The 54,741-nt window shown below is 67.0% G+C and carries 58 protein-coding genes and 1 riboswitch (2 of these 59 cut by a window edge); of the genes, 25 read left to right on the top strand and 33 right to left on the bottom strand.

The features are described 5' to 3' along the window. The 3 genes from ACAM55_RS02710 to ACAM55_RS02700 all read left to right on the top strand — a co-directional run. A protein-coding gene (locus ACAM55_RS02710) for a cytochrome c (RefSeq protein ID WP_369654557.1) crosses the window boundary here: on the top strand, window positions 1-264 show its 3' portion. It extends 453 nt beyond the left edge of the window; 264 of the gene's 717 nt are visible here — the last part of the coding sequence; its start codon lies off the left edge, out of view; its stop codon occupies window positions 262-264. A gap of 16 nt (window positions 265-280) precedes the next feature. Further along, window positions 281-1,558 (top strand): c-type cytochrome, encoded by a 1,278-nt coding sequence (locus tag ACAM55_RS02705; protein ID WP_369656321.1) that lies wholly within the window; start codon window positions 281-283, stop codon window positions 1,556-1,558. Window positions 1,559-1,744: 186 nt separating this feature from the next. Further along, window positions 1,745-2,098, top strand: a complete 354-nt coding sequence (locus ACAM55_RS02700) for a hypothetical protein (RefSeq protein WP_369654556.1) — start codon at window positions 1,745-1,747, stop codon at window positions 2,096-2,098. Between the two features lie 28 nt (window positions 2,099-2,126). On the opposite strand, the gene ACAM55_RS02695 is transcribed toward ACAM55_RS02700, so the two are convergent. The 3 genes from ACAM55_RS02695 to ruvB all read right to left on the bottom strand — a co-directional run bounded on the left by ACAM55_RS02695 (window position 2,127) and on the right by ruvB (window position 5,118). Then, on the bottom strand, window positions 2,127-2,996 hold the full coding sequence (locus tag ACAM55_RS02695) for a UDP-2,3-diacylglucosamine diphosphatase (protein WP_369654555.1): 870 nt from the start codon (window positions 2,994-2,996) through the stop codon (window positions 2,127-2,129). Between the two features lie 94 nt (window positions 2,997-3,090). After that, complete coding sequence (gene dmeF / locus ACAM55_RS02690; protein WP_369654554.1) at window positions 3,091-4,050, bottom strand: CDF family Co(II)/Ni(II) efflux transporter DmeF; 960 nt, start codon at window positions 4,048-4,050, stop codon at window positions 3,091-3,093. Window positions 4,051-4,053: 3 nt separating this feature from the next. After that, complete coding sequence (ruvB, locus tag ACAM55_RS02685) at window positions 4,054-5,118, bottom strand: Holliday junction branch migration DNA helicase RuvB (RefSeq protein WP_055808316.1); 1,065 nt, start codon at window positions 5,116-5,118, stop codon at window positions 4,054-4,056. A gap of 168 nt (window positions 5,119-5,286) precedes the next feature. Between ruvB and ACAM55_RS02680 the strand changes: the two genes are divergently transcribed. The 7 genes from ACAM55_RS02680 to ACAM55_RS02650 are packed head-to-tail and all read left to right on the top strand — an operon-like array spanning window position 5,287 to window position 11,763. Further along, window positions 5,287-5,889, top strand: a complete 603-nt coding sequence (locus ACAM55_RS02680) for a CDP-alcohol phosphatidyltransferase family protein (RefSeq protein WP_369654553.1) — start codon at window positions 5,287-5,289, stop codon at window positions 5,887-5,889. Window positions 5,890-5,941: 52 nt separating this feature from the next. Then, complete coding sequence (locus tag ACAM55_RS02675) at window positions 5,942-7,711, top strand: bifunctional alpha/beta hydrolase/class I SAM-dependent methyltransferase (protein ID WP_369654552.1); 1,770 nt, start codon at window positions 5,942-5,944, stop codon at window positions 7,709-7,711. Window positions 7,712-7,745: 34 nt separating this feature from the next. Next, the gene (locus tag ACAM55_RS02670) at window positions 7,746-9,077 is read left to right on the top strand and encodes a phosphatase PAP2/dual specificity phosphatase family protein (protein WP_369654551.1); all 1,332 of its coding nucleotides are present in this window, start codon (window positions 7,746-7,748) and stop codon (window positions 9,075-9,077) included. Next, window positions 9,070-9,513: a hypothetical protein gene (locus ACAM55_RS02665; RefSeq protein WP_369654550.1), complete on the top strand. Its 444-nt coding sequence runs from the start codon at window positions 9,070-9,072 to the stop codon at window positions 9,511-9,513. Before ACAM55_RS02670 ends, ACAM55_RS02665 begins: the two co-directional genes overlap by 8 nt. Before the next feature lie 41 nt (window positions 9,514-9,554). Then, window positions 9,555-10,226, top strand: coding sequence for a lysophospholipid acyltransferase family protein (locus ACAM55_RS02660; RefSeq protein WP_369656320.1), 672 nt, complete (start codon window positions 9,555-9,557; stop codon window positions 10,224-10,226). Then, a complete protein-coding gene (locus ACAM55_RS02655; RefSeq protein ID WP_369654549.1) occupies window positions 10,223-11,176 on the top strand; it encodes a phosphatidate cytidylyltransferase in 954 nt (317 codons plus the stop codon). The genes ACAM55_RS02660 and ACAM55_RS02655 overlap by 4 nt, the downstream gene beginning before the upstream one ends. Further along, window positions 11,173-11,763, top strand: a complete 591-nt coding sequence (locus ACAM55_RS02650; protein ID WP_369654548.1) for a YdeI family protein — start codon at window positions 11,173-11,175, stop codon at window positions 11,761-11,763. Before ACAM55_RS02655 ends, ACAM55_RS02650 begins: the two co-directional genes overlap by 4 nt. A gap of 12 nt (window positions 11,764-11,775) precedes the next feature. On the opposite strand, the gene ACAM55_RS02645 is transcribed toward ACAM55_RS02650, so the two are convergent. Both ACAM55_RS02645 and ruvA read right to left on the bottom strand, forming a co-directional pair. Further along, window positions 11,776-12,396 (bottom strand): hypothetical protein, encoded by a 621-nt coding sequence (locus ACAM55_RS02645; protein WP_369654547.1) that lies wholly within the window; start codon window positions 12,394-12,396, stop codon window positions 11,776-11,778. Between the two features lie 26 nt (window positions 12,397-12,422). Beyond that, on the bottom strand, window positions 12,423-12,995 hold the full coding sequence (gene ruvA / locus ACAM55_RS02640; protein WP_369654546.1) for a Holliday junction branch migration protein RuvA: 573 nt from the start codon (window positions 12,993-12,995) through the stop codon (window positions 12,423-12,425). A gap of 168 nt (window positions 12,996-13,163) precedes the next feature. Here ruvA and ACAM55_RS02635 point away from each other — a divergent pair, with 168 nt between their 5' ends. The 3 genes from ACAM55_RS02635 to ACAM55_RS02625 are packed head-to-tail and all read left to right on the top strand — an operon-like array spanning window position 13,164 to window position 15,185. Continuing rightward, a complete protein-coding gene (locus ACAM55_RS02635; RefSeq protein ID WP_369654545.1) occupies window positions 13,164-14,111 on the top strand; it encodes a PhoH family protein in 948 nt (315 codons plus the stop codon). A gap of 1 nt (window position 14,112) precedes the next feature. Next, the gene (ybeY, locus tag ACAM55_RS02630; RefSeq protein WP_369654544.1) at window positions 14,113-14,574 is read left to right on the top strand and encodes an rRNA maturation RNase YbeY; all 462 of its coding nucleotides are present in this window, start codon (window positions 14,113-14,115) and stop codon (window positions 14,572-14,574) included. 5 nt (window positions 14,575-14,579) lie between these two features. Next, window positions 14,580-15,185: a methyltransferase domain-containing protein gene (locus ACAM55_RS02625; protein ID WP_369654543.1), complete on the top strand. Its 606-nt coding sequence runs from the start codon at window positions 14,580-14,582 to the stop codon at window positions 15,183-15,185. 12 nt (window positions 15,186-15,197) lie between these two features. On the opposite strand, the gene dtd is transcribed toward ACAM55_RS02625, so the two are convergent. Together dtd and ACAM55_RS02615 are read right to left on the bottom strand one after the other, a co-directional pair. After that, window positions 15,198-15,641, bottom strand: coding sequence for a D-aminoacyl-tRNA deacylase (gene dtd, locus ACAM55_RS02620; protein WP_369654542.1), 444 nt, complete (start codon window positions 15,639-15,641; stop codon window positions 15,198-15,200). Next, complete coding sequence (locus ACAM55_RS02615; RefSeq protein WP_369654541.1) at window positions 15,638-16,549, bottom strand: cation diffusion facilitator family transporter; 912 nt, start codon at window positions 16,547-16,549, stop codon at window positions 15,638-15,640. The genes dtd and ACAM55_RS02615 overlap by 4 nt, the downstream gene beginning before the upstream one ends. A 144-nt stretch (window positions 16,550-16,693) precedes the next feature. On the opposite strand from ACAM55_RS02615, the gene ACAM55_RS02610 reads away from it, so the two are divergent. Beyond that, a complete protein-coding gene (locus tag ACAM55_RS02610; protein WP_369654540.1) occupies window positions 16,694-17,188 on the top strand; it encodes a FecR domain-containing protein in 495 nt (164 codons plus the stop codon). Beyond that, window positions 17,185-17,799, top strand: coding sequence for an OmpA family protein (locus ACAM55_RS02605; protein WP_369654539.1), 615 nt, complete (start codon window positions 17,185-17,187; stop codon window positions 17,797-17,799). The genes ACAM55_RS02610 and ACAM55_RS02605 overlap by 4 nt, the downstream gene beginning before the upstream one ends. Window positions 17,800-17,832: 33 nt before the next feature. Here the strand turns inward: ACAM55_RS02605 and tyrS are convergent, their stop codons facing one another. Then, complete coding sequence (tyrS, locus tag ACAM55_RS02600) at window positions 17,833-19,065, bottom strand: tyrosine--tRNA ligase (protein WP_369654538.1); 1,233 nt, start codon at window positions 19,063-19,065, stop codon at window positions 17,833-17,835. A 157-nt stretch (window positions 19,066-19,222) separates the two neighbouring features. Between tyrS and ACAM55_RS02595 the strand changes: the two genes are divergently transcribed. Both ACAM55_RS02595 and ACAM55_RS02590 read left to right on the top strand, forming a co-directional pair. Continuing rightward, window positions 19,223-20,566: a peptidoglycan DD-metalloendopeptidase family protein gene (locus ACAM55_RS02595; RefSeq protein ID WP_369654537.1), complete on the top strand. Its 1,344-nt coding sequence runs from the start codon at window positions 19,223-19,225 to the stop codon at window positions 20,564-20,566. A 53-nt stretch (window positions 20,567-20,619) separates the two neighbouring features. Further along, window positions 20,620-21,750: an anhydro-N-acetylmuramic acid kinase gene (locus tag ACAM55_RS02590; protein ID WP_369654536.1), complete on the top strand. Its 1,131-nt coding sequence runs from the start codon at window positions 20,620-20,622 to the stop codon at window positions 21,748-21,750. Between the two features lie 71 nt (window positions 21,751-21,821). On the opposite strand, the gene erpA is transcribed toward ACAM55_RS02590, so the two are convergent. The 3 genes from erpA to rplM all read right to left on the bottom strand — a co-directional run bounded on the left by erpA (window position 21,822) and on the right by rplM (window position 23,200). Beyond that, entirely contained in the window at window positions 21,822-22,187 is a 366-nt protein-coding gene (gene erpA, locus ACAM55_RS02585) for an iron-sulfur cluster insertion protein ErpA (protein WP_159857417.1), read from the bottom strand. Window positions 22,188-22,363: 176 nt separating this feature from the next. After that, the gene (gene rpsI, locus ACAM55_RS02580; RefSeq protein WP_093016926.1) at window positions 22,364-22,756 is read right to left on the bottom strand and encodes a 30S ribosomal protein S9; all 393 of its coding nucleotides are present in this window, start codon (window positions 22,754-22,756) and stop codon (window positions 22,364-22,366) included. A gap of 12 nt (window positions 22,757-22,768) precedes the next feature. Further along, on the bottom strand, window positions 22,769-23,200 hold the full coding sequence (rplM, locus tag ACAM55_RS02575; protein WP_015867439.1) for a 50S ribosomal protein L13: 432 nt from the start codon (window positions 23,198-23,200) through the stop codon (window positions 22,769-22,771). A gap of 195 nt (window positions 23,201-23,395) precedes the next feature. On the opposite strand from rplM, the gene ACAM55_RS02570 reads away from it, so the two are divergent. Next, on the top strand, window positions 23,396-24,352 hold the full coding sequence (locus tag ACAM55_RS02570; protein WP_369654535.1) for a 23S rRNA (adenine(2030)-N(6))-methyltransferase RlmJ: 957 nt from the start codon (window positions 23,396-23,398) through the stop codon (window positions 24,350-24,352). 27 nt (window positions 24,353-24,379) lie between these two features. Here ACAM55_RS02570 and ACAM55_RS02565 read toward each other — a convergent pair whose 3' ends face one another. From ACAM55_RS02565 to ahcY, 4 genes are all read right to left on the bottom strand, one after another. Further along, window positions 24,380-24,979 carry a septal ring lytic transglycosylase RlpA family protein gene (locus ACAM55_RS02565; protein ID WP_369654534.1) on the bottom strand — a complete coding sequence of 200 codons (600 nt, stop codon included), beginning with the start codon at window positions 24,977-24,979 and terminating at the stop codon, window positions 24,380-24,382. 89 nt (window positions 24,980-25,068) lie between these two features. After that, entirely contained in the window at window positions 25,069-25,893 is an 825-nt protein-coding gene (gene metF, locus ACAM55_RS02560) for a methylenetetrahydrofolate reductase [NAD(P)H] (RefSeq protein WP_369654533.1), read from the bottom strand. 10 nt (window positions 25,894-25,903) lie between these two features. Continuing rightward, entirely contained in the window at window positions 25,904-26,692 is a 789-nt protein-coding gene (locus ACAM55_RS02555) for a TlyA family RNA methyltransferase (RefSeq protein ID WP_369654532.1), read from the bottom strand. Next, window positions 26,692-28,131 carry an adenosylhomocysteinase gene (ahcY, locus tag ACAM55_RS02550; protein WP_369654531.1) on the bottom strand — a complete coding sequence of 480 codons (1,440 nt, stop codon included), beginning with the start codon at window positions 28,129-28,131 and terminating at the stop codon, window positions 26,692-26,694. Before ahcY ends, ACAM55_RS02555 begins: the two co-directional genes overlap by 1 nt. 66 nt (window positions 28,132-28,197) lie before the next feature. Further along, window positions 28,198-28,266, bottom strand: a riboswitch (S-adenosyl-L-homocysteine riboswitch). A gap of 116 nt (window positions 28,267-28,382) precedes the next feature. Between ahcY and ACAM55_RS02545 the strand changes: the two genes are divergently transcribed. From ACAM55_RS02545 to ACAM55_RS02530, 4 genes are all read left to right on the top strand, one after another. Continuing rightward, complete coding sequence (locus ACAM55_RS02545; protein ID WP_369654530.1) at window positions 28,383-29,015, top strand: hypothetical protein; 633 nt, start codon at window positions 28,383-28,385, stop codon at window positions 29,013-29,015. Window positions 29,016-29,153: 138 nt separating this feature from the next. Next, window positions 29,154-29,645 carry a TIGR01841 family phasin gene (gene phaP / locus ACAM55_RS02540; RefSeq protein ID WP_369654529.1) on the top strand — a complete coding sequence of 164 codons (492 nt, stop codon included), beginning with the start codon at window positions 29,154-29,156 and terminating at the stop codon, window positions 29,643-29,645. A 76-nt stretch (window positions 29,646-29,721) separates the two neighbouring features. Further along, window positions 29,722-31,350 (top strand): peptide chain release factor 3, encoded by a 1,629-nt coding sequence (locus ACAM55_RS02535; protein ID WP_369654528.1) that lies wholly within the window; start codon window positions 29,722-29,724, stop codon window positions 31,348-31,350. Window positions 31,351-31,357: 7 nt separating this feature from the next. Then, the gene (locus ACAM55_RS02530) at window positions 31,358-32,194 is read left to right on the top strand and encodes an HAD-IIB family hydrolase (protein WP_369654527.1); all 837 of its coding nucleotides are present in this window, start codon (window positions 31,358-31,360) and stop codon (window positions 32,192-32,194) included. Here the strand turns inward: ACAM55_RS02530 and ACAM55_RS02525 are convergent. Then, window positions 32,184-33,449 (bottom strand): MFS transporter, encoded by a 1,266-nt coding sequence (locus tag ACAM55_RS02525; protein WP_369654526.1) that lies wholly within the window; start codon window positions 33,447-33,449, stop codon window positions 32,184-32,186. The two genes, ACAM55_RS02530 and ACAM55_RS02525, sit on opposite strands and share 11 nt — an antisense overlap. 87 nt (window positions 33,450-33,536) lie before the next feature. On the opposite strand from ACAM55_RS02525, the gene ACAM55_RS02520 reads away from it, so the two are divergent. Further along, window positions 33,537-34,136 (top strand): TetR/AcrR family transcriptional regulator, encoded by a 600-nt coding sequence (locus ACAM55_RS02520; RefSeq protein ID WP_369654525.1) that lies wholly within the window; start codon window positions 33,537-33,539, stop codon window positions 34,134-34,136. Here the strand turns inward: ACAM55_RS02520 and ACAM55_RS02515 are convergent. From ACAM55_RS02515 to uvrA, 4 genes are all read right to left on the bottom strand, one after another. Then, on the bottom strand, window positions 34,093-35,070 hold the full coding sequence (locus ACAM55_RS02515) for a Bug family tripartite tricarboxylate transporter substrate binding protein (RefSeq protein ID WP_369654524.1): 978 nt from the start codon (window positions 35,068-35,070) through the stop codon (window positions 34,093-34,095). The genes ACAM55_RS02520 and ACAM55_RS02515 overlap by 44 nt on opposite strands. Window positions 35,071-35,164: 94 nt before the next feature. Next, window positions 35,165-36,211 carry a histone deacetylase family protein gene (locus ACAM55_RS02510; protein WP_369654523.1) on the bottom strand — a complete coding sequence of 349 codons (1,047 nt, stop codon included), beginning with the start codon at window positions 36,209-36,211 and terminating at the stop codon, window positions 35,165-35,167. Between the two features lie 7 nt (window positions 36,212-36,218). Continuing rightward, entirely contained in the window at window positions 36,219-37,268 is a 1,050-nt protein-coding gene (locus ACAM55_RS02505) for an ornithine cyclodeaminase (RefSeq protein ID WP_369654522.1), read from the bottom strand. A 122-nt stretch (window positions 37,269-37,390) separates the two neighbouring features. Further along, on the bottom strand, window positions 37,391-43,144 hold the full coding sequence (uvrA, locus tag ACAM55_RS02500) for an excinuclease ABC subunit UvrA (protein ID WP_369654521.1): 5,754 nt from the start codon (window positions 43,142-43,144) through the stop codon (window positions 37,391-37,393). Window positions 43,145-43,314: 170 nt separating this feature from the next. Between uvrA and ACAM55_RS02495 the strand changes: the two genes are divergently transcribed. Then, on the top strand, window positions 43,315-44,421 hold the full coding sequence (locus tag ACAM55_RS02495) for an ABC transporter substrate-binding protein (RefSeq protein ID WP_369654520.1): 1,107 nt from the start codon (window positions 43,315-43,317) through the stop codon (window positions 44,419-44,421). Window positions 44,422-44,487: 66 nt separating this feature from the next. Here ACAM55_RS02495 and ACAM55_RS02490 read toward each other — a convergent pair whose 3' ends face one another. The 8 genes from ACAM55_RS02490 to ACAM55_RS02455 all read right to left on the bottom strand — a co-directional run bounded on the left by ACAM55_RS02490 (window position 44,488) and on the right by ACAM55_RS02455 (window position 50,361). Next, the gene (locus ACAM55_RS02490) at window positions 44,488-44,634 is read right to left on the bottom strand and encodes a hypothetical protein (RefSeq protein WP_369654519.1); all 147 of its coding nucleotides are present in this window, start codon (window positions 44,632-44,634) and stop codon (window positions 44,488-44,490) included. A gap of 122 nt (window positions 44,635-44,756) precedes the next feature. Beyond that, entirely contained in the window at window positions 44,757-46,451 is a 1,695-nt protein-coding gene (locus ACAM55_RS02485; RefSeq protein WP_369654518.1) for an MFS transporter, read from the bottom strand. Window positions 46,452-46,617: 166 nt separating this feature from the next. Then, window positions 46,618-47,262 carry a 2-hydroxychromene-2-carboxylate isomerase gene (locus ACAM55_RS02480; RefSeq protein ID WP_369654517.1) on the bottom strand — a complete coding sequence of 215 codons (645 nt, stop codon included), beginning with the start codon at window positions 47,260-47,262 and terminating at the stop codon, window positions 46,618-46,620. After that, on the bottom strand, window positions 47,259-47,525 hold the full coding sequence (locus ACAM55_RS02475) for a DUF1289 domain-containing protein (protein WP_369654516.1): 267 nt from the start codon (window positions 47,523-47,525) through the stop codon (window positions 47,259-47,261). Before ACAM55_RS02475 ends, ACAM55_RS02480 begins: the two co-directional genes overlap by 4 nt. After that, the gene (locus tag ACAM55_RS02470; RefSeq protein WP_369654515.1) at window positions 47,522-48,010 is read right to left on the bottom strand and encodes a YbaK/EbsC family protein; all 489 of its coding nucleotides are present in this window, start codon (window positions 48,008-48,010) and stop codon (window positions 47,522-47,524) included. Before ACAM55_RS02470 ends, ACAM55_RS02475 begins: the two co-directional genes overlap by 4 nt. A 31-nt stretch (window positions 48,011-48,041) precedes the next feature. Next, window positions 48,042-48,962: a hydroxymethylglutaryl-CoA lyase gene (locus ACAM55_RS02465; RefSeq protein WP_369654514.1), complete on the bottom strand. Its 921-nt coding sequence runs from the start codon at window positions 48,960-48,962 to the stop codon at window positions 48,042-48,044. 140 nt (window positions 48,963-49,102) lie between these two features. Continuing rightward, window positions 49,103-49,396, bottom strand: coding sequence for an acylphosphatase (locus tag ACAM55_RS02460; RefSeq protein ID WP_369654513.1), 294 nt, complete (start codon window positions 49,394-49,396; stop codon window positions 49,103-49,105). Between the two features lie 44 nt (window positions 49,397-49,440). Next, window positions 49,441-50,361 (bottom strand): 2-hydroxyacid dehydrogenase, encoded by a 921-nt coding sequence (locus ACAM55_RS02455; RefSeq protein ID WP_369654512.1) that lies wholly within the window; start codon window positions 50,359-50,361, stop codon window positions 49,441-49,443. A 109-nt stretch (window positions 50,362-50,470) separates the two neighbouring features. Here ACAM55_RS02455 and ACAM55_RS02450 point away from each other — a divergent pair, with 109 nt between their 5' ends. Next, a complete protein-coding gene (locus ACAM55_RS02450) occupies window positions 50,471-50,785 on the top strand; it encodes an EthD family reductase (protein WP_369654511.1) in 315 nt (104 codons plus the stop codon). A gap of 13 nt (window positions 50,786-50,798) precedes the next feature. On the opposite strand, the gene ACAM55_RS02445 is transcribed toward ACAM55_RS02450, so the two are convergent. The 5 genes in view from ACAM55_RS02445 to ACAM55_RS02425 are tightly spaced (at most 14 nt apart) and all read right to left on the bottom strand, a layout consistent with a single transcriptional unit that may run on beyond the window. Beyond that, window positions 50,799-52,799, bottom strand: coding sequence for an acetyl-CoA carboxylase biotin carboxylase subunit (locus tag ACAM55_RS02445; protein ID WP_369654510.1), 2,001 nt, complete (start codon window positions 52,797-52,799; stop codon window positions 50,799-50,801). After that, window positions 52,792-52,917 (bottom strand): hypothetical protein, encoded by a 126-nt coding sequence (locus ACAM55_RS02440; protein WP_369654509.1) that lies wholly within the window; start codon window positions 52,915-52,917, stop codon window positions 52,792-52,794. Before ACAM55_RS02440 ends, ACAM55_RS02445 begins: the two co-directional genes overlap by 8 nt. Further along, window positions 52,910-53,581 (bottom strand): DUF4126 domain-containing protein, encoded by a 672-nt coding sequence (locus ACAM55_RS02435; protein WP_369654508.1) that lies wholly within the window; start codon window positions 53,579-53,581, stop codon window positions 52,910-52,912. The genes ACAM55_RS02440 and ACAM55_RS02435 overlap by 8 nt, the downstream gene beginning before the upstream one ends. A gap of 9 nt (window positions 53,582-53,590) precedes the next feature. After that, window positions 53,591-54,382, bottom strand: coding sequence for an enoyl-CoA hydratase/isomerase family protein (locus ACAM55_RS02430; protein ID WP_369654507.1), 792 nt, complete (start codon window positions 54,380-54,382; stop codon window positions 53,591-53,593). 14 nt (window positions 54,383-54,396) lie between these two features. Beyond that, a protein-coding gene (locus tag ACAM55_RS02425; RefSeq protein WP_369654506.1) for a carboxyl transferase domain-containing protein crosses the window boundary here: on the bottom strand, window positions 54,397-54,741 show its end. Its footprint extends 1,287 nt past the window's final position; only the last 345 of its 1,632 coding nucleotides appear in the window; its start codon lies beyond the right edge, outside the window; the stop codon is at window positions 54,397-54,399.

Raw genomic sequence — 54,741 nt, 5'->3', positions numbered from 1 at the left:
GCGCTCACCGGCGTGCAGCCGGCGATTCCGGGCCTGCTGGGCCTGCCCCGGCTCTACGTGTCGTCGCAGCTCGGCGCCTGGCTCACCAACGATCGGCATGCGCTCGCTCCCGACTGCATGGCCGACATCGGCCGCCGCATGACCACCGCCGACATCAACGCCGTGGCCAGCTGGCTCGCGGTGCAGCCCATGCCGGCCGATCCCAAGCCCGCCGCATCTCTGCCCACCCCGCTGCCGATGGCCTGCGGCGGCATGCCGAAATGAGGCACCCATGAGGAAGATGCGATACCTCGGCTGGACGCTGCTTGCGCTGGTACTTCTGCTGGGCACGGCGGCGGCCGGCATCGTCGCGCTCAATCTGCGCGGCGAAGACCCCCTGCCGGAACAGGCCGAAGCCTTCAACGCCACGCCCCAGCAGGTCGAGCGCGGCCGCTACCTCGCGCTGGCCGGCAACTGCACCGGTTGCCACACCACGCGCGGCGGCCAGCCCTATGCGGGCGGACTGCCGATCGAAACGCCCTTCGGCACCGTCTATTCGAGCAACCTCACGCCCGATGCCAAGGCCGGTATCGGCAGCTGGAGCAGCGCGCATTTCTGGCGCGCGATGCACAACGGCCGCAGCAAGGACGGCCGACTGCTGTACCCCGCGTTCCCCTATCCGAACTTCACGCAGGTGACACGCGAAGACTCGGACGCCATCTACGCCTACCTGCGCAGCGTGCCGCCCGCGCCGGCGCCCAACCTGGCGCACCGGCTGCGGTTCCCCTACGACACGCAGGCCGCGCTGGCGGTGTGGCGGGCCCTCTCTTTCAAACCCGAGGCTTTCGTGGCCAAACCGGGCAAACCGGCTGAGTGGAACCGCGGCGCCTACCTGGTCGGCGGGCTGGGCCACTGCATCGCCTGCCACGGCAGCCGCGATTCGCTGGGCGCGACGCAGGCGAACCTTGGCCTCTCCGGCGGCTTGATCGCGGTGCAGAACTGGTACGCGCCATCACTCACCGATCCGCACGAGGCCGGCGTGGCCGACTGGCCCACCGCGGAGGTTGTTGCACTGCTCAAGACGGGCATCGCGCCGCGCGGCTCGGTCATGGGGCCGATGGCCGAGGTCGTGTTTCGCAGCACGCAGTATTTGAACGACGCCGACCTGGCCGCGATGGCCAGCTACCTGAAAGACCTGCCTGGCGCACCGACGCAACCCGCGGCACGCACCGGTGCCGCGCCCAACCGCCGCGATGCCGGCACCATGGCGCGCGGCCAGAAGATCTACGACCAGCGCTGCGCCTATTGCCACGGCGACCAGGGCCAGGGCGTACCGGGCGCCTTTCCGCCGCTGGCGGGCAACCGCTCTGTGAACATGGCGCAGACGGCGAACCTGACCCAGGTGATTGCGCACGGCGGCTACCTGCCGTCCACCTCGGGCAACCCGCGGCCCTATGGCATGCCGCCGTTCGGGCAGGCGCTCGACGCCGCCGACGTGGCCGCGGTACTCACCTTCATTCGCGGCTCATGGGGCAACGACAGCCCGCCCGTGACGCTCCTCGACACGATGCGGCGCTGACTACTACGGATTCCGGTGATATCGCAGTCCGCGTGCAGACCCTAGCATCCAAGTCGAACAGACACCTTCGGCAAGCCGCACAGCAGCGATGCCGATCGAACCCGCCCGTCGAGAATGCCCAAAAGTACCGCCAGTCCGGACGCTATAGATCCTGTCGCCAGGCCCTCTCTCAAGCCTCTTTATCAATTGCTGCGGGTCGCCTCGCACCTGCTGGACCAGGCCGCGATCGAAGTGCGCGAAAACGGCCCGGATCCGGCCGCCGAGAACATCGAGGGAATCGGTCGCGCGCTGTTCGAGGTGATTCGGGTGCAGCACAAGATCTTCGCGCTGCAGCCCGAACTCGAGCCGAGGTCGCTCGCAGCTTCGTCCCGCGAAGCCGAAGCCAACCAGCTTTTCTCCCAATTCATGCACGAAGCGATCGAACTGGAAGACGTGGGCAATACCGCCGCCGCCGTGGAGCGGTACACCCGTTTCATCGGCATCTCGCCCACGTACCACCACCGCGAGATTGCACGGGCGGAAATCCGGCGCCTTTCCTAGCGGCGCGAAAGGCCCGCCGGCGGCCTGCTCAGGCCGCGAGGGGCTCGCGCTGCGCGCCGGCCTTCGCGGGCACCGGCATGTGCTGCGCCCAATCGATGATCTCCAGCGTGCCGTCGGCATGCTCGGCCAGCGCCGTGAGGCTTTCGACCCAATCGCCGTCGTTGCAGTAGAGGATGCCGTCGATGTCGCGCATTTCGGCGTGGTGGATGTGGCCGCAGACCACGCCCTGCACGCCGCGCTTGCGGGCCTCGCGCGCCACGGCATTCTCGAAGTCGCCCACGTAGCTCACGGCGCGCTTGACCTTGCCCTTGAGGTACTTGGAGAGCGACCAGTACGGCAGCCCCATGCGCGCGCGCAGCGAGTTGAGATGGCGGTTGAGCTTGAGCGTGAATTCGTAGAGCGAGTCGCCCACGTGCGCGAGCCACTTGGCGCACTGGATCACGCCGTCGAACAGATCGCCGTGAATGATCCAGAGCTTGCGGCCGTCGGCGGTCTCGTGGATCCACTCTTCGGCAACGTCGATGCCGCCGAAGTTGTGGTGCAGGTACTTGCGCGCGAACTCGTCGTGGTTGCCCGGGATGAAGATCACGCGGGTGCCCTTGCGCGCCTTGCGCAGCAACTTCTGGATCACGTCGTTGTGCGCCTGCGGCCAGTACCAGTGGCGCTTGAGCTGCCAGCCGTCGATGATGTCGCCGACCAGGAACAGGGTTTCGCACTCGGTGTGCTTCAGGAAATCGAGTAGCGCGCGAGCCTGGCAGCCGGGCGTGCCCAGGTGCAGGTCGGAGATCCAGAGGGTGCGATAGCGCAGCGGCGGGCGCGCAAGATCGTCGTCCTCCGGCTCGGGAGCCCGGGTCGCAGTGTCGCGCCATGCGCGGAGGAAAGCATCGTCGCGTTGCATGGACGGGTAGGCTCCCACCAATGCATGACGGTGCGATGGCGCGCCAGTGACATTCCGGTGACGCGTGGCCCGGAGGCAACGCGCTGCAACTAACTCAAGGGGCGCAGCGCTGGATTTCCACGGTCGAGTGGCGAATTTCCTCGTGCATGGAGAAACAGGCGCGCACCTCGTCGGCCGACAGCGTGGGTGAATGCGTCACCACCGTGAGCGCGCAGGCATAGGCCTCGCGGCCCACGCGCCACACGTGCAGGTCTGCCACACGGGTTTCCGAATCGGCCAGCATGGTCTCCACGCCTTCGCGGATCTCGGCCGTGACGGGGTGGTCCATCTCGCGGTCGAGCAGCACGCGGCCGGTTTCCTTGAGCAGGCCCTTGGCCCACACGGCCACCAGCACCGCACCGACGATGCCCATGGCCGGATCGAGCCAGGCCCAGCCGACGAACCAGCCGCCGAGAAGCGCCGCGATGGCGAGCACCGAGGTGGCGGCATCGGCCACCACGTGCAGGTAGGCGGAGCGCAGGTTCAGGTCGTGGCCATGGTCGTGACCGTGATCGTGGTGCGCATGTCCGTGGCCATGGTCGTGCCCATGCCCGTGATGGTGCGCCGACCCCAGCAGCCGCGCGCAGACCAGGTTGACCACCAGCCCGAGCACGGCCACCGCCACGGCTTCGCGGTAGTGGATGGCCGAGGGCGAAAGAAGCCGCTCGATGGAGCCCACCACCATCAGCGCCGCGACGCCGAGCAGCATCAGCGCGCTCGCGAAGCCGCCCAGCACCTCGATCTTCCAGGTGCCGAAGGCAAAGCGCGGATCGCGTGCATAGCGCCTCGCGGCCGCATAGGCGAAGGCGCTCAGGCCGATGGCCAACGCGTGCGAACTCATGTGCCAGCCGTCGGCCAGCAGGGCCATCGAGTTGAACCACCAGCCGGCGCCGATCTCGACCATCATCGCAGCGATGGTGATCCACATCACGAGGCGGGTGCTGCGCTCGGCCGATTCGTTGCCCGCGCCGAAGTGGTGGTCGTGCTGCCAGGCACTCAGGTCACGGGTGTGCATGCGTCAGGCTCCAAAAAGGTCTTGCCCGTCCGAGCGGCTCGAAGGCGGCGTCACGCCGAGGTGGCGGTAGGCCGCCAGGGTGGCGATGCGCCCGCGCGGGGTGCGCTGCAGGTAGCCCTGCTGGATCAGGTAGGGCTCGATCACGTCTTCGATGGTGCCCGGCTCCTCGCCGATGCTGGCTGCCACGTTGTCCAGCCCCACGGGGCCGCCGTCGAAGCGGTGGATCACGGCCTCGAGCAGCTTGCGGTCCATCAGGTCGAAGCCCTGCGGGTCGACGTCGAGCATGGCGAGCGCCTTGTGCGCGATCTCTTCGGTGATGCGGCCATTGCCCTTCACCTCGGCGTAGTCGCGCACGCGGCGCAGCAGGCGGTTGGCGATGCGGGGCGTGCCGCGCGAGCGGCGCGCAATCTCGAAGCCGCCGGCCGTGTCGGTTTCCACCTTGAGCAGGCCGGCGCTGCGCCGCACGATGAGCGCCAGTTCTTCCGGTGTGTAGAACTCCAGCCGCGCCACGATACCGAAGCGGTCGCGCAGCGGGTTGGTGAGCATGCCGGCACGGGTGGTGGCGCCCACCAGCGTGAAGGGCTGCAGGTCGAGCTTGATGCTGCGCGCCGCCGGGCCTTCGCCGATCATGATGTCGATCTGGTAGTCCTCCAGCGCGGGGTAGAGAATTTCCTCGACCACCGGGCTCAGGCGGTGGATCTCGTCGATGAAGAGCACGTCGTTCGGCTCGAGGTTGGTCAAAAGCGCCGCCAGGTCCTTGGGCTTTTCGAGCACCGGCCCGGAGGTCTGGCGCAGGTTCACGCCCAGTTCGGCGGCGATGATGTGCGACAGCGTGGTCTTGCCGAGGCCGGGCGGGCCGAAGAGCAGCACGTGGTCGAGCGCTTCCTTGCGCTTGCGCGCGGCCCCGATGAAGATTTCGAGCTGCTCGCGCACCTTGGCCTGGCCGACATATTCGTCGAGCAGCTTGGGGCGCAACGCCCGCTCGATGGCCTCTTCCTGGGGCGAAGCGGGGGCGGCGGACACCACGCGGGGCGGTGCGGGGGCGAAATCGTCGGTCTGGATGGTCATTGGATGAGGGGCAGCGTTGGCAAGTTTAGTCCGAGCGAGCGCCGGGCCGCCCCAAGCCGGCGAGCAGCCTCCTCAGGGGGCTGCAAGGACACGAAGCGCCGAGCGTGGCGGCCAAGCGCCACGCTGGCAGAATGCTTCGGCCATATAACAAACGAGGGGAAGCCAAGGGTGTCGATCTACGAACTGAAGCCTCGGTTCCAGGCGCTGCTGCGGCCGCTCGTCGGCCGCCTGCATGCCATGGGCATCACCGCCAACCAGGTCACCCTGGCCGCGTGCGCGGTGTCGGTCGCACTCGGGCTCTGGCTTTTCTTCGCCGCCCCCTCGTTGGCCGCCTTCGGGCTCATCCCGGCCTGGATGTTCGTGCGCATGGCCTTCAACGCCATCGACGGCATGCTGGCACGCGAGCACGGGCAGCAAAGCAAGCTCGGCGCCTTCCTCAACGAACTGACCGACGTGGTCTCCGACGCCGCGCTGTACCTGCCGTTTGCGCTGGTGCAGCCGTTCAGCCCGTTCTGGGTCGGCACGGTGATCGTGCTCGCGGGCCTGAGCGAATTCGCGGGGGCGCTGGGCCCCACGGTGGGGGCCTCGCGCCGCTACGACGGGCCGCTCGGCAAGAGCGACCGCGCCTTCGTTTTCGGCGCGCTCGGCCTCTATGTGGCGCTGGGTTGGCCGCTGCCGGGCTGGACGGCGTGGCTGATGCCCCTTCTTGCCGTGCTCGTCGGCTGGACGGTGGTCAACCGCATCCGGCGCGCGCTGGCCGAAGCCGCCTGAACCCATACACAACAACGAACGAACAAACAAAGAGAAATAGCGACAGGGATTCATGACCGACACCAACACCACCCCCCGCATTCCGCAGGAGCGCCAGTTCCGCACGCACGACGGCGAATCGCTCTTCTACCGGCATTGGCCGGCCACCGGCGCTGCGCGCCGCGGCGCCATCGTGCTGTTCCACCGCGGCCACGAGCACGGCGCGCGCATGGCGCACCTGGTCGACGAACTCGACCTGCCCGACTTCGACTTCTTCGCCTGGGACGCGCGCGGCCACGGCCGCTCGCCGGGCCAGCGCGGCTACAGCCCGAGCTTTGCCACCTCGGTGCGCGACGTGCAGACCTTCGTCCAGCACATCGGCAGCGCGCACGGCGTGCCGGAGCACGACATCCACGTGATTGCGCAGAGCGTGGGGGCGGTGCTGGTCTCCACCTGGGCACACGACTACGCGCCCAAGGTGCGCGGGCTCACGCTGGCCTCGCCGGCCTTCAAGGTCAAGCTCTACGTGCCTTTCGCGCGCGCCGGGCTGGGCCTGATGCACAAGCTGCGCGGCCTGTTCTTCGTCAACAGCTATGTGAAGGCGAAGTTCCTCACGCACGACCCCGAGCGCATTGCGAGCTACGAGAGCGATCCGCTGATCTCGCGGCCCATCGCCGTCAACATCCTGCTCGGCCTCTACGAAGCGGCCGACCGCGTGGTGGCCGATGCCAATGCCATCACCTTGCCGGTGCAGTTGCTGATCTCGGGCGCGGACTGGGTGGTGCACCACAAGCCGCAGCACCAGTTCTTCGAGCGGCTGGGCAGCGCCATCAAGACCAAGGTGGAGCTGCCGGGCTTCTTCCACGACACGCTGGGCGAGAAAGACCGCGCGCCGGCAGTGCAGGCGATCCGCGAGTTCATTCTTCAGCTGTTCGACCAGCCGCCGGCGCCGGTCGACCTGCGCGCCGCGCACCTGAGCGGCAACACCGCCGACGAATCGCGAGCGCTGGCCGAGCCGCTGGCGCCCCTGTCGGCACGCGGCGCCTATTGGGCCATGACGCGCGCCGGCCTGCGCATCGGCGGCAAGCTGTCGAGCGGCATCGCGCTCGGCCATGCCACCGGCTTCGACTCGGGCAGCACGCTCGACTATGTCTACCGCAACCACCCGGAAGGCAAGGGGCCGCTGGGCCGCTCCATCGACAACACCTACCTGAACTCGATCGGCTGGCGCGGCATCCGGCAGCGCAAGATCCATGTCGAGGAGCTGATCCGCATTGCCATGGAGCGCCTGGCCGAGATGCACCGCGAGGTGCGCGTGATGGACATCGCGGCCGGCCATGGCCGCTACGTGCTCGACGCGGTGCTTGCGAGCCCCGTCAAGGCCAGCTCGATCCTGCTGCGCGACTACAGCGACATCAACGTGCGCGACGGCCGCGCGCTGATCGCCGAAAAGGGCCTGGAAGACGTGGCGCAGTTCGTCCAGGCCGACGCCTTCGACCGCATCAGCCTGGCCACCGTGACACCGCGCCCCACGCTGGCCGTGGTGTCGGGCCTCTACGAGCTGTTCCCCGACAACGAAATGGTGCGGCGTTCGCTCGCGGGCGTGGGCGACGCGGTGGAAGACCGCGGCTATCTGGTCTACACCGGGCAGCCCTGGCACCCGCAGCTCGAGATGATTGCGCGCGCGCTCACCAGCCACCGCCAGGGCGAAGCCTGGGTGATGCGCCGCCGCACGCAGGCCGAGATGGACCAGCTGGTGGAGGAAGCGGGCTTCCGCAAGATCGACCAGCGCGTCGACGAGTGGGGCATCTTCACCGTCTCGCTCGCGGTGCGGGTGGCATGACCTCGGGGCTTGGCGCGAAATGAAGCAGCGGCTGGTGCAGCGCCCCTGGAAGCGGGCCGCCGCATGGCTGGTGTTCCTGGGGCCGCTGTTCTATGCGACCTACGGCCTTGCCAACTGGTGGGCCACCACGCGCGCGCAGGTGCCCTCGATGGCCTTCGAATGGGAGCGGCAGGTGCCCTTCTGGGCCTGGACCATCTTTCCGTACTGGACGATCAACGTCTTCTACGCGCTCTCGCTCTTTCTTGCGGGCAGCAAGCACACGCTTGATCGGCATGCACTGCGGCTGGTGAGCGCGACGCTCATCGCCTGCACCTGCTTCGTCCTCTGGCCGCTGCATTTCAGCTTCGGGCAGCCGGCGGTGGAAGGCGCGCCGGCGTTCCTCTTCAATGCCCTGCGCGGCTTCGACCAGCCCTACAACCAGGCGCCTTCGCTGCACATTGCACTGGCCGTGATCCTGTGGGACTGGTATCGCCAGTTCCTGCGCGCTGCCTGGGCAAGGGTGGTGCTCCATGTGTGGGCCTTTGCCATCTGCGCGTCGGTGCTCACGACCTGGCAGCACCACTTCATCGACATTCCCACGGGCGCGCTGCTCGGTCTGCTCTGCGTCTGGCTGTGGCCGCTCGAGCGCATGGTTTCGATGCCGCGCGCCTGGCAATGCACGCGCGATCCGCAGCGCTGGAAGCTCGCGGGCTTCTACGCCGCCGGTGCGGCCCTGTTCCTTGCCGTCGCGCTCTACGGTGGCGGTGTGCTGCTGTGGCTTGCGTGGCCGGCGGCCTCGCTGGCTCTGGTGGCGCTCAACTACATCGGCTTCGGCGCCCGCGGCTTCCAGATGGATGGCCGCGGCCGCATGGGCTGGGCCGCGCGCTGGATCCTTGCGCCCTATCGGCTCGGCGCGGCCGTCAACGCATGGCTCTGGACGCGCAAGCTGCCGGCTTCGGTCGAAGTGGTGCCTGGCCTGCGTCTGGGGCGCTTGCCGACGAAGGCCGAATGGGTTGCCGCCGGCCGGCCGCGGCTCGTGAGCCTGTGCGCCGAGCTGCAGACACCCAGCGGTGTGCCGCATGCGCGCTGCGTGCCGATACTCGACCTGACCGTGCCGCCGACCGTGCGGCTGCAACGCGCTGCGGCGGTCATCGAAGGCCAGCACCTCAAGGCCGACGGCGCGCCGGTATGGGTGTGTTGCGCGCTGGGCTTTTCGCGCAGTGCGGCTGCAACGATCGCTTGGCTGGGCCGCTATGGATCGGCGGGCGGCCTGGCGCAGGCCGAAAGCGCGGTGCGCCTCGCGCGTCCGCAGATCGTGCTGCGACGCGAATGGATGACATCGCTGGAGCCCCTGAACGCCGTGCCGGAGGCACCGCCCCATGACTGACAACGAACGTGCCACCTGTGCGGCACTGGCCGGACTGCTGCGTGCCTTCATGGTGCTTGCCATCTGGGGCTTTGCGCTCATGTGCATCTCGGCACTGGTGCTCGCGCTGACGCTGCGCTCGCTCTCCGTCACGGCCGCCATGGGCTTCGGCGCGGTCATGGTCCTCGGCGTGCTCGAGCGCTATTTCGCCTTCCGGCTGCGGCTGGACCAGGCGTTGTTCGCCGATCTCGGGCGCCGCGCCATCGCATCGCTGGACACGCTCGACCATGCGCTTTCATCCCTCGGACTGCGCGAGATGCAGCCAGAGCAAAAAACCACCCGATCGCTCGACGAACGCGTGCAGGGCACCCGCCAGCTCATGCAGCGCCACGCCATCGTGGTCGCCTGCCAGAGCGCCATGTTTCTGCTCGCCTTGATGACACAGGACCTCTCTTGACCGAAGAAAACAACAACAACGGCGACAAGCCCGAAAGCACGGTGCTGCGCCGCGCGCTCGCCATCGTCGCGGGCAAGCTGATCATCGGCGCGGCCGGGTTGCTGACGGGCGTGCGTGCCATCTGCAGCGGCACCACGCCCAAGGCCGAGCAGACGCTGTACTTCGCCAATCACACGAGCCATGGCGACTTCGTGCTGCTGTGGGCCACGCTGCCGCCCGACCTGCGCGCGCTGACCCGGCCCGTGGCCGGACAGGACTACTGGATGGCCTCCAAGGTGCGCCAGTTCATCGGCGCCGACGTGTTCAACGCGCTCATGATCCGGCGCGACGGCTCGGGCCAAGGTGGCAACCCGGTCGATCAGATGAAGGAAGCGCTGGAGGGCGGCGACTCGCTCATCATGTTTCCCGAGGGCACGCGCAATACCGGCGACGACATCCTGCTGCCGCTCAAGAGCGGCCTCTATCACCTGGCGCGCGCCTGCCCCAACGTGCGGCTGGTGCCGGTGTGGATCGAGAACCTGAAGCGCGTGCTGCCCAAGGGCACGCTGGTGCCGATTCCGCTCGCATGCACGGTCCGCTTCGGCGCGCCCATCCAGTTGGCCGAAGGCGAGGACAAGGCCGGCTTCATGGCCCGTGCACGCACCGCCATGCTCGACCTGCGCCCCGAATACGACCGCGTGCCAGAACAAGAAAAAGCAGCAACGACGCCATGAACATATCGCCCTCGACCCAGACCACGCTGCAACTGTTCGGCGGCGTTGCCGGCGTGCTGATCCTTGCCTCCGCCATTGGCGCGCTGCTCAAGTGGCGCGTGGCGCAGGGCCAGCCCAATTCGGTGATCGACAACCTCAACGCGCGCGTGAATGCGTGGTGGGTGATGGTGGCGGTGATCGGCATTGCCTTCGCATTCGGCAAGGGCGGCGTGATCGTGCTGTTCTATTTGATCTCGTTCTATGCGCTGCGCGAGTTCATCAGCCTGGCCTACACGCGGCGCGGCGACCATCATGCGATTGCGGCGGCGTTCTACATCGGGCTGCCGGTGCAGTACTTCCTGGTATGGATCGAATGGTACGGGCTCTATTCGATCTTCATCCCGGTCTATGCCTTCCTCGTGCTGCCGATTCTTGCCGCCGTGGGCGGCGACACGCAGCGCTTTCTGGAACGCACCTCCAAGATCCAGTGGGGCCTGATGATCTGCGTGTTCTGCATCAGCCACGTGCCCGCACTGCTCACGCTGCAGATTCCCGGCTTCGAAGGCCGCAACCTGCTCCTGATTGCCTTCCTCGTGATCGTGGTGCAGGGCAGCGACGTGCTGCAGTACGTGTGGGGCAAGCTCTTCGGCAAGCGCAAGGTGGCGCCCGAACTCTCGCCCTCCAAGACCTGGGAAGGGCTGGTCGGCGGCGTGGCCAGCGCCACCGCGCTGGGTGCCGCGCTCTACTGGGCGACGCCGTTCACCCCCTGGCAGGCCGCGCTGATGGCGCTCACCATCTGCCTCATGGGTTTCTTCGGCGGGCTGGTGATGTCGGCGATCAAGCGTGACCGCGGCGTGAAAGACTGGGGCTCGATGATCGAGGGCCATGGCGGCATGCTCGACCGGCTGGACTCGGTGATCTTCGCGGCGCCGATCTATTTTCATGCGCTGCGCTACTGGTGGGTGCCGTGAGCACGACCGAACGCGTTCCGCACGACACGCCGATCGAGTGCGGCAATGCCGCATCGTGGACGCGCTGGCTCAAACGCCACCACGCCACAGCCGCCGGCGTATGGCTGCGCATGGCGAAGAAGGACAGCGGGATCGCCTCCATCGACCATCCCGCCGCGCTCGAAGAGGCGCTGTGCTACGGCTGGATCGACGGCCAGCGCAAAAGCGAGGATGCCCAGCACTTCCTGCAGCGCTTCACACCGCGCACGAAGCGCAGCACGTGGTCGCAGATCAACCGCGACAAGGCGCTGAAGCTTATCGAGGAGGGCCGCATGCAGCCGGCCGGGCTCGCCGAAGTCGAGCGCGCGAAGGCTGATGGGCGCTGGGATGCGGCCTACGAAGCCGCGAGCGTGGCGACAGTGCCGCCCGATCTGCAGGCCGCGCTGGACGCGAACAAGAAAGCTGCGAAGTTCTTCGCCACGCTGGATGCGCGCAACCGCTTTGCGGTGCTGTTCCGTACGCAGGGTGCGAAGAAACCTGAAACCCGGGCACGGCGCATCGAGAAGTTCGTCGAGATGCTGGCCAAGGGCGAGAAGATCCATCCCTGAGCGGCGAGAACGCTACGCGCCCGTTCGTTGGAGTTCGTACTCGCCGGGCTTGTAGGGGCCCATGGCCACGCCGATGTCCCACAGCTTCAGCGCACCAGGCAACACGGCCTGGCTGCCAATCTTGGCAACACCGCGTTTTCGGATTTCGCGGTTGAGGCGGGACGAGAAGGACGTGATCCTGCCGAAGTCCCAGGCCTCGACCCCGCCGAGAACGTCCACAGTGTCCGACCACGCCTGTGCGCGCTTCATCGAGTTGTGATTGGTGTGCGAATTTTCCAGTCGCGCATCGCCCGCGGAGGCCGAGCCCAGGTACAGCTGCACCAGGCCCCAGCCATCGGCGTTGTAGCGGAATGTGGCACCACCGCAAGCCTGCGGGTTCAGCGTCACGCGGCGCGGCACGAAGGCGGGGCCCGCGCCGCGCACATACAGCTGCAGATGCACGGCATGCCACCTCCTGCCGTTGGGATAGCTGCGATCGAACTGCGCCACCACTTCGGCCGCCGAGCGGAAACATCTCAGCGGTTGCTCGAAGTCGGACGCGAGTTCGTACACCTCGCAGCTTTCTTCGGCGAACAGCCAAGAGAGCAGGCTGTCGTGGTCTTCCCTCGTGGCGTAGAAGTCGCAGTTGGGCATGCCCTCGGTCCCGTGCTTGTTACGGACTACTTCGCCAGCGCCTTCAGCGCCAGCTTGATCCCCTCGCTCACCGTCGCATCCTTGGGCAGCGCCTTGAGCGCCAGCGCAGCCTCCTTGTCGCTGTACCCCAGCGCGATCAGCGCCTGCAGGATGTCGGCCTGCGCATCGGAGGTCGCATGCGCGGGCATGCCGATGTCGGCGCCCAGCTTGCCCTTGAGTTCGAGCAGCAGGCGCTCGGCGGTCTTCTTGCCGATGCCCGGGATCTTCACCAGTCGGCCGAGTTCCTGCGTCGTGATTGCCTGCGACAGTTCGCCCACGCTCATGCCCGAGAGCAGGCCGAGCGCGGTGCGCGGGCCCACGCCGGTGATCTTGATGAGCTGGCGGAAAGCCGCGCGCTCCTCGGCGGTGCCGAAACCGTAGAGAATCTGCGCGTCCTCGCGCACCACGAAGTGCGTGAGCAGCGAAACGCGCTCTCCGGTGCCGGGCAGGTTGTAGAACGTGCTCATCGGCACGTCGACCTCGTAGCCGACGCCGTTGCAGTCCACCACCACCTGCGGCGGGTTGCGTTCGGCCAATACGCCGGTGAGTTTGCCTATCATTGGCCCACCCCCGTTGCTTGCTCACTTCGTGTAGCCGCCTCCCCCCTCAAGGGGGCAACACCGGCGGCCCGGCAAAGCCGGTTCCGCGGTGTTCCCCGCTTTGGATTGCGTTTTTTCGAGCATGGCTGGTCTTGCATAGGGCTGCCAAAAAATGGAAATGGATACCGCGTGATTCTGCGACACACCTTTACCCCACTGAACAATTCGCGCCTCGGCCACCTGTGCGGACCTCTGGACGCGCACCTGCGCCGCATCGAGGAAGCGCTGGGCGTGAAGATTGCGCACCGCCACGAGCAGTTCAAGGTCGACGGCCCCAAGGTCCCCGTGCAGCGCGCGATGGATGTGCTGCAGGCACTGTACGAAATTGCCCAACGCTCCATCGACCCCGCCGTGGTGCAGCTCACGCTCGCAGGCGACGGCGGGATGCTCGACGGCGACGAGGATGCGGCGATGCTCGTCACGCGCCGTGCCGACCTGCGCGCGCGCACGCCCACGCAGGCCCTGTATCTCGACAACATCGCCAAGCACGACATCACCTTCGGCATCGGCCCGGCCGGCACCGGCAAGACCTATCTGGCAGTGGCCTGTGCGGTCGACGCGCTGGAGCGCGCCGCGGTGCAGCGCATCGTGCTCACGCGGCCGGCGGTGGAAGCGGGCGAGCGGCTCGGCTTCCTGCCGGGCGACCTGACGCAGAAGGTCGACCCCTATCTGCGCCCGCTGTACGACGCGCTCTACGACCTGATGGGCTACGAGAAAGTGCAGAAGGCCTTCGAACGCAACGCGCTCGAAATTGCGCCGCTGGCCTTCATGCGTGGACGCACGCTGAACAACGCCTTCGTCATCCTCGACGAGGCGCAGAACACCTCGGTCGAGCAGATGAAGATGTTCCTCACGCGCATCGGCTTCGGCGCCAAGGCGGTGGTGACGGGCGACGTGAGCCAGATCGACCTGCCCAAGCAGCAGTTGAGCGGGCTGATCGACGCCGAACGCGTGCTGCGGCGCGTGAACGGCATCGCGATCACGCACTTCACCAGTGCCGACGTGGTGCGGCATCCGCTGGTCGCCAAGATCGTGGACGCCTACGACGGCCAGCGCAAGCGCGCGGGAGCACACTGACATGGCACTGGCCCAGCTTTCGCTCTCGCTGCAGTTCGCGCCGCGCTTCAAGGGCATCGACCGGCACCGCGCCGCGCTGCCGCGCCACAGCGTCGCGCGCTGGATCCGCCATGCGCTCGAGGTGGACGGCGAGATCACGGTGCGCATCGTCGATGCCGAAGAAGGCCAGCGCCTGAATCGCGAATTCCGCGGCAAGGACTACGCCACCAACGTGCTGACCTTCGACTATGCGCAAAGCCCGATGGTGATGGCCGACCTGGTGCTGTGCGCGCCGGTGGTCGCCAGCGAGGCGAAGGAACAACGCAAGACCCTGGCCGCGCACTATGCGCACCTGCTGGTTCACGGCACGCTGCATGCGCAGGGCTGGGACCACGAGACCGGCGAAGCCGACGCCGAGGAAATGGAAGCGCGCGAGATCGAAATCCTGGCGGGGCTCGGCATCCGCAATCCGTACGGCCGGTAATCACCGTGGCATCCGACACGAGCACCGACCCGTGGCTGGAACGCTGGCTTCCGCTGGTCGCCGAGCGCGCGGGAACGGACCCGGTGCTCGAACTGGGCTGCGGCACCGGCCCCGACAGCGCCGTGCTCGCCGGCGCGGGCCTGCGCGTGGTCGGCATCGAGCTGTCGAGCGAATCCGTGGCAGCAGCGCGGGTGCGGGTGCCTCATGGCGCGGAGTTTCACTGCGGTGATTTCCGTGCGCCCTTTCCGCTGCCTGCGGGGGACGCGGAAGGCAGCGTGGGTGTGGTCCTCGCGAGCCTGTCGCTGCACTACTTTGCGTGGGACGAAACGCTTGCCCTGGTCCGGCGGATCCGCGGCGTGCTTCGACCGGGCGGCGTGCTGCTGTGCCGGCTGAATTCGGTGAACGACTTCCACCACGGCGCGAGCGGCTCGCCGCCGGAGGGGAAGGATTCTTTTTACCTGGTGGACGGCGTGCCGAAGCGATTTTTCGACCGCGCAGCGGTGGAACGGCTCTTTGCCGATGGCTGGCACATGCTGCACCTGGAGGAACTCACGGTGCACCGCTACGAGCAGCCGAAGGTGCTTTGGGAAGCCGTGCTCGAGCGCAACTGAAGGCGCAGAGCGCTACGCCAGCATCTGCAGCGGAATGGTCACGGGGCCGTCGTTGACCAGCTGCACCTGCATGTCGGCACCGAACTCGCCCGTGGCCACCACGGGGTGCGCGGCACGGGCCTGCGCCACGAAGTACTCGTAGAGCCGCCGCCCTTCGTCGGGCGCCGCCGCCTGCGTGAAGCTGGGGCGGTTGCCGCCGCTCACGTCGGCCGCCAGCGTGAACTGGCTCACCACGAGCAGCCCGCCGCCGATGTCCTGCACGCTGCGGTTCATCTTGCCCGCGTGGTCGGAAAAGATGCGCAGCTTCAACAGCTTTGCGAGCATGCGGTCGGCCAGCGCATCCACATCGCCGCGCTCGGCGCAGAGCAGGACCAGCAGGCCGGCATCGATGGCGCCGACGGTCTGGCCGGCAATGTCGACGCGCGCGCTGGCCACGCGCTGAACCACGGCCTTCATGCCTGTTCCTCCATCCGGTTAGCGCGGGCTTCCATGCCCAGCGGCAGCAACTGGATGGTCACGCGCAATCCGGGCACGGCATCCATCAACGTCTGCTCGAGTTCGTCGCGCAGGGCCGCGGCGTGCTGCAGCGTCCAGTCGCCCGGCACATGCATGTGCAGGTCGGCAAAGCGGCGCTGGCCCGCACGCCGCGTCACCATGTCGTCGAAGCGCACGCGCGCGCCTTCGGGCAGGCGCGCGGCAAACTGGTCGAGCGTGGTGCGCAGCGTGGCGATGGTCTCGGGGTCGAGGGCTTCGTCCATCAGCCCTTGCGAGGAGCGCCATACCAGCCTGATGCCTTCGCGCACGATGTTGAGCGCCACGCCGATGGCCAGCAGCGGGTCGAGCCAGAGCCAGCCGCTGAAGTAGACGGCCACGATGCCGACCACCACGCCCGCCGAAGTCCATACGTCGGTCATGAGATGCCGCGCATCGGCTTCCAGTGCAATCGACCGGTGCGTTCGCGCCGCACGGAACAGCGCGAAGGCAAGTGCCGCATTGAAGCCCGAACTGAGCACCGAAAGCCCCAGCCCCCAGCCCAGTTGCTCGAGGGGCTCGGGGGAAAGCAGCCGTTGCACGGACACCCAGAGAATGGCCGCTGCGGCGCCTACGATCAGGATGCCTTCGAAGCCCGAGGAGAAGTATTCGGCCTTGTGGTGGCCGTAGGGATGGTCCTCGTCCGCCGGCCGCGCGGCAATGGTCACCATGGCCAGTGCGAACATGGCGCTGGCAAGATTGACGAACGACTCCATGGCGTCCGAGATCAACCCCATCGAATTGGTCACGTAGCCCGCCAGTCCCTTGAGCAGAATCGTGACAAGGGCAACGGCAACGGAAACGCGAAGCAGCGTCTGTGGCGTGAGGGTCATGCGCGGCAAAATCGTCAAGCGATAAAGACAGCAAAAATGAGGCAAAAGGCCGCATCTGGCCTTTGGATTATCTGGGGTAGGCTCTATGTGTAACGGGCTCGATTTAATATTTGTCTCACGGCGAGACATTCGCAGAGGGATGATGTGATGAAAAAATTCTTGAGCGTCCTGGGAGGGCTCGCCTTGTGTGGCGCTGCGGCACTCGCCCAAGCACAGAGTTCTTCGAGCGCACCAACTGCCAAGCCGATCGCCGAGCCCCAGGCGGGCTTCGTCAAATCGGTGCGCGGCAACGTGCAATTGCTCAGCGCCGCCGGCACGAGCCGAACGGCCAGTGCGGGCGATGCGCTGGCCGCCGTCGACCGCATCGTGACAGGTCCTGATTCATCCGCCTCCGTGGTCCTGCGAGACGACACGACCCTGGTGGTCGGGCCGTCTTCGCGACTGGACTTGAAGGAATTCCATTTCAATTCCACCACGCATGAAGGTGGCGTGCTCGTCTCGCTGTTGCGCGGCTCGATGCGCATGATCACTGGCCTGATCGGCAAGACGAACCCCGACGCGATTCGCGTGGAAACACAAACCGCCACGATCGGCATCCGCGGCACCGATTTCATCGTGCAGGCCGACGGCCAGCCATGAGCCGGTTGAAATCCCGCGCCCTCCCCTTCCTTGCCGTGCTGGTCACGGCGTTGCTCGCCGCCTGTTCGACGCCGGGCACCCGCGTGGTGCTGCTGCCCCAGGCAGACGGGACGCCTTCCGCCGTGGCGGTTCGCGTGAAGGACGGCGAAGAAATTCTTTCCAAGCCATACCAGCGTGCAACTGCCGCAGTCGGCGCTTCCGGCGCCCCGGTGGTCGATCAGGCCGACCCCGCCAAGGTGCAGGCCGAGCACAAGGTCCTGTTCGACATGCAGCCGCCTCCGCCGCAGCGCTACACGGTGTATTTCGACGCTGGCGGCACCAGGCTCACGCCCGCGTCGCAGCAGGTCATGAACGAAGCGCTGGCTGCGGCGCAGACCCGCAGCGGCAGCGACATCGTGGTGACCGGGCACACCGACACCAAGGGCGCCCTCGAGCAGAACGACATGCTCTCGCAACGCCGCGCACAAGAAGTGGCGCAGCTCTTCGTGGACAGGCAGTTTCCTTCCAAGCGCATCGAGGCCGTGGGCCGCGGCGAACGCGAACTCGCGGTTCCCACCGCGGACGAGGTGGACGAACCGCGCAACCGGCGCGTCACCATCGAAGTCCGGTGAGGTTCGCGGCTCTGCCGCGCTCCGCCCCTTCCGTCAGCCGAGGGTCACGCGCGCAAACTTGCGCTTGCCGACCTGCACCACATAGCGGCCTGCGGGCAGCTTGAGCGCCTTGTCGCCGATCACCACGGAGTCGACGCGCACGCCGCCACCATCGATCAGCCGGTTGCCCTCGGAAGTCGACGGAGCCAGCCCGGCTTGCTTGAGCAGTTGCGCAATGCCCAGCGGCGCGCCTTCCAGCGACACCTCGGGAATATCGTCGGGCACACCGCCCTTGCTGCGGTTGATGAAATCCTGCTCGGCCGTCTCGGCCGCCGCCGCGCTGTGGAAGCGCGCGGTGATTTCCTTGGCCAGCGCCACCTTCGCATCCTTGGGATTGCGGCCGGCAGCGATTTCCGCCTTGAGCGCCTCGATCCGCTCCATCGACTGGAAGCTCAGCAGCGTGTACCAGCGCCACATCAGCTCGTCGGAAATCGACAGCACCTTGGCGAACATGGTGTTGGCGTCTTCGCTGATGCCGATGTAGTTGTTCTTGCTCTTGGACATCTTCTCGACGCCGTCGAGCCCTTCCAGCAGCGGCATAGTGAGTATGCACTGCGGCTCCTGGCCGTACTCCTGCTGGAGATGACGGCCGACGAGCAGGTTGAACTTCTGGTCGGTCCCGCCCAGTTCGAGGTCGCTCTTCAAGGCCACGGAGTCGTAGCCCTGCATCAGCGGATAGAGGAATTCGTGCACCGAAATCGACTGGCCGGCCTTGAAGCGCTTGTTGAAGTCGTCGCGCTCCATCATCCGCGCCACGGTGTACTTGGCGGCAAGCTGGATCATGCCGCGGGCGCCCAGCGGGTCGCTCCACTCCGAGTTGTATCGGATTTCGGTCTTTTCGGCATCCAGCACCAGGCTGGCCTGCCGGTAGTAGGTCTGGGCGTTGGCTTCGATCTGCTCCCGGGTCAGCGGCGGGCGGGTGCTGTTGCGGCCCGAAGGGTCGCCGATGGTGGTCGTGAAGTCGCCGATCAGGAAGATGACCCGGTGCCCGAGATCCTGCAGCTGCCGCATCTTGTTGAGAACAACCGTATGGCCGATGTGGATATCCGGGGCGGTCGGATCGAGCCCCAATTTGATGCGCAGCGGCGTTCCGGTGGCTTCCGAGCGCTGAAGCTTGCGGACCCACTCGTCCTGGGGCAGCAGTTCGTCGGTGCCCCGGAGGGATATTTCGAGCGCTCGTCTTACACCATTTGACAGACTAGCGGATGTAACAGATTCGGCGTTCATAGGCTTTTTGGCTGATTTTCAGGTTGCCGAAGTTATACTCAGCCCGACCTTTCAAGCGCCGGATTCTAAGCGGCGCTTTTTTCCGCACCGCCCTGCCGCCCCATCCGCCCCGGGCTTTGCAGCGCGGATTTGCAGAACCTGAGCTGGAATTCAAAGTTTGATCAACGGCATTCTCGCCGCCGAGGAGCTACTGGCTTCTCGCGTGGCCTATACATTCCGGACCTATCCCAAGCAGATCACCGCAGTCATTGCGGCGGCCCTGCTGAGCGCCGGAACCCTGGCGGTGGCCTCTCTCGGCCCCGATGCATCCGACCTCCCGGTCCAACAGGTCCTGGAAGCGACCGCGCCCCTGTCTTTCTCCGAACAGAGCCAATCGCTCGAGAATTTCAGTTTCACACTGTTTCGCACCGACATCACGCGCTCCAGCGACACGGCCGAGGCCCTGCTGAAGCGCCTGGGCATCTCCGACCCTGCCGCCACCGCGTTCGTGCGCGGAAGCGGCGAAGCCCGCAATGCGCTGTTGGCACGTGCCGGCCGCACCATCACGGCCGAAGCCACGCAGGAAAACCAGCTCAAGAAGCTGAGCGCCCGCTGGATTCCCGACGGCGACGGCGGCTTCAAGCGCTTTGTCATCGAACGCACACCGGTCGGCTTTACCGCACTCACCGAGCGCGACACGCTGACACCGGGCTCGCGCCTGGCCAGCGGCACCATCCGCACTTCGCTGTTCGCCGCCACCGACGACGCGCGCATTCCTGACGCGGTTGCCAGCCAGCTGGCCGACATCTTCGCCGGCGACGTCGACGTGCGCTCGCTGCGCAAGGGCGACCGCTTCGCCGTGGTCTACGAAACCTTCGAGGCCGACGGGCAGGCGCTGCGCAGCGGCCGAGTGCTCTCGGCCGAATTCGAGAGCGGTGGCAAGGTGCACCAGGCCGTATGGTTCCAGCCCGCCGCCGGCCAGAAGGGCAGCTATTACCGCCCGAACGGCGACAGCCTGCGCAAGGCCTACCTGAGCTCGCCGGTCGAGTTCTCGCGCGTGTCGAGCGGCTTCGCGATGCGCATGCACCCGATCCTCAACAGCTGGCGCCAGCACAACGGCATCGACTTCGCGGCGCCCACGGGCACCGCGGTGCGCAGCGTCGGCGACGGTACGGTCGACTTCGCCGGCACGCAGAACGGCTACGGCAACATCGTCATCGTCAAGCACCGCAACAACCAGCAGACGGCCTACGCCCACCTGAGCCGGGTCGACGTCAAGGCCGGCGAAAGCATCAGCCAGGGCCAGACGATCGGCGCGGTCGGCTCCACCGGCTGGGCCACGGGCCCCCACCTGCATTTCGAGTTCCGCGTGAACGGCGAATACCAGGATCCGGCCTCGATCGCCCAGGAGGGCGGCGCTCCGATCACCGCGGCCATGCGCCCGGCCTTCGAACGCATCGCCGTGAGTGCCCGCACCGAACTGGCCGCGGCGTTCTCGGTCATCCAGGCCAGCGCGGACTGAGTTCCCGCGCAGCGGCAGCACCACGCGCGGCCCACTCGCCCGCCCAATCAACGATGGCTGCCGCCGAACTGTTCATCGGCCTGATGTCCGGCACGTCGCTCGACGGCGTCGACGGCGTCCTGGCCGACTTCTCGGACGGCCGCATCGCCGTGCGGGCCTACGCCACGGCACCTTTCCCTGATGCACTGCGAGCCGAACTGCTGGCACTGAACACCCCAGGCGACAACGAGCTGCATCGTGCCGCCTTGGCCGGCAACGGCCTGGCCCGGGTCTATGCCGGCGTGGTCGGCCAGTTGCTGGCGGACAGCGGCACCCCCGCCGGCAAGGTGACCGCTCTCGGCGCCCACGGCCAGACGGTGCGCCACCGGCCCACCGAGTTCGACGGGGTCGGCTACACGTTGCAAGTCAACAATCCCTCGCTGCTGGCCGAGCTGACCGGCATCGACGTGGTCGCGGACCTCCGCAGCCGCGACCTGGCGGCAGGCGGCCAGGGCGCCCCGCTGGTGCCGGCTTTTCACCGCGCACTCTTCGCGCGGGCCGGCGAATCCGTTGCGGTGCTGAACATCGGCGGCATTTCCAACCTGAGCCTGCTGCCCGCGGCCGACGCAGCGGGAGTTCCGGCGGTGCTGGGCTTCGACTGCGGCCCCGGCAACGCCCTGATGGATCACTGGTGCCAGCTTCATACCGGCCAGCCCTTCGACCGCGCCGGCCAATGGGCGGCCAGCGGACAGGTGTTGCCCGAGTTGCTCGCGCGCCTGAGGGCCGAGCCCTATTTTGCGAAGCTGCCGCCCAAAAGCACGGGGCGCGACCTGTTCAACCCCGCATGGCTTTCCGCATGCCTCGGCACGGCCACGGCCGCCGCGCCCGCCGATGTGCAGGCCACCCTGGCCGAATTCACTGCCAGTGTCTGCGCGGCCGATGCCCTGCGCTACGGAAACGATAGCAGGCTGCTGATTGTTTGCGGCGGCGGCGCCTTGAACGACCACCTGCTCGCCCGCTTGCGTGCGCTGCTGCCGGGCGTCGAAGTGGCCGCCTCCACCAAGCACGGCCTGCCGCCGCAGCAGGTCGAGGCCGCGGCGTTTGCCTGGCTGGCGCGCAGCACGGTACGGCGCGAGGCCGGCAGCCTTGCCAGCGTCACGGGAGCGCGCGGGGCTCGCGTGCTCGGAGCGGTCTATCCCGCGTGAGCCGAGCGGAGGCCCTGGTTCTCAACAAAAAGCCGCCCGGAGGCGGCTTTTGAAAGAACGCGAAGAGGGACTCAAGCCGAGAAGCTGGATCCGCAGCCGCAGGTGCTGGTGGCGTTCGGGTTCTTGATCACGAACTGGGCGCCCTGCAGGTCTTCCTTGTAGTCGATCTCGGCGCCGACCAGGTACTGGTAGCTCATGGCGTCGATCAGCAGCGAGACACCGTTCTTGGTCATGGTGGTGTCGTCTTCGTTCGTGATTTCGTCGAAGGTGAATCCGTACTGGAAGCCCGAACACCCGCCGCCCTGCACGAACACGCGCAGCTTGAGGTCGGGGTTGCCTTCTTCCGCGATCAGGTCGGCCACCTTGGCGGCTGCGCTGTCGGTGAAGACAATCGGTTCGGGCATCTGGGTCTGGACGTTTTCGGCAACAGCGCTCATGTGGGGTAACTCCTTGAGGGCCGGACATGCGGCCAATGAACCAATGCTACTGCAATGCCGCATTCTCGGCTGGCCGGCGTAGCGAGCACCCAATGCAAGTGGGGTCGAACATACGTCCGGCAAGCTGGGCAATGAAAAAGCCGCCCGAAGGCGGCTCTTGTCCGTAGCGAACAGTATCAGCGCTTGCTGAACTGCTTGCGGCGGCGTGCAGAGTGCAGGCCGACCTTCTTACGCTCGACTTCACGTGCATCGCGCGTGACGTAGCCGGCCTGGCTCAGCACCGGCTTGAGGCTCGCGTCGTAGTCGATCAGCGCACGGGTGATGCCGTGGCGCGTTGCGCCGGCCTGGCCCGATTCACCGCCGCCGGCCACGTTGACCATGACGTCGAAGGTTTCGGTGTTGTTGGTCAGCACCAGGGGTTGCTTCGCGATCATGATCGAGGTTTCGCGGCCGAAGAACTCTTGAATGTCCTTGCCGTTGACCGTGATCTTGCCCGAGCCCTTTTTCAGAAACACACGGGCGACGCTCGATTTGCGACGGCCGGTGCCATTGTTCCATTCACCAATCATTCTCAAGGCTCCTTACAGTTCCAGCACTTTGGGCTGTTGGGCGGTATGCGGGTGCTCAGCACCACCGTACACCTTGAGTTTCTTGATCATCGCGTAGCCGAGCGGGCCCTTGGGCAGCATGCCCTTGACGGCCTTTTCCAGGGCACGGCCTGGGTGCTTGGCTTGCATGTCGCGGAAGTTCGTGGCCGTGATACCGCCCGGGTAGCCCGAGTGACGGTAGTAGACCTTGTCGATCGGCTTGGCGCCGGTGACGCGCAGCTGGGCTGCGTTGATGATGACAATGAAGTCACCGGTATCGACGTGAGGCGTGTAAATGGCCTTGTGTTTGCCGCGCAAACGGAGAGCAACTTCGCTGGCTACTCGTCCGAGGACCTTGTCGGTCGCGTCAATCACAAACCACTCGTGCGTCACGTCAGCGGGTTTGGCGCTGAACGTTTTGGTCATGAGTTTTCTCTTGAAAAGAGGGTTTGGCGAGCCCTTTTCCACGGTCGGCGTTCCTCTGACGGGAATCTCTTAGGTGGGTTCAAAGTCTTCGCCGCGGGGCTACAAAAACGCTGCGAAGCCCGCGATTATACGAAGAATCGGCCAATCCGGGCAAATTGGAGCCTGCCGACCGCCCGAGCCGTTACCATCGACCCTATGTTCAGTTACCGCCACGCCTTCCATGCCGGCAACCACGCCGACGTGCTCAAGCACACGGTGCTGATTGCCACGCTCGACCACCTGCTTGAAAAAGAAGCAGCCCTGACCGTGGTCGACACCCACGCCGGCGCCGGCCTGTACCGGCTCGATGGGGACTACGCCGGCACCAGCGGCGAAGCGGCCGAGGGCGTGCTGCGCCTGCTGTCCGAGAAAAAAGCCCCTGCGGCAGCTGCGCCTGCACCTGCCGCGAAGTCAGCTGCCAAGAAAGCTGCGCCGGAGGCCGATGCCCCCTTGGCCGATGCGATTGCGCGCTACCTGAGCGTGATCCACGACTTCAACCCCAAGGGCGGCGCCCGCATTTACCCCGGTTCGCCTTTCATCGTGCAGCACCTGCTGCGCGACCACGACAAGCTCAAGCTGTTCGAACTGCATCCGACCGATGCCCGCACGCTGGACGCCAACATTGCGCAGCTCGAGGCGGGCCGCCAGATCGCGGTGCTGCGCGAAGACGGTTTCGGCAGCGCCACCAAGTTCCTGCCGCCGCCCTCGCGCCGCGCGCTGGTGCTGATGGATCCGAGCTACGAAATCAAGAGCGACTACGGCCGCGTGCTCGACTTCGCGGCCGAGGCGCTCAAGCGCTTTGCAACCGGCACCTACGCCATCTGGTACCCGATCATTCCGCGCCCCGAGGCGCACGACCTGCCGCGGCGGCTCAAGACCCTGGCCACCAAGGCCGGCAAACCCTGGCTGCACGCCACGCTCACGGTCAAGTCGAGCAAGCTGACCACCACGCCGACGGGCGAAACCCAGCGCCCCGGACTGCCGGCCAGCGGCATGTTCCTGATCAACCCGCCCTATACGCTGAAGCCGCTGCTGGCTGCCGCCCTGCCCCAGTTGGTGGAGCGGCTGGCCCAAGACCGGCACGCCGCCTTTTCGCTCGACGCGGGCGGCTAGGGCTCTTCGCTTTCTTCCCTGCAAGGGTTATCGGCGGCGGCGCGACGGCACGTTGACCTTGCGCGGCGCAGGTGCCGCTGCGGGGGCAGACGCCGGCGCTTGGGCATCGGCCGCCTCCACCACGGAGCCACCGCAACGCATGCCCTCGCGGTCGACGATCGTCAGCGCGACCTGCTTGATGCCGAGCCCGATCAGGCCGATGCGCTCGGCCGCGGCACGGCTCAGGTCGATGATGCGGCCCTGCGCATAGGGCCCACGGTCCGTGATACGCACCAGCACCTCGCTGCCGTTGACCAGGCTGCGCACACAGACACGGGTATTGAACGGCAAGGTCTTGTGGGCCGCCGTCAGGGCCCCCATGTCGAAGCGCTCGCCGCTCGCCGTCTTGCGCTGGTGGAACTGGATGCCGTACCAGGAGGCCCCGCCGCGCTCGAAAATCTCGCGGGGCCCGTCGCCGGGCACGCCGTCGTCGGGCCCCAGCTCGCCGCTACCCGACACGGCCAGGTCGTAGCGAACCGAAGGCACGTTGGATCGGGGCGGCGCGCCCGGAGGCACGGCCAGCTGGCGCGGCAGCGGCAGGAGTTTGCCGTCCTTGTCGGTCTGCCCGCCCTCGGTGGCGGGGGGCATGGCACAGCCGGCCAGCGCACAGGTTGCAGCCACCAGCGCGACGCGAAACGCCGTGCGCAGCGAACACCCTGCTCCTGCACGCCCCCCCTTCAACCGAGGCGCTCCAATACAGCCAGCGTCGCCGTCGACTGGTTCATCGTGTAGAAGTGCAGCGCCGGTGCGCCGCCATCGCAGAGGCGCGCGCAGAGGTCGGTCACCACGTCGAGGCCGAACGCCTTGATGGACGCCGTGTCGTCGCCAAAGCCCTGCAGCCGCAGGCGGATCCAGCGCGGGATCTCGGCGCCGCAGGCATCCGAAAAACGCATGAGCTGCGTCGAGCTGGTGATCGGCATGATGCCCGGCACGATGGGCGTGTCGAGGCCGAGCTTGCGGGCCTCGTCGACAAAGCGGAAATACGCCTCGGGGCTGAAGAAATACTGCGTGATCGCCGAATCGGCGCCAGCCTTCACCTTGGTGGCAAAGGCCTGCAGGTCGGCCTCGGGCGAACGTGCCTGCGGATGCACCTCGGGGTAGCAGGCCACCTCGATGTGGAAGTCGCGCCCGGTTTCCTCGCGGATGAAGGCCACGAGGTCGCTCGCATACAGGAACTCGCCGCCGATGCCGTAGCCGCTCGGCAAGTCGCCGCGCAGGGCGACCAGGCGCTTCACGCCCATCGCCTTGAGCTCGGCCAGCTGCTCGCGCACCGTGGCCCGCGTGGCGCCGATGCACGAGAAGTGGCTCGCGGCATCGACTCCTTCGGACAGGATCTCCTGCACCGCACCGAAAGTGCCCTGGTGCGTGGAGCCGCCCGCGCCGTAGGTGACCGAGCAGAACTCGGGCTTGCGCGCATACAGCTGCTGGCGCACCGCGCGCAGCTTGACCGCGCCTTCGGGCGTCTTGGTCGGAAAGAATTCGAAACTCAACGGAAGGCGCACTTGCGTCTCCTCAAGAACCATCCGCGCCAACAGCGCGCACGGCGTGAATGAAAAACTCACGGTTGCCGTCGCCACCGGCAATGGGGCTGTCGAACCATTGCAGCACGCGCAGGCCGAGCGTCTCGCAGGCGTCGCGCAAGCGCTTTTCGACCACCGCATACATCGACGCGTCGCGAACGATGCCGCCCTTGCCGACCTGCCCCGGCTGCAGTTCGAACTGCGGCTTGACCAGCATCAGCAGGTGGCCGTCGTCGGCCAGGAATGGCACCACGGCCGGCAGCACCAATGTCTGCGAGATGAACGACAGGTCGCCGACGATGAGGTCGAAGCGCAGTTCGGAAGGCTCTTCGCCTTCTTCTTGAAGGTCGTCTGGCGACAAAGCTCGCGCATTGACGCCCTCGATGGCCACCACGCGCTCATCCTCGCGCAACCGCGCATGCAGCTGCCCGTGACCCACGTCGACACCCACCACCTTCGCCGCGCCGCTTTGCAGCAGGCAGTCGGTGAAGCCGCCGGTCGATTGGCCGACGTCCAGGCACAGCTTGCCCGCTGCATCCACACCGCTGGCCGCCAGCGCGCCTTCGAGCTTGAGCCCGCCGCGCGAAACATAGCGAGCCTCGGCCGCGTCGTCGAGCTCGAGTTCGGCGGACTCCGGCACTTCGTCGCGGTTCTTCACGACCGAGCGCCACGCGTCCGCGGTGCCCGCATCGCGCCATCGCATGCCGCCGGCAATCAGCCGCACGGCCTGCGAGCGCGACGCGGCAAGGCCGCGTTCGACCAGCAATTGATCAGCGCGCATCAGTACCGGTACGTGTCCGCCTTGTACGGACCCGCCTTGTCGACGCCGATGTAGGCAGCCTGCTCGTCGGTCAGCTCGGTGAGCATGGCGCCGACCTTCTTCAGGTGCAGGCGCGCGACCTTTTCGTCGAGGTGCTTGGGCAGCACGTAGACCTTGCCGGCCTGGTAGGCATCGGGCTTGGTGAAGAGCTCGATCTGCGCGATGGTCTGGTTGGCGAACGACGAAGACATCACGAAGCTCGGGTGGCCCGTGCCGCAGCCCAGGTTCACGAGGCGGCCCTTGGCCAGCAGGATGATCTTCTTGCCGTCGGGGAACTTGATGTGGTCGACCTGCGGCTTGATTTCTTCCCACTCGTACTTCTCGATCGATGCGACGTCGATCTCGTTGTCGAAGTGGCCGATGTTGCAGACGATCGCCTGGTCCTTCATGGCGGCCATGTGCTCGTGGCGGATCACGTCCTTGTTGCCCGTGGTGGTCACGAAGATGTCGGCCTTGTCGGCGGCGTACTCCATGGTGACGACCTTGTAGCCTTCCATCGCGGCCTGCAGGGCGTTGATGGGGTCGATCTCGGTCACCCACACCTGGGCGCTCAGTGCGCGCAGTGCCTGGGCCGAGCCCTTGCCCACGTCGCCGTAGCCCGCCACGCAGGCCACCTTGCCGGCAATCATCACGTCTGTCGCGCGCTTGATGCCGTCCACCAGCGATTCGCGGCAGCCGTACAGGTTGTCGAACTTGCTCTTGGTGACCGAGTCGTTCACGTTGATGGCGCGGAACAGCAGCGTGCCCTTGGCGCTCATCTCGTTCAGGCGGTGCACGCCGGTGGTCGTTTCCTCGGTCACGCCGATGATCTCGGCCGACTTGCGGGTGTACCAGGTCGAATCGACCGCCAGCTTGGCCTTGATGGCCGCGTAGAGGATGCGTTCTTCCTCGCTGGTCGGATTGGCGAGCACGCCCAGGTCCTTCTCGGCGCGCTGGCCCAGGTGCATCAGCAGCGTGGCATCGCCGCCGTCGTCCAGGATCATGTTGGGGCCCTCGCCCTTCGAACCCTTGGGGCCGAAGTCGAAGATGGCGTGGGTGTAGTCCCAGTAGTCCTTCAGCGACTCGCCCTTGATCGCGAACACCGGCGTGCCGGCGGCGGCAATGGCGGCGGCGGCGTGGTCCTGCGTCGAGAAGATGTTGCACGAAGCCCAGCGCACGGTGGCGCCGAGCGCTTGCAGCGTCTCGATCAGCACGGCGGTCTGGATCGTCATGTGCAGCGAGCCCGTGATGCGCGCGCCCTTGAGCGGCTGCGCCTTCGAGAACTCTTCGCGGATGGCCATCAGGCCGGGCATCTCGGTTTCCGCGATGCGGATTTCCTTGCGGCCCCAGGCGGCCAGCGACAGGTCGGCAATCGCCTGGTCGGCGGTGGAAACGGGGGTGGGCTTGAGAACAGCGCTCATGAGAACTCCAACAAAGCTAGTTTGAAAGGTGCCACTGCGTTCGGGGAAAAGACTCACCGCGAGAACAGCGGGTGAGCGTGGTTGCGATGTGGTCCGAGCCTCACGCCTGGCGGCGCTGCAACGCTCCTCGGAACCGCGGATTGTAGACGGGGAGGCACGGCGAGCCAATCGCCGGGATATCCCACATCCCGGAAAGCGCGTTTCGGCTCCGGCGCGTACATTGATTTGCTCCCAACCACGGAAGTTCACCCATGCGCTCCAGAATCTCCCCCGTCCTGCTGGCCTCGGCCATCCTTCTTGGCGCCGGCGCGCCGGTCCTTGCCTCCGCGCAGGCGGCCTCCGATCCGGTGCGCATCCGCGGCACCATCGTCCGCGTCGACGCAAAGACCCTCGTGGTGCAAGACCGCGGCGGCGAGGTCGTCAGCCTTGCGCGGCCGGCCGACATGACGGTATCGGAGGTCTATCCCATCAAGCTGTCCGACATCAAGCAGGGCAGCTTCATCGGAACCGCCGCCATGCCGCAGGCCGACGGCACGCAGAAGGCGCTCGAGGTGGTGGTGTTCCCGGAGGCCGCGCGCGGCACTGGCGAAGGCCACCGCCCATGGGACCTGCTGCCACAGAGCACCATGACCAACGCCACCGTGGCCGACCTGGCCGCGGCGCCGAAATCGGTACGGGGCGGGCAGCAGCTTCGGCTGACCTACAAGGGCGGGGAGAAGACCGTGGTCGTGCCGCCCGATGTGCCGGTCGTGACTTTCCGCCCCGGCACCGAGTCCCTGCTGGTACCCGGCGCCAAGGTGCTGGTCAATGCACAGGAAAAGAACGGCACGCCCACGGCGCTGCGCGTCACTGCCGGGCGCAACGGCTTTGCGCCGCCGATGTAGCCCAAGGGAAATCCCGCAGGCGAATTTGTCGCCGCGGGCACCGCGGCCGAGCCGGTGCGGCGTATCGTGGCGAGGGACTTTGCCATCCGGCCGGTCCTCGTCATTCCCCCGTCCACCCGACACAGGAGATACCGCACCATGGCCACTGCCAAGAAAGCCGCCGCGAAAAAGACCACTGACAGCAGCACCAAGGCGGAGGCCCCTGGTGCCGCCGACATGCTCAATCCGATGAAGAATCTCAAGGCCATGACCGATCGCCTGCAGGAACTCAACCTGACCGGCGGCGCAGGCAAGCTGCTCGAGAGCGGCCAGAAGGACCTCCAGGCGCTGATGCAGGCCAACGAAAAGTCCTACCAGGGCCTGCAGACCGTGGTGCAGCGGCAGACCGAGATGATCAAGAACGCCATCGCCGAATGGCAGACGGCCGCCAAGGAAATGCCCGGCAAGGACCCCAAGGCCAACCTCGCCAAGCTCGACGAGCTCGGCCGCCAGTCGTTCCAGCGCGCCGTCGACGACATCAAGGAACTCGCCACCCTTGCCGCCAAGTCGCAGGCCGATGCCTTCGAACTGGTGCGCCAGCGCATCCAGGCCAATGTGGACGAAGTGACCAAGATGCTGCAGCGCAAGTAAGGCGTTTTCGACGGTGCGGACGGGCGGCCCTGGACCGCCCTTCTAAAATCGGGCATTCCCCTGCAGATTGCCCACCTTGTCTTTTCTTGCCGAAACCCGCCGCCGCCGCACCTTCGCGATCATTTCCCACCCTGACGCCGGCAAGACCACGCTGACCGAGAAGCTGCTGCTTTTCTCGGGCGCGATCCAGATCGCCGGCTCGGTGAAGGCGCGCAAGGCCTCGCGCCATGCCACGTCCGACTGGATGGAAATCGAGAAGCAGCGCGGCATCTCGGTGGCCTCGTCGGTCATGCAGATGCTGTACCGCGACCACGTCATCAACCTGCTCGACACGCCCGGCCACAAGGACTTTTCGGAAGACACCTACCGCGTGCTCACCGCCGTGGACTCGGCGCTGATGGTGATCGACGCGGCCAACGGCGTGGAATCGCAGACGCGCCGGCTGATCGAGGTTTGCCGCCAGCGCGATACCCCCATCATCACCTTCGTCAACAAGATGGACCGCGAGGTGCGAGAGCCGCTCGACATCCTCGACGAGGTGGAACGCGAGCTTGGCATGCCCTGCGTGCCCATGACGTGGCCCGTGGGCCAGGGCAAGTCGTTCCGCGGCATCATGAACCTGCGCACGCAGGCGATGACCGTGTTCGAGTCGGGCAGCGAGCGGCTGCCGCACGACTTCGAGACCATTCCGCTCTCCGAGCGCGACACGCTCACCAAGCGCTTCGGCGCCGATTTCGAATCCGCCATGGACAGCATGGAGCTGGCCACCGGCGCCTCGCCCACCTGGGACCGCGAGGCCTTCCTGGCCGGCAAGCAGACGCCCGTGTTCTTCGGCTCCGGTGTCAACAATTTCGGCGTGATGGAGGTGCTCGATGCGCTGGTCGACCTGGCGCCCTCGCCGCAGTCGCGCACCAGTACCACGATGGTCAACCGACAGCCCGTGGTGAAGGAGATCCAGCCCGAGGACAGGGACTTCGCGGGCGTGGTGTTCAAGGTGCAGGCCAACATGGACGCCAACCACCGCGACCGAATCGCGTTCGTGCGCATGGCCTCGGGCAAGTACACGCCGGGCATGAAGCTCAAGGTGCAGCGCACCTCGAAGGAACTGCGGCCCACCAGTGTGGTCACGTTCATGAGCCAGCGCCGCGAAGCGGTCGAAGAGGCCTATGCGGGCGACATCGTGGGCTTCACCACGCACGGCGGCGTGCAGCTCGGCGACACCATCACCGACGGCGCGAGCCTGCAGTTCACCGGCCTGCCCTTCTTCGCGCCCGAGCTGTTCATGACCGTGATCCTGAAGAACCCGCTGCGCACCAAGCAGCTGCAGCAGGGCCTGGCCCAGCTCGGCGAAGAGGGTGCGATCCAGGTGTTCCGCCCCGAGGTCGGCGGCCCCATGCTGCTGGGCGCGGTCGGCCAGCTGCAGTTCGAAGTGGTGCAGCACCGCCTGAAGGCCGAGTACGACGCCGACGTGCGGCTCGAAGGCTGCCAATACACCGGCGCGCGATGGATCACGGCCGATTCGCCGGCCGAGCTGCGCGAGTTCGTCAACGCCTATCCGCAGCGCATGGCGAAGGATGCGGCGGACACGCTGGCCTTCCTGTGCACCTCGCCTTACGACGTGCGGCTGGCGCAGGAGCGGTTCCCGAAGATCCACTTCCATCCACTGCGGGAGCATGCGGGGCTGGCGCTGCAAAGTGCAGGCTGAGCCAGGCATGCGCCAGTCGAGTTCCCTGCCCTCCTCGCCCCACCATCTGCTGGCGTTGTCGCAGTGGTCGAAGGCCGCACGCAGCAACCTGATCGGCGTGTTCACCGACATCGACGACACGCTCACCACCGAAGGCGCCATCACGCCCGACGCGCTGAAGGCACTGGGCGATCTCAAGGCGGCCGGGCTTCACGTCGTGGCGATCACCGGTCGGCCCGTAGGCTGGAGCGTGCCCTTCGTTTCCGCATGGCCCGTCGACTCCATCGTGGCGGAGAACGGTGCCGTCGCCCTGCTGCCTGTGCCGGGCGGCAAGCTGCAGAAGCGCCACCAGCAGGACGCGGCAACGCGCGCCGCCAATTTCGATCGGATGCAGCAAGTGCTGGCGCGCATCGAGCGCGAGATTCCGGGCGCCCGGCGCGCCACCGACTCGCCGGGCCGAGAAACCGACATCGCCATCGACCACAGCGAGTTCGTGCAGCTGAGCGAAGAGACCATCGCACACGTCGTGGCCCTGATGCGCGGCGAAGGCATGCACGCCACGGTCAGCAGCATCCACATCAACGGCTGGTACGGCGACAACGACAAGCTCGAGGGCGCGCGCTGGATCGTGCGCGAACTCTGGGGCCGCACGCTCGACGACGAGATCGACCGCTGGGCCTACGTGGGCGACTCCACCAACGACCAGCTGATGTTCCGCACCTTCGCCCACAGCATCGGCGTGGCGAACGTGGCGCGCTTCGTGCCGCAGCTGGAGTACCTGCCGCGCTACGTGACCGAGGGCGAGCGCGGCGCGGGGTTCGCCGAAGCGGCGCGCGCCATTCTCTCGGCCCGCGCTACTCGCTGACCGGCAGGCTGCGCGTGGGACGCCGCAGCGCCGCCCACTGGCTCCAGGTGCCGAAGGCTGCGATCAACAGCAGCACCGCTGCATAACCCTCTGCGGTAGCCAGCAGCCCCAGCGGTGCCACCAGGAAGCCGGCCAGCATCGCAGGCAGGCTGAACGCGAGGTAGCTCACCACGAAGATGGCCGCGAACAGCTCGCCGCGTTCGTGCGATCTGGCAAGCGGGGCCAGCGTTTGCACCAGCGCAGAGAACGCGCCGCCGAAGCCCATGCCCACCACCGCCGTGCCCACGAAGAACAACGCCAGTGATCGCGTGTGCAGCGACGCCAGCAGCAGCCCCACCCCGACCGTGATGCTGGCCATGCCGATGATGGCCGGCCGTGGCGCCGCGAAGCGCCCAAGCAGGGTGGGCGCAACAGCGCCGACACCGGAGAGCACCGCCACCGTAAGGCCGTTGACCACGCCGCTGTCGATGGCGAACACATGCAGCATGAGCGACGGCGCCAGCGAGAGATACAGCCCGCCCATCGCCCACACCACGATGAACACCGGCAGCCCGCGCACGAACTCGGCCCTGGCCTGCGGCGGGATCGAAACGCGCGGCACCAGCGAAGCCAGCGCACCTGCACGCCGCGTGACGGTCTCCGGCATCCACATCACCACGGCCGCGCCCAGCGCGAACACCCCGGCCAGCACACCGAACACCAGCGACACCGGATACCCGGTGAACCGTATCGCCATACCCGTCAAGAGCGCGCCCGCGGCGAGTCCCGCCAGCGGCGATACGCTCGTGATCAGCGCGCCCAACCGCTTGCGCGAGGCCGGCGCGGCCTCGACCACGGCCGCGCTCAGCGCGCCGCTCGCGACACCCGTGGCCACGCCTTGAACGACACGCGCGACGATCAGCCCGCTGATGTCATGCGCCAGCAGGAACAAGCCCATCGCCACCGCCTGCAGCACCAACGCCGCAAGCACCACCGGGCGGCGCCCCACATGGTCCGACAGCGACCCCGCCACCAGCAGCGAGATCAGCAGCGCAATCGCATAGATCGCAAAAGCGACCGTGAGCATCGACGACGAAAAGCCCCAGGCATGCTGGAACACCACGAACAGCGGCGACGGCGCGGCCGCCGCGAAGAAGAAGGCGAAGAGCACCGTGGCCAACAGCGGAAAACCGACGGCGACCGGCAGGCGCCACGGCTTGGAACGGGTGGCAACGCCGGCTGTGGAACCGGCGAGTTCAGGACAGGAGGAGGGCATGGCGATCCTTAACGCAACGTTTTTTGCTTTTGCAATTCTATGCCCGCACGCTTTTAAAGCAAATATCTTTGCGTTAAAGTCCTTACCATGAACGATGTCGTCCTTCCCAACAAGCGCCCCGGCGGCCGCAGCGCGCAGGTGCAGGCGCTGGTGCGCACCGCCCTCGAAGAGTTGGTGGCCGAACAGGGGCGAGAACGCGTCACGGTGCCGGCGGTGGCCGAGCGCGCTGGCGTCAGCGCTTCCAGCATCTACCGCCGATGGGGCGATCTGTCGGGGCTTCTGGCCGAAACGGCCACGCACCGGCTGGACCCGAACCGGCCGCTGCCCAACACCGGCGCGCTGCGCGAAGACCTGACCGCGTGGGCGGAGGAACTCATCACGCACCTGTCGCAACCCTGCAGCAAGTCCTTGCTGAAAGCCGCGGCCGCGCTGGCCAACGGCGACTCGGACACGGATTGCCTGCGCAACCGCCGCAAGGAAGCGCTGACACTGGTCGAGCAGGCGCACGCCCGCGGCGAGCACGCGCCCGAGGCGCAGCAGGTGATCGACCACCTGATCGCGCCCATCGTGTTCCGCCTCGTGTTCGGCGGCGACCCCGTGAAGCCGGAGTTGGCGGCGCGGCTGGTGGAGGAGCTGTTTGCGATCAGTTCGTCTTCGGTTCCTTCGCCAGACCCAGCTTCTCGATGACCGCCTTCTCCCGCACCACCGTGTCCTGCGCAAACTTGGTGTACGTCGCCGAGCTCATGTAGTTCGGCAGCATGTCGTAGCGCCCCAGCGAAGCCACATAGCTGGGCTCCTCCATCGCCTGCTTGAAGGCGTCATGCAGCTTCTTCACCACCTCGGGCGGCGTCCCTTTGGGTGCGCCGATGCCGAAGGGCGAGTTCTGCACGATGTCGTAGCCCAGCTCCTTCAGCGTGGGCGCATCAGGGAACTTGGCGAGGCGCTTCTCGCCCCAGGTGTTGAGCACGCGCAGCTTGCCGGCCTCGACCTGCGGCGCGAAGCCGGTGCTGTCGGCCGCCGCCATGAGCTGGCCGCTGACCACCGCGAGCATCAGGTCGGCGCTGCCCTTGTAGGGCACGTGCTGCAGCTCGATGCCGGCCTTCTGCGCGATGAGTTCGGTCGTGAGGTGCGGGCTGGTGAGGTTGCCGGTGGAGCCGTAAGTGAGCTTGCCGGGGTTGGCCTTGGCATACGCGACGAAGTCGGCCCAGGTCTTGAACGGGCTGTTGGCCGGCACCACGATGCCGAAGGCGTAGCCCGTGACGTTGAGCACGTAGCTGATGTCCTTGAGCGGGTCCCAGTTGATCTTGGTGGTGTAGCCGAGGCGGAACACGCCGAGCGGAATCTGCGCGATGGTGTAGCCGTCGGGCTGCGCGGTCTGCAGCGCCTGCGCGGGCAGCGTGCCGCCGGCGCCGGGCTTGTTGTCGATGATGACCGGCTGGCCGATGATCTTGCTCGCGTTGTCGGCGAGCTGGCGCATCGTGATGTCGGTCGGGCCGCCCGCGGGGAAGGCGATGACCAGCTTGATCGGCTTGTTGGGAAAGGCCTGGGCAAATGCCGCCAGCGGAGAAACGAGGCCGCACGCGGCGAGCGTGGCGGCACAGAGAAGAGAACGGCGGGACATGGCTGGCTCCTGAAACGTGGACAAGGCGCGGATTGGGCCTTGCCTCGTCCGTTGCGGCAATCGGTGCTCACCCGACTGCTGTCGCCGAGGCGGCTCAGCCAGCCGCCTGCTCGAAACCTTCCAGCACGTTGACCGCGTTGACACCCACTTCCGCCACCGCATAGCCGCCCTCGAACACGAACACCGTCGGCACGCCGGCGCGCGCCAGGTCTTCGCCCATGCGCAGGTAGTCGGCGCTCTTCAGCCGAAAGCCCGCGACCGGGTCGCCCTCGAAAGTGTCGACGCCGAGCGACACGACCAGCGCGTCCGCGCGCACCGCGGCAATGCCGTCGAGCGCTGCCTTCAGCGCCGCGCGCCAAGCCGCAAAGTCGGTGCCGCGCGCCAGCGGCAGGTTGTGGTTGAAGCCGAGGCCGGCGCCCGCGCCGCGCTCGTCGGCATGGCCCAGGTAGTACGGGTAGTCGGCCATCGGGTCGCCATGCAGGCTTGCAAAATGAACGTCGCTGCGCTCGTAGAAGATGGCCTGCGTGCCGTTGCCGTGGTGGTAGTCCACGTCGAGCACGGCGACGCGCGCCACCCCCGCATCGCGCAGCGCCTGCGCAGCCACCGCGGCGTTGTTGACGAAGCAGTAGCCGCCGAAGAAATCGGCGCCCGCATGGTGGCCCGGCGGCCGCGTGAGCGCAAAGGCGGCCCGCTGGCCGCCGATGACGCGCTGTGCCGCGGTCCACGCACAGGCGGCACCGTGGCGCGCTGCAGCCCAGCTGCCGGCCATCAGCGGCGTGCCCGCGTCGAACGCGAACAGCCCCAAGCGCGCAGGAAAGCTCCTGGGCAGCACGTCGGTGCGCATGCCGCGCGTGGGCCAGTACGAAGGCAGGGCATCGCGCGACACGTTGGACGGATCGAGCGCCACCCACTCTTCCCACGCGTGGGCGACGAAGTCCAGGTAGCGCGGCGCATGCACCCGGGCCAGCAGCGCTTCGTCGAAGGCATCGGGCACCTGTAGCGGGCCCAGGCCGCGGCGCTCCAGCTCATGCTTCACGTGGTCGACGCGGGCGGGCACCTCGAAGCACGGCACCAGCTCGCCGCGGAACATTTCGACTTTGCCTTGATGCAGTGCGTGCTGGTCGTTGTAAATGGTGAGCATGCCGCCATCATGCCGCACGCCGCAGCACCGCACGCCGCCGGCCGGAAGCGGTCAGCCCGAACAGATCCTTCGGGTCATCGAGCTCGGGCACCAGCGCAATCTGCTGGCCGATGCCACGCTCGATGGCCAGCTGATGGATGTAACGCAGCGCGGTGTAGTCCTCCAGCGCGAAGCCGACCGAGTCGAACACCGTGACCTGGTCCGCGCTCTCGCGTCCCGGCACCTTGCCGAGCAGCACCTTCCAGAGCTCGTGCACCGGAAAGTCGGCCGGCAGCTGCTGGATCTCGCCCTCGGCACGGGTCTGCGGTTCGTACTCGACGAACACGCGCGCCAGGCGCAGCACCTCGGGGTGCAGCTCGGTCTTGCCGGGCGAATCGCCCCCCACCGCGTTGATGTGCATGCCCGGCTCGATCATCTCGGGCGCAAGCACGACCGCGTGGCCCTGATGCGCCGTGACGGTGGTGACGATGTCCGCGCCGCGCACGGCGTCGGCAACCGAATGGGCACGCACCACCTCGAGCGGCGTGCAGGCGGACAGGTGGCGCACCAGCTTGTCGGTGGCGTGCGGGTCGATGTCGAACACGCGCACTTCCTCGATGCCCAGCAGCGCATGGAAGGCCAGGGCCTGGAACTCGCTTTGCGAGCCGTTGCCGATCAGCGCCAGGCTGCGCGAGCCGGGCCGCGCCAGGGCCTGCGCCGCCATGGCCGAAGTGGCGGCGGTGCGCAGCGCGGTGGTGAGCGTGAGCTCCGACAGCAGCACGGGGTACCCGGTATCGACCTCGGCCAGCACACCAAAGGCCATGACGGTGGGCAGCCCGACCGCCGTGTTGTGCGGATGCCCGTTCACGTATTTGAAAGCGTAGGCGCCATCGTCGGCCACCGGCATCAACTCGATCACGCCCAGGTGCGAGTGGCTGGCCACGCGCGCCTTCTTGTCGAACTCGCGCCAGCGCATGAAATCGTCGCGCAGCGCGTCGGCCAGGGCCTTGAGAAATTCGGGAACGCCGGTTTCGTCCACCAGGCGAACCAGGCTGTGAACATCGATGAAGCGGGTCATGACATGGCTCCTTGCGTAGCCCGGCACGGCGCTTCATCTCCTCACACGATTCACTCACCCCACCATGGCTGATTCAGGATGCGCCTGCGCCAAGGGTTGAAGCCATTGTGCGCCTGCGGGCATCAACGTGCCAGCACCGCTGCCAGGGCCACGCCGGTGTGGGTACCCAGCCGAACGACCTCTTCCGGCGGCGCCGCCGCAACGATGCGCCCACCGGCGTTGCCGCCTTCGGGTCCCAGGTCGATGATCCAGTCGGCCTCGGCGATCAGGTCGAGGTCGTGCTCGATCACCACCACGCTGTGGCCGCCGTTCACCAGCCGGTGCAGCACATGGATCAGCTTCTCGACGTCGGCCATGTGCAGGCCCACCGTCGGCTCATCGAGCACGTACAGCGTGTGCGGCGCCTTCTGCCCGCGGCGGGTGATGTCGTCGCGCACCTTGCTGAGCTCGGTCACCAGCTTGATGCGCTGCGCCTCGCCGCCCGAGAGCGTGGGCGAAGGCTGGCCCAGCGTGAGATACCCCAGCCCCACGTCCTTCAGCAGCTGCAGCGGGTGGCTGATGTTGGGCATGGCGGCAAAGAACTCCACCGCCTCGTCCACTTCCATCTGCAGCACGTCGCCAATGCTCTTGCCGCGCCAGCTCACGGCCAGCGTCTCGGGGTTGAAGCGCGCGCCGTGGCACACCTCGCAGGGCACCTTCACGTCGGGCAGGAAGCTCATCTCGATGGTGCGCACGCCGGCGCCGTCGCAGCCGGGGCAACGGCCTTCGCCGGTGTTGAAGCTGAAGCGCGCCGGGCCGTAGCCGCGCGCCTTGGCTTCCAGCGTGTCGGCGAACAGCTTGCGGATGGTGTCCCAGAAACCGATGTAGGTGGCCGGGCAGCTGCGCGGCGTCTTGCCGATGGGGGTCTGGTCGACCTCGAGCACGCGGTCGATGGTCTCGTAGCCCTCGACGCGATCGCAGCCGGACCACGCCGGGCGCTTGCCCGCGGCGTCGGCGTCGCGGCCGGCCTTGGTCATGCGCTGGATCACGACAGCCTGCACGCTCGCCAGCAGCACGTCGCGCGCGAGCGTCGACTTGCCCGAGCCGCTCACGCCGGTCACCACCACCAGGCGGTGCAGCGGCAGCGCGGCGGTCAGGTCCTGCAGGTTGTGCAGGTCGGCGCCATGCACGGTGAGCCATTGGCCACTGTCTTCCGCCTTCGGGTCGGGCGAGGGAATCAGCCGCCGCGCCTGCAATGGATGCTTGATGGCATCGCGCAGGTAGCGGCCGGTCTGCGAATCGCCCGCCGCCTGGATGTCGGCCACCGAACCTTCGGCCACGAGGCGCCCGCCGCGCTTGCCGGCGCTCGGGCCGATGTCGATGATGTGGTCGGCGCGGCGGATTGTGTCTTCGTCGTGCTCCACCACCACCAGCGTGTTGCCCTTGTCGCCGAGCTTGTGCAGCGCGTTGAGCAAGATCTGGTTGTCGCGCGCGTGCAGGCCGATGGTCGGCTCGTCGAGCACGTAGCAGACACCCTGCAGGTTGCTGCCGAGCTGCGCCGCAAGCCGGATGCGCTGGGCCTCGCCGCCGGAGAGCGTGGGTGCGCCGCGGTCGAGCGTGAGGTAGCCCAGGCCCACCTCTTCGAGAAATTCGAGGCGGCTCTTGATCTCGGGCACCAGGTCGCGCGCAATCTCGGCTTCGCGTCCGGTCAACGCCAGCCCCTCGAACCACCGCCGCACCTCGGTCACGCTCATGCGCGCAAGCTCGGTGATGCCGATGCCGCCCATGCCGTCCGCGAGCGAAGCGCCGAAGCTCACCGCGCGCGCCGTGGCATTGAGCCGCGTGCCTTCGCAGGTCGGGCACGCCACGTCGGCCAGGTCTTCCACCTCGGGCTCGGCGAAGGTCTGCTCGCGGCCCTTGCTGTCGTCGTCGCGAATCGAGTCGTCGAAGACCTTGCGCTGGTCCTTGCTGAGCTTGACGCCGGTGCCCACGCAGTCGGGGCACCAGCCGTGCTTGCTGTTGTAGCTGAACAGGCGCGGGTCGAGTTCGGCATAGCTGGTGCTGCAGACCGGGCAGGCGCGCAGCGTGGAGAACACATTGACACGGCCGATTCCATGAGCCGACACGCCGGCCATCATCGCTGCCTTGAGGCCGTCGAGCTGGCTCAGCACGTGCACCACGCCCTTCCCGTGTTCGAGCGCCTTGGTCAGCGCCTCGCGCAGTTCGTTTTCCTTCGAGGGCAGCACGTCGAGGCTGGCCACCGGCAGCTCGATGCTGTGCTCCTTGAAGCGGTCGATGCGCGGGAAACCGGTCGTCGGAAGAAACTCGCCGTCCACGCGCAGATGCGTGAAACCGCGCGGCCGCGCCCAGTCGGCCAGCTCGGTGTACACGCCCTTGCGGTTGCTCACCAGCGGCGCGAGCAGGCCGATGTGCTGGCCCTTGAAGTTGCGCATCAGCTGCGCCGCGATGCTGTCGGGCGTCTGCGGCTGAACGGCCGCGCCGTCGTGGATGCAGTGCTGGATGCCGAGCTTCACATACAACAGGCGCAGGAAGTGCCAGACCTCGGTGGTGGTGCCCACCGTGCTCTTGCGGCCGCCGCGCGACAGGCGCTGCTCGATGGCCACCGTGGGCGGAATGCCGTAGACCGCATCGACCTCGGGCCGGCCTGCCGGCTGCACGATGCTGCGCGCATAGGCGTTGAGCGACTCGAGGTACCGCCGCTGCCCTTCGTTGAACAGGATGTCGAAGGCCAGCGTCGATTTGCCCGAACCGCTGACGCCCGTCACCACGCTGAACTTGCCGCGCGGAATGTCCACGCTGAGGTTCTTCAGGTTGTGCTCGCGCGCATTGACGATCTCGATGGCGTTGCTGCCGGGCGCGGTCTTGGCGTTGGCAATGTAGCGCCGCGCCGCGCGCTCGGCCACCTTGTAGGCCTCGGGGCCGATGGCCAGCTCGTAGTCGGCCAGGGCCGCGCCGGTGAGCGAGGCGCGGTTCTCGCGCAGTTGTTCGGGGGTGCCCTCCGCGACCACCTGCCCGCCGCCCTCGCCGCCTTCGGGGCCGAGGTCGATGCACCAGTCGCTCGCCCGAATCACGTCGAGGTTGTGCTCGATCACGATCAGCGAGTGGCCGGCGTCCAGCAGCTTGCGCAGCGCGCGCATCAGCCGCGCGATGTCGTCGAAATGCAGCCCGGTGGTGGGCTCGTCGAACAGGAACAGCGTGCCCCTGCGCGCCACCGATTGCTTGCTCGCCGTCGCGCTCTTCGCGGCCTCCGCCAGAAAGCCTGCCAGTTTGAGGCGCTGCGCCTCGCCGCCGCTCAGTGTGGGCACGGGCTGGCCGAGCTTCACGTAGTCGAGCCCCACGTCGGAGATCGGCTGCAGCACGCGCAGCACGTCGCGGTCGGCCTCGAACACCGACGCCGCTTCGGCCACGGTGAGATCGAGCACGTCGGCCACGCTGTAGCTCGCCCCTTTGCGTTCGACCTTCACTTCGAGGATCTCGGGGCGGTAGCGCTTGCCGTCGCAATCGGGGCAGCGCAGGTACACGTCCGAAAGAAACTGCATCTCCACGTGCTCGAAGCCCGAGCCGCCGCAGGTCGGGCAGCGCCCGTCGCCGGAGTTGAAGCTGAACTTGCTCGCGGTATAGCCGCGCTGGCGCGACAGCGCCGCGGTGGCGAAGATCTCGCGGATCGCGTCCCACGCCCCCACGTAGCTCGCGGGGTTGGAGCGCGCCGTCTTGCCGATGGGCGACTGGTCGACGAAGACCACGTCGCCGAGGTGATCGGCGCCGAGCATGCGGTCGTGTGCGCCCGGCGTTTCCGTGGCCTTGCCGAAATGCCGCATGAGCGCTGGCGCCAGCACGTCCTGGATCAGCGTCGACTTGCCCGAGCCGCTCACGCCGGTCACGCACACCAGGCGCGCGAGCGGAAAGTCGACCGTGATGTCCTTCAGGTTGTGCTCGCGCACGCCCTCGAGGATGAGCCGGTGCGTGTTCTCGCTCACGAGCCGCTTGAAGCCCATGCCGATCTTCTTTCGGCCGCCCAGGTACTGGCCGGTGAGCGTGTCGGCATCGCGCAGCTGGTCGGTGGTGCCGTCGAACACGATCTGTCCGCCGCGAATGCCGGGGCCGGGGCCCATGTCGATCACGCGGTCGGCCGCGAGCATCACGGCCGGGTCATGCTCGACCACCACCAGCGTGTTGCCGGCGTCGCGCAGGCGCAGCATGGCCTCGGTGATGCGGTTCATGTCGCGCGGATGCAGGCCGATGCTGGGCTCGTCGAGCACGAACAGCGTGTTGACCAGCGATGTGCCCAGCGCCGTGGTGAGATTGATGCGCTGCACCTCGCCGCCCGAGAGCGTGCGGCTCTGGCGGTCGAGCGTGAGGTAGCCGATACCCACGTCATGCAGGTAGCGCAGGCGGGTGGTGATCTCCTCGAACAACAGCTTCAAGGCCTGCGCCTCGCCCTCACTTGCGGTGTTGCCGTTGCCGTGCCGTTCGACGCGGTCGAAGAAGCGGCGCAGCCGCTCGATCGGCAACAGCATCAGGTCATGCAGGCAAAGGCCGGGCAGTGATTCGAGCTGGGCGCGCGTCCATTTGGCGCCGGTCGGCATGAAGCGCTTGGCGGGCTCCAGCACTGCATCCGCATCATCCTTGCTGCCGATGCGCCACAGCAGGCTGTCGAGCTTCAGGCGCGCGCCGCTGCAGACGGGGCATGGCGTGTAGCTGCGGTATTTGGACAAGAGCACGCGGATGTGCATCTTGTAGGCCTTGCTTTCCAGGTAGCCGAAGAAGCGCCGCACGCCATACCACTGCTTGTTCCAGTTGCCCTCCTTGTAGCTGGGCGTGCCCTCGATCACCCAGTGCTTCTGCTCGTCGGTGAGCTTGTTCCAGGGCGTGTCGCGCGGAATGCCGGCCGCCTCGGCGTGGCGCATGAGGTCGTCCTGCGCCTCCTTCCAGGCCGGGGTCTGGATGGTCTTGATGGCGCCGGCGCGCAAGGTGAGCTTGTCGTTCGGAATCACCAGGCCCAGGTCGACGCCGATCACGCGGCCGAAGCCGCGGCAGGTGTCGCATGCGCCGACGGCCGAATTGAACGAGAACATCGACGGGATCGGGTCGGTGTAGCGGATGTCGCTCTCCGGGCAGTGCAGGCCGGTGGAGAACTTCCACACCTCGGTGGAAGCGTTTTCCTCGGCGCCCGTGGCGTGCACCGTCACGCGCCCGCTGCCACGCTTGAGCGCCACCTCGATGGCCTCCACGACGCGCGAACGCTCGGCGCTCGAGATGCGGAAGCGGTCGGCCACCACGTCGAGCACCTTGCGCGGACCGGTGGGCGTGGCCACCTCGCGCTCCGACTGCACCCGCGTGAAGCCGCTGGCCGACAGCCACTGCGTCACTTCTTCTGCAGAAGTGCCGGCCGGCAACTCGACCGGAAACGTGACCACCAGCCGCGGATCGCCCGCCGCGGCCGCCCGTTCTGCAATCTGCGCAAAGATGCTGTCGGGCGAATCGTGGCGCACCGGCAGCGCGGTCTCGCGGTCGAACAACTGGGCCGCGCGCGCGTAGAGCAGCTTCAGGTGGTCGTTGAGTTCGGTCATCGTGCCGACCGTGGAGCGCGACGAGCGCACCGGGTTGGTCTGGTCGATGGCAATGGCGGGCGGCACGCCCTCCACCTTGTCGACGGCGGGCTTGTCCATCCGGTCCAGGAACTGGCGCGCGTAGGCCGAGAAGGTCTCCACATAGCGCCGCTGGCCCTCGGCATAAAGGGTGTCGAACACGAGGCTCGATTTTCCCGAGCCGCTCGGCCCGGTGACCACGGTCATCTCGCCGGTGCGGATGTCGAGGTCGAGGTTCTGGAGGTTGTGCTGGCGCGCGCCGCGAATCCGGATGGAGCCCTGTGTCATGAATGCCTTGGGGGGTGGGGCAAACATTCTAGGGAGTGGTAAGTGACGGATTCGTGCACTCCGTCACATGGTCCACGCCCGCGCAGGGGTTTGTACTGATTCAGTTTTAGACACTTTAAGTAACAAATAGGACCTTTGCTTACGTTTCCAACTGCATTGGGAAGTTATCCATGAACAAGCTGCATGTACTTTGCGGTGCCCTGCTGGCACTGGCCGCGACGGCCGCGCCCGCCCAGATCCTGATCGGCCAGACGGCGGGCCTGACCGGCTCGGTGGCCGCAGGCGTGAACGAAACCATCGCCGGGGCCCAACTGGTGATCGATGCCGTGAACGCGCAAGGCGGCCTTCATGGAGAAAAGATCGAGGTGCTGCGCATGGACGACGGCTTCGACGTCAAACGCGCGAGCGAGAACGCCCGCGTGCTGATCGAAGAGAAGAAGGTGACGGCGCTCTTCATGAGCCGCGGCACGCCGCATTCGCAGGCCATCATTCCCTGGCTCGACAAATACGACGTGGCCCTGATCGGCCCTTCCACCGGCGCCATGGCGCTGCACAAGCCGGTACAAAGGCACGTGTTCAACGTGCGCGCCACCTACCAGCGCGAAGCCGAGAAAGCCATCCAGCACCTGCTCACCACCGGCATCGCGCGCATCGCGGTGGTCTACGTGACCGATTCCTTCGGACAGGACGCCCTCGAAGGCGCCACGACGGGCTTCTCCAAGGCCCAGGCCAAACCCCTGGTCACCGTGCCCGCCGACCGCGAAAAGCCCGATTACAAGACCATCGTGCCGACCATCAAGGATGCCAACGCTCAGGCCGTGCTGTGGATCGGCTCGGGCACCGCCGTGGTCGAAGGCATCAAGGCGCTGCGCGCCTCCGGTTCGGCAGCGCAGGTGGTCACCTTGTCGAACAACGCGTCGTCGGGGTTCATCAAGCAACTGGGCGAAGCGAGCAAAGGGGTGATCGTGACCCAGGTGTTCCCGAACGAGCGCTCCATCAGCTACCCCATGGTCAAGGAAGCGCTCGCATTGGCGCAGGCCAAGGGCCAGGTTGAACTCTCCCCGGCCGCGCTCGAGGGCTTTGCGTCGGCCAAGGTGCTGGTCGAGGCGCTGCGCCGCGCCGGGCCCAAGCCGACGCGCGCCAAGGTGCTTGCCGCGCTCGAAAGCATGCGTGCCTACGACCTTGGCGGCCTGGAGGTGAGCTATTCGCCGCAGGACCACTCGGGCATCGATTTCGCCGACCTGGCGATCATCAGCGACGGCCGGTTCAAGCGCTAGAACAGCAGCGCCGGTGCTCCGCCGCCGCGGAGTGGCGCGATCCTGGGAACGACTTTCCTTTTCTCTTTACTTGGGGGCGGCAGCAGGCGCGGGTTCGTGCGTCGCCTCGCCACCGTGCTTCTCGCCCGACATGTCGATCTTGTCGCCGCCTTTCGAGATGACATACAGAGCAATGGCGGCAAAGATAACGAAGCCGACAACGAGTTTCCACATGGGGTCTGTCTCCTGATGATGATGATGTGAGGGGTTCAAGAAAAAGGCCTCATGCCGACGGCATGAAGCCCCTTTGTTGAACGGAGGGCCGGCTTGCGCCACCCTCCTCCTGAAACCTGCGTTCAGTCGTTCGCGTAGATGTCGACGTCCTTGGTTTCGCGGATGAACAGCGTGCCGATGACCAGCGTCATTGCCGCAATGACGATCGGGTACCAGAGACCGTTGTACATGTTGCCGGTGGTCGCCACGATCGCGAAGGCGGTGGTCGGCAGCAGGCCGCCGAACCAGCCGTTGCCGATGTGGTACGGCAAGCTCATCGAGGTGTAGCGGATGCGCGTCGGGAACAGTTCGACCAGCATCGCGGCGATGGGGCCGTAGACCATCGTGACCAGCAGCACCAGCCAGAACAGCAGCGCGACGACCATCAGCTTGTTCATCTTCGCGGGGTCGGCCTTGGCCGGATAGCCCGCCACCTTGAGGTCCTCGGCCACGCCCTTCTTGAAGGCGGCGATCTCCTTGGCGGAGGCTTCGTCGAACTTCAGGTTGACCACGTTGCCCGCGGGCGCCTCGATGGTCTTGCTGCCGATCTTGACGATGGCCTTGGAGCCGGGCGCGCCCTCGACGTTGTCGTAGCTCACCGAGTTCTGCACCAGGTAGCGCTTGGCAATGTCACATGAGCTCCGGAAGTCGATTTCGCGCGCCACCGGATTGCCCTGGAACGAGCACGACTTGGGATCCGCCGTCACCGTGACGCCGGCCGTGGCTTGCGCGCGGGCCAGGTCGGGGTTGGCATATTCCGTGATCATCTTGAAGACCGGGAAGTAGGTCACCACGGCCAAGAGGCAGCCGGCCATGATGATCGGCTTGCGGCCGATCTTGTCCGACAGCGTGCCGAACACCACGAAGAACGGCGTACCGATCAGCAGCGATGCGGCGATCATCAGGTTGGCGGTGGTGCCGTCGACCTTCAATTGCTGCGTCAGGAAGAACAGCGCGTAGAACTGGCCCGTGTACCAGACCACGGCCTGGCCGGCGGTCAGGCCGACCAGGGCCAGGATCACGATCTTGAGGTTCTTCCACTGGCCGAAGGATTCGGACAGCGGAGCCTTCGAGGTCTTGCCCTCGGCCTTCATCTTCTGGAAGGCGGGCGATTCGCTCAACGAAAGACGGATCCACACCGACACGCCGAGCAGCGCGATCGACACCAGGAAGGGAACGCGCCAACCCCACTCGCCGAACGCCTGTTCGCCGAGCCAGGTACGCACGCCCAGGATGACCAGCAGGCTCAGGAACAGGCCGAGCGTGGCAGTGGTCTGGATCCACGAGGTGTAGGCACCGCGCTTGCCGTGCGGCGAGTGCTCGGCCACATACGTGGCGGCACCGCCGTACTCGCCGCCGAGCGCGAGGCCCTGCAGCATGCGCAGCGCAATCAGGATCACCGGCGCCGCAACGCCGATGGTCGCGTAGCTGGGCAAGAGGCCGACGATGAAGGTCGACAGGCCCATGATCAGGATCGTGACCAGGAAGGTGTACTTGCGCCCGATCATGTCGCCGAGCCGGCCGAACACGATGGCGCCGAACGGCCGCACCAGGAAGCCCGCGGCAAATGCCAGCAACGCAAAGATGAAGGCCGCGCCCGCATCCAGGCCGCTGAAGAACTGCTTCGCGATGATCGCGGCCAGCGAACCGTAGAGATAGAAGTCGTACCACTCGAACACCGTGCCAAGGGAGGAAGCGAAGATGACCTTCTTCTCCTCCGAGGACATGGGCCGGGGGGCCGGATGCGGCACCCCCCTCGAATCCAGTGTTGCTGCCATTTGCGTCGTCTCCTGTGTATGCGTTCGTTCGGTCCCGGCACTCGGGACCGTGAAGCATTCTTGGAGGCGCGACTGACCCGAGCCTTTCGCGAAACTGAACCGACGCTTACGAATTAAGGTGAAACCCGCGGGGCGCGTTTCAGCTTGTAAGAAATCGGCCGGTTGCTCAGGTTTTGCTGCCGCGCAGCAAGGAGGGCCGCTGGTCGGCGGCCGCCCATTCGGGGCCTTCGAACCACGCATCGCCGGCCAGGTAGGTGCGCAGCATCGCAAGGCCGTCGAAACCCCAGAACAGGCGGCCGTCGACCACATACGCCGGGGTGCCGAACACACCGCGCCGCAGGGCCTCGTCGGTGTTGCGCTTGAGCAGCGCCTTGTTCTCGTCGCCGTTCATGTCGCGCTTCGGCGTCAGCTGCGCCGCCAGCGCAGCCAGGCGCGCGGCGTCGCCTGCTTCCTCACCGCCGCGCCATACGTGGCGAAACAAGGTCTCTGCCACCAGGCGGCTGATGCTGCCGTCGTCGGAGGTCGACAGCGCAAGCCGCAGGTGCGGAAGCGGGTTGTAGGGGTGCGAGGCCGGCATCTCGATCTGGATGCCGTTCGCATGGCCGAGCCAGAGCACATGGCGGTAGGTCCAGCTGCGCTTGGCCGGAATCTCCGCCGGGCCCAGCTGCCCGTGGTGCTTGAGGATCGCGCCGAGCAGCACCGGCTTGTAGGCGACGCTGTAGCTCAGGCCTTCGAGGGCCTCCGGCAGATGCTCGAACGCGAGGTGCGCGTAGGGCGAGATGAAGTCCAGGTAGAAGTCGATGTGCTTCATGCGTGCTTGTCTCCTGTTTCTTCCGGAATGCGCCAGATGCCGGCGCGTGCCCGCAACTCTATTGCGCGCCACACGCCGCGCCGCGCCTCGTCTTCCATCTTGCTCCAGCCCGCGATCTCGGGAATGGTGCGCAGGCACCCTTCGCAGAAGCCGCTCAGGCGGTCCATGCGGCAGACCGAGGTGCAGGGCGATGGCACGTCGCCGGCCGAGCACTGCACGGCAACGGCCCGCTCGGCCAGGGTTTCCGCGGCATCGAAATTCACACCACGTCCGCCACGGGTGCACCGGTGAGCTTCTCGAGGTCTTGCGGGCGCAGCTGGAACACCGCGTGCGGATGGCCCGCGGCCGCCCAGATCTCCTCGAAGCGGAACAGTTCGCGGTCGATCAGCACCACGGGTGGCGTGGCATGCGCCACCGGCGACACCCCGCCGATGGTGAAGCCGGTGCGCGCCTTCACGAACTCGGCATCGGCGCGGCCGGTCTTGCCGACCAGCGCATCGACTTTCTTCTCGTCGACCCGCTTGTCGCCCGAGGTGATGACCAGCACAGCCACGTCGTCGCTCTTGCGCCTGAAGATGATGCTCTTGGCAATCTGGCCAACCAGGATGCCGAGCGCATCGGCTGCCTGCTGCGCGGTGCGGCAGGCATCGTCGAGCATGCGCGGCGAATGCGGATGGCCCGCGTCCTGCAGCATGCGAGAAACACGTTGCACACCTTCCGGGAGTGCGTGAAGTTCAGCGCCGCACATCACAGGGCTTCCACGGTTTCCAGGGTGCTCATCAGCCGGCCCTCTTCGTGCGGATGGCCTTCGATGCGCGCGAATTCGGCTCGCGCCCCAGCGCCTCGCTGATGTACACGCCGGCGTCGATCAGCTTGTCCAGGTCGATGCCAGTCTCGATGCCCATGCCGTGCAGCATGTAGACCACGTCCTCGGTCGCCACGTTGCCGGTCGCGCCCTTGGCGTAGGGACAGCCGCCCAGCCCGGCGGAGGACGACTGGAAGTTCCAGACCCCCAGCTCCAGCGAGGCCAGCGTATTGACCAGCGCCTGGCCGTAGGTGTCGTGGAAGTGGCCCGAGATGTGGTCCACGCCGAAATGCGCCAGCGCGGCCTCGATGGCGGCCTGCACCTTGCGCGGCGTGCCCACGCCGATGGTGTCGGCCACGTCCACGCGCTGCACGCCGATGTCCTTCATCAGCTTCGCCAGCATGCCCACACGTTCGGGTGCGATCTCGCCTTCGTACGGGCATCCCACCGTGCACGACATGGCGCCGCGCACGTAGATGCCCTTCTCGCGTGCCGCGGCCACCACGGGCGCGAAGCGCTCGATGCTCTCGGCGATCGAGCAGTTGATGTTCTTCTGGCTGAAGGCCTCGCTCGCGGCGCCGAACACCACGATCTCGTCGGGCCATTCTTCGCGCGGCGCGGCAATGGCGGCCTCGAAGCCCTTCATGTTGGGCGTGAGCACCGAATAGCGCGCGCCGGGTTTGCGCCGGATGCCGTGCATCACCTCGGCGTTGTCGGCCATCTGCGGCACCCACTTGGGCGACACGAAGCTGGTGACCTCGATCTCCTTCAGGCCGGCGTCCTGGAGACGGTGCACGAGGCCGATCTTGACTTCAGCCGAGACCGGCTGCTTTTCATTCTGCAATCCGTCGCGCGGGCCGACGTCGACGATCTTGACTTTGGCGGGGAGCTTCATGGGATGTCTCTGGGTTGGCAGGGAAAAGAAAAAAGCCGTCCGTCAATTGTCGGCCGTCTGCGTGCGGCGTGCTCGGCGGCGCCTGTGGCTGGGGGTGCAATGCCCGCCAGCGGCGTTGCAAATCGTGCCAGCGCCGTGGTTCACATCGTTTCGCGCTGCACGAAATCCGACGGCGGTTCGACGGGCGCGGGGGCCTCGGCAGCCTCGAGTGCATCCACACGCGCGCCATCCGGCCCGCTGCGGGCCCACGCAATCAGCGCCTCGACCGCCGCAGCCGGACCGAAGGCCAGCGCCTCCACGCTGCCGTCGCGTCGGTTGCGCACCCAGCCGCGCACGCCCAGGCGCCGTGCAGCCTGCACCATCGACCAGCGATAGCCCACACCCTGCACGAGGCCGCGGACGACGAGATGACGGGAGACGGCGGGTGGATTCATGGCATTGGCAACATCCGTACGACCTGGGCAGTCCGGGCGCGGCGTCAGTAACCCCGCGTGGGATCGACCACGCCGCTGACCGGCAAGCCCTTCTCCATCGCGCGGATTTTTCCGGCGATCTGGGCGATGGATTCCTCGCGCAGCGTGCGCGCCGAGCCGTGCGGCGTGACGGTGATCTTCGGGTGGCGCCAGAAGGCGTGGCCGGCGGGCAACGGCTCGACCTGGAACACGTCGAGCGTGGCGCCGGCAAGCTGGCCGGCGTCGAGCATCGGAATCAGGTCGTCTTCCACCAGGTGCGCGCCGCGCGCGATGCTGATGAGATAGCCGCCCGGCAGCAGCTTGCCGAGCGTCTTGCGGTTGAGGATGCCGCGCGTGGCCTCGGTCAGCGGCAGCAGGTTGACCAGCACGCGCGTGGACGACAGGAATTCGTCGAACTGCGCCTCGCCGCTGAACACCTTCACGCCATCGATGGTTTTGGGCGAACGGCTCCAGCCCAGCACCGGAAACTCGAACTGCGCCACGGCTTTCGCCACCCGCTCGCCGAGCACGCCCAGCCCCATGATGCCGACGGGAAAGTCGCGCCGCAACTTTGGCTTGCGATAGCTCCAGCGGCCTTCGCGCGCATCGGCCTCGTAGGCATCGAACTCGCGGAAGTGGCGGATCAGCGCGTGGCACACGTACTCCGCCATCTGCACCGACATGCCCGCATCGTCGAGCCGCACGATGCGCGTGTGCGCCGGCACGCGCAGCTTGAGCAGCGCATCGACGCCCGCGCCGATGTTGAACAGCCCGCGCAGTCCGGGTTGCTCGTCGAGCAACTGTTGGGGCGGCACCCACACGACTGCGTGGTCGGCCTGGGCCGCCCCCGGTTGCCAGGGCTCGATCTGCGCGTCGGGCAGCTCGGCCTTGAGGCCTTCGATCCAGGGTTCGGGGCGGTTGTCGGTGAGAGAGACGATGATTTTCATGAATCGAATCTTATTAGGACCCCGGCCGATCGGCGGCTTGTCGCTCCGTGCCCGTTCTTCTATGCTCGTGCGCCAGCATCGAAGACCACTTGCACCAGGAGACCGAAGCATGATCAAAGTCAGCGTGATGTACCCCTACACGGAAGGCGCACGGTTCGACCACGCCTACTACCGCGACAAGCACATGCCGCTGTTGAAGGCACGCATGGGCGATGCCTGCAAGTCGTACACCATCGACAAGGGGCTGGCCGGCGGCGCACCCGGAACCCCGCCGACCTATGTCGGCATGTGCCACGTGTTCTGCGACTCGGCCGAGGCGTTTCAGACCGCGTTCGGCCCGCATGCCAAGGAAATTCTTGGCGACATCAAGAACTACACCGATATCGCACCCGTGATGCAGCTCAGCGAAGTGGTGGTGGGCTGACCCACGACGGAGGTCAAGCCGCCGCGGCCATCCGCAGCAGTTCATCGCCTTCGGCCACCTGCTCGCCGGGCGAGAACATCAGCTCCTCCACCGTGCCGTCGGCCGGCGCGGCAATGGTGTGCTCCATCTTCATGGCCTCCATCACCGCCAGCGGCTGGCCGCGGCTGACCTTGTCGCCGGCCTTGACCGCGAAGGACACGACCTTGCCGGGCATCGGCGCCGTGAGCCGGCCGCCTTCGGCATGGGTGTCGCCCGCGTGGGCCAGGCGGTCGATGGCGGTGATCCGGCTGGCGCCTTTCGATGCGAAGACATGCGCGGTGGCGCCGTCCAGATGCACGTCCACAGTCTGCCGCGTGCCGGCAAATTCGACCTCGAACTCGCCCGACGGAAACTGGCCCACGACGAGTGGGCCCTCGACGCCGCCAGCTTCGAGCCAGAGGCCGCCATTGCGCTTGTAGGTCAGCAAGGCCGTCTGCTCGGCCCCGCGAAACTCGAAGTCGAAGTGGCGCCGGTATTCGCCATGGGAGCGCCAGCCGTCGCGCCGCTCGAACGGGTCGGGCACGCCGGTCGGCCGTTCGGTGATCAGCGTGCGCGTGATGGCGGCGGCAGCGGCCAGCGGCAGGCCCAGCGCTTCGCGGTCGAACAGCACGGCGCGCTCGCGCTCGATCAGCGCCGTATCGAGGTTGGCCTTGGAGAACGACTCGGTCGCGAGGATGCCGCGCAGGAACTGCACGTTGGTCGACACACCCACGATCTGCACCTGCGCCAGCGCCGCATCGAGCCGAGCCAGCGCCTCGGCACGCGTGGTGCCGTGCACGATCAGCTTCGCGATCATCGAGTCGTAGAACGGCGAGATCTCGCCGCCTTCGCGCACGCCGTCGTCGATGCGCACGCGGCTGCGCTGGAACGCGGTGGCCTGCGGCTTGCGGTACACGCGCAAGGTGCCCGTGGCGGGCAAGAAGTTGTTGTCGGGGTTTTCGGCGCAGATGCGCGCCTCGATGGCGTGGCCGTGGATCTGCAGCTCCTGCTGCTTCGCGGGCAGTGTCTCGCCCGAGGCCACGCGCAGCTGCCATTCGACGAGGTCGAGGCCGGTGATGGCTTCGGTCACGGGATGCTCCACCTGCAGACGGGTGTTCATCTCCATGAAGAAAAAGTTCATTTCACCGCCTTCGCGCTGCTCGACGATGAATTCCACCGTGCCCGCACCCACGTAGCTCACGGCGCGCGCGGCAGCCACGGCGGCGTCGCCCATCTGCTTGCGCATCGCCTCGGTCATGCCGGGCGCCGGCGCTTCCTCGAGCACCTTCTGGTGGCGCCGCTGCACCGAGCAGTCGCGCTCGAACAGGTAGACGTAGTTGCCGTGCGTGTCGCCGAACACCTGGATCTCGATGTGACGCGGGCGCTGCACGTACTTCTCGATCAGCACCGCGTCGTCGCCGAAGCTGTTGATCGCTTCGCGCTGGCATGAGGCCAGCGCGGCCGCAAAGTCTTCCGCCCTGTCGACCGCGCGCATGCCCTTGCCGCCGCCGCCCGCGCTGGCCTTGATGAGCACCGGGTAGCCGATGCGGTCGGCCTCGCGCTGCAGCAGCGACGGGTTCTGGTCATGGCCGTGATAGCCGGGCACCAGCGGCACGCCAGCCTTTTCCATCAGCTGCTTCGACTCGGCCTTCAGGCCCATGGCCTTGATCGCCGAAGGGGGCGGGCCGATGAAGACCAGCCCCGCATCGGCGCAGGCCTGCGCGAATTCTTCGTTCTCGCTCAGGAAGCCGTAGCCCGGGTGCACGGCCTCGGCGCCCGTGGCCTTGGCGGCTTCGAGGATCTTTTCCCAGCGCAGGTAGCTGTCCTTGGGCGCGCTGCCGCCCAGGTGCACCGACTCGTCGCAGGCGCGCACGTGGTTGGCGTGCGCGTCGGCATCGGAATACACGGCCACGGTGCGGATCGCCATGCGGCGTGCAGTGGCCGCGACACGGCAGGCGATTTCACCGCGATTGGCGATAAGGATCTTCTTAAACATGGTGGACTTTCGCGGTGAAATCGCCTGTGCACGCTGCGCGTGCCATACGATTTGGCTTCGCCGCTGCGCCGCTTTGCGGCTGGTCGCCACGGTTGGCGATCAGGATCTTCTTAAACATTCGGAGTGTCTCCCGGAGGATTCTTTTTCAGTTGAAACGCAGGCGTGACGCCCGGATCGGGTCGGCCGCTGAAGATGCGGGCCACACGGGTGAACAGCGCCTTGAGAAATCGCCAGCTCTTGCGGATGAGCCACACGCTGAGCACCAGCACGAAGACGAACAGCACCAGGAAGACCAGCGGGTGCGCCACCGCGAGCCACAAGCCCGCGGGCACCATGCTGTCTTCGACCAGCGATGCGCCCACATTGGAAAACGGCTCGGGCGAGGTGTTGATGGCCGCGCGCGTCGTGGCCTTGGCCGCGTGCGCGGTGGCCGCGAAGCCGCCGCCCAGGAGCGCGGCCACGATGGCCATCGCGCCATGGTCGGCGCCGAACACGCTGGCCGCGAGCGCCGCACCGGCGGGAATGCGGATGGCGGTGTGCACCACGTCCCACAGCGAATCGAGGCCGGGGATCTTGTCGGCAAAGAACTCGATGAACACCATGAACCCGCTGGCCGCGATGACCACCGGATGCGCGAGCAGCTGCAAACCACTGGGCAGCGGCACCCAGCCGAAGTAGCCAGCCAGCCCCGTCAGCAGCACGACCAGGTACAGCCGCACGCCGCCGGCCCAGCCGATGGCCGCGGCCAGGGCGAGCAGTTGGGGCATGTCGAGCGCGTTCATGGCATGCGCTCAGCGGCCCAGCCAGGACGGCTTGCGTTTCTGCAGGAAGGCCTGGACGCCTTCGCGGCCTTCATCGCTGGCTCGAATATCCGCGATGCCTTCGACCGTCTTCGCGATCAGCGCATCGTCGATTTCGCGGCCGTCCACGTCGGCAATCAATTGCTTGCATGCGCGCACCGCGGCCGGACTGGCACCGATGAGCGCCTTCACAAGCTCGTCGACCTTGGCATCGAGCCGATCCGCAGCCACCACTTCGTGCACGAAGCCGAGGCGGTGCGCCTCGGCGGCGGTGAAACGCTCCGCCGTGAGGAAGTAGCGTTGCGACGCGCGCGTGCCCATGGCGCGCAGCACGTACGGGCTGATGGTGGCGGGCACGAGGCCGATCTTGACTTCGCTCAGGCAGTACCAAGCCGTGTCCACGCTCACCGCCATGTCGCAGGCCGCGACCAGCCCCATCCCACCCGCATACACATCGCCCTGCACCCGCGCGATGGTGGGCCTGGGACACTCGGCGATGGTGCGCAGCATGTTGGCCAGCTTGCCCGCGTCGGCGATGTTTTCGTCCCGCGTGTAGTCGGCCATGCGGCGCATCCAGTTGAGGTTGGCGCCCGCGCAGAACGCGGGGCCGTTGGCGCCGAGCACGATGGCTTTCACCTGCGGCGTAGCGCCCGCTTCGGTGAAGGCCTGCGTCAGCTCGGCGATGACCACATCGTCGAACGCATTGCGCGCGTCGGGCTGGTCGAGCCAGATGCGTGCGATGGCGCCTTCGATCGCGAGGTTCAGCTTGGTGAAAGTGCTCATGCCGCGCTCCCTCGTCACATGCGGAAGATGCCGAACTTCGGCTCTGGAATGGGTGCGTTGCGCGCAGCCGCCAGGCCCAGCGCCAGCACGCGCCGCGTATCCGCCGGATCGATGATGCCGTCGTCCCACAGCCGCGCCGTCGCGTAGTAGGGGTGGCCCTGGTCTTCGTACTGCTGGCGGATCGGGGCCTTGAAGGCTTCTTCCTCGTCCTTGCTCCAGCTGCCGCCCTTGAGCTCGATGCCGTCGCGCTTCACCGTGGCCAGCACGCTCGCGGCCTGCTCGCCGCCCATCACGCTGATGCGGGCGTTGGGCCACATCCAGAGAAAGCGCGGGCTGTAGGCGCGGCCGCACATGCCGTA

This window comes from Variovorax sp. V213, assembly GCF_041154455.1.
Lineage (GTDB): Bacteria > Pseudomonadota > Gammaproteobacteria > Burkholderiales > Burkholderiaceae_C > Variovorax.
The sequence above is the reverse complement of the archived record's forward strand: the minus strand, read 5'-3'. Positions and strand labels throughout refer to the sequence as shown.

Bases quoted from the DNA above. Each gene is read 5' to 3' on its own strand.
- ACAM55_RS02445 (WP_369654510.1), bottom strand. From the start codon at position 52,799: ATGTTTAAGAAGATCCTTATCGCCAATCGCGGTGAAATCGCCTGCCGT.
- ACAM55_RS02470 (WP_369654515.1), bottom strand. From the start codon at position 48,010: ATGTGCGGCGCTGAACTTCACGCACTCCCGGAAGGTGTGCAACGTGTT.
- ACAM55_RS02480 (WP_369654517.1), bottom strand. From the start codon at position 47,262: ATGAAGCACATCGACTTCTACCTGGACTTCATCTCGCCCTACGCGCAC.
- ACAM55_RS02460 (WP_369654513.1), bottom strand. From the start codon at position 49,396: ATGAATCCACCCGCCGTCTCCCGTCATCTCGTCGTCCGCGGCCTCGTG.
- dmeF (WP_369654554.1), bottom strand. From the start codon at position 4,050: ATGCACACCCGTGACCTGAGTGCCTGGCAGCACGACCACCACTTCGGC.
- ACAM55_RS02515 (WP_369654524.1), bottom strand. From the start codon at position 35,070: ATGTCCCGCCGTTCTCTTCTCTGTGCCGCCACGCTCGCCGCGTGCGGC.
- ACAM55_RS02485 (WP_369654518.1), bottom strand. From the start codon at position 46,451: ATGGCAGCAACACTGGATTCGAGGGGGGTGCCGCATCCGGCCCCCCGG.
- ACAM55_RS02655 (WP_369654549.1), top strand. From the start codon at position 10,223: ATGAACATATCGCCCTCGACCCAGACCACGCTGCAACTGTTCGGCGGC.
- ACAM55_RS02430 (WP_369654507.1), bottom strand. From the start codon at position 54,382: ATGAGCACTTTCACCAAGCTGAACCTCGCGATCGAAGGCGCCATCGCA.
- ACAM55_RS02450 (WP_369654511.1), top strand. From the start codon at position 50,471: ATGATCAAAGTCAGCGTGATGTACCCCTACACGGAAGGCGCACGGTTC.
- ACAM55_RS02455 (WP_369654512.1), bottom strand. From the start codon at position 50,361: ATGAAAATCATCGTCTCTCTCACCGACAACCGCCCCGAACCCTGGATC.
- ACAM55_RS02590 (WP_369654536.1), top strand. From the start codon at position 20,620: ATGGCTGCCGCCGAACTGTTCATCGGCCTGATGTCCGGCACGTCGCTC.
- ACAM55_RS02615 (WP_369654541.1), bottom strand. From the start codon at position 16,549: ATGACCCTCACGCCACAGACGCTGCTTCGCGTTTCCGTTGCCGTTGCC.
- ACAM55_RS02530 (WP_369654527.1), top strand. From the start codon at position 31,358: ATGCGCCAGTCGAGTTCCCTGCCCTCCTCGCCCCACCATCTGCTGGCG.
- ACAM55_RS02495 (WP_369654520.1), top strand. From the start codon at position 43,315: ATGAACAAGCTGCATGTACTTTGCGGTGCCCTGCTGGCACTGGCCGCG.
- ybeY (WP_369654544.1), top strand. From the start codon at position 14,113: ATGGCACTGGCCCAGCTTTCGCTCTCGCTGCAGTTCGCGCCGCGCTTC.
- ACAM55_RS02675 (WP_369654552.1), top strand. From the start codon at position 5,942: ATGACCGACACCAACACCACCCCCCGCATTCCGCAGGAGCGCCAGTTC.
- ahcY (WP_369654531.1), bottom strand. From the start codon at position 28,131: ATGAGCGCTGTTCTCAAGCCCACCCCCGTTTCCACCGCCGACCAGGCG.
- ACAM55_RS02665 (WP_369654550.1), top strand. From the start codon at position 9,070: ATGACTGACAACGAACGTGCCACCTGTGCGGCACTGGCCGGACTGCTG.
- dtd (WP_369654542.1), bottom strand. From the start codon at position 15,641: ATGAAGGCCGTGGTTCAGCGCGTGGCCAGCGCGCGCGTCGACATTGCC.
- ACAM55_RS02525 (WP_369654526.1), bottom strand. From the start codon at position 33,449: ATGCCCTCCTCCTGTCCTGAACTCGCCGGTTCCACAGCCGGCGTTGCC.
- ruvA (WP_369654546.1), bottom strand. From the start codon at position 12,995: ATGATAGGCAAACTCACCGGCGTATTGGCCGAACGCAACCCGCCGCAG.
- ACAM55_RS02545 (WP_369654530.1), top strand. From the start codon at position 28,383: ATGCGCTCCAGAATCTCCCCCGTCCTGCTGGCCTCGGCCATCCTTCTT.
- ACAM55_RS02435 (WP_369654508.1), bottom strand. From the start codon at position 53,581: ATGAACGCGCTCGACATGCCCCAACTGCTCGCCCTGGCCGCGGCCATC.
- ACAM55_RS02645 (WP_369654547.1), bottom strand. From the start codon at position 12,396: ATGCCCAACTGCGACTTCTACGCCACGAGGGAAGACCACGACAGCCTG.
- tyrS (WP_369654538.1), bottom strand. From the start codon at position 19,065: ATGAACGCCGAATCTGTTACATCCGCTAGTCTGTCAAATGGTGTAAGA.
- phaP (WP_369654529.1), top strand. From the start codon at position 29,154: ATGGCCACTGCCAAGAAAGCCGCCGCGAAAAAGACCACTGACAGCAGC.
- ACAM55_RS02505 (WP_369654522.1), bottom strand. From the start codon at position 37,268: ATGACCCGCTTCATCGATGTTCACAGCCTGGTTCGCCTGGTGGACGAA.
- erpA (WP_159857417.1), bottom strand. From the start codon at position 22,187: ATGAGCGCTGTTGCCGAAAACGTCCAGACCCAGATGCCCGAACCGATT.
- ACAM55_RS02705 (WP_369656321.1), top strand. From the start codon at position 281: ATGCGATACCTCGGCTGGACGCTGCTTGCGCTGGTACTTCTGCTGGGC.
- ACAM55_RS02465 (WP_369654514.1), bottom strand. From the start codon at position 48,962: ATGAAGCTCCCCGCCAAAGTCAAGATCGTCGACGTCGGCCCGCGCGAC.
- rplM (WP_015867439.1), bottom strand. From the start codon at position 23,200: ATGACCAAAACGTTCAGCGCCAAACCCGCTGACGTGACGCACGAGTGG.
- rpsI (WP_093016926.1), bottom strand. From the start codon at position 22,756: ATGATTGGTGAATGGAACAATGGCACCGGCCGTCGCAAATCGAGCGTC.
- uvrA (WP_369654521.1), bottom strand. From the start codon at position 43,144: ATGACACAGGGCTCCATCCGGATTCGCGGCGCGCGCCAGCACAACCTC.
- ruvB (WP_055808316.1), bottom strand. From the start codon at position 5,118: ATGACCATCCAGACCGACGATTTCGCCCCCGCACCGCCCCGCGTGGTG.
- ACAM55_RS02520 (WP_369654525.1), top strand. From the start codon at position 33,537: ATGAACGATGTCGTCCTTCCCAACAAGCGCCCCGGCGGCCGCAGCGCG.
- ACAM55_RS02555 (WP_369654532.1), bottom strand. From the start codon at position 26,692: ATGCGCGCTGATCAATTGCTGGTCGAACGCGGCCTTGCCGCGTCGCGC.
- ACAM55_RS02605 (WP_369654539.1), top strand. From the start codon at position 17,185: ATGAGCCGGTTGAAATCCCGCGCCCTCCCCTTCCTTGCCGTGCTGGTC.
- ACAM55_RS02490 (WP_369654519.1), bottom strand. From the start codon at position 44,634: ATGTGGAAACTCGTTGTCGGCTTCGTTATCTTTGCCGCCATTGCTCTG.
- ACAM55_RS02440 (WP_369654509.1), bottom strand. From the start codon at position 52,917: ATGTTTAAGAAGATCCTGATCGCCAACCGTGGCGACCAGCCGCAAAGC.
- ACAM55_RS02570 (WP_369654535.1), top strand. From the start codon at position 23,396: ATGTTCAGTTACCGCCACGCCTTCCATGCCGGCAACCACGCCGACGTG.
- ACAM55_RS02695 (WP_369654555.1), bottom strand. From the start codon at position 2,996: ATGCAACGCGACGATGCTTTCCTCCGCGCATGGCGCGACACTGCGACC.
- ACAM55_RS02510 (WP_369654523.1), bottom strand. From the start codon at position 36,211: ATGCTCACCATTTACAACGACCAGCACGCACTGCATCAAGGCAAAGTC.
- ACAM55_RS02565 (WP_369654534.1), bottom strand. From the start codon at position 24,979: ATGCCCCCCGCCACCGAGGGCGGGCAGACCGACAAGGACGGCAAACTC.